43 protein-coding genes and 1 rRNA gene are annotated in these 43,719 nt (G+C 75.2%); 28 read left to right on the top strand and 16 right to left on the bottom strand.

Annotated features, from left to right (window positions below; translation table 11 throughout):
- Positions 1-54: 54 nt before the first annotated feature.
- Both chvE and ACI79U_RS17270 read right to left on the bottom strand, forming a co-directional pair.
- A complete protein-coding gene (chvE, locus tag ACI79U_RS17275; protein WP_457071553.1) occupies positions 55-1,206 on the bottom strand; it encodes a multiple monosaccharide ABC transporter substrate-binding protein in 1,152 nt (383 codons plus the stop codon).
- Between the two features lie 189 nt (positions 1,207-1,395).
- The gene (locus tag ACI79U_RS17270) at positions 1,396-2,784 is read right to left on the bottom strand and encodes a glycoside hydrolase family 5 protein (protein ID WP_457071551.1); all 1,389 of its coding nucleotides are present in this window, start codon (positions 2,782-2,784) and stop codon (positions 1,396-1,398) included.
- Between the two features lie 53 nt (positions 2,785-2,837).
- On the opposite strand from ACI79U_RS17270, the gene ACI79U_RS17265 reads away from it, so the two are divergent.
- Complete coding sequence (locus tag ACI79U_RS17265; protein ID WP_457071549.1) at positions 2,838-4,454, top strand: long-chain fatty acid--CoA ligase; 1,617 nt, start codon at positions 2,838-2,840, stop codon at positions 4,452-4,454.
- Between the two features lie 29 nt (positions 4,455-4,483).
- On the opposite strand, the gene ACI79U_RS17260 is transcribed toward ACI79U_RS17265, so the two are convergent.
- A complete protein-coding gene (locus ACI79U_RS17260; RefSeq protein ID WP_457072676.1) occupies positions 4,484-4,813 on the bottom strand; it encodes a rhodanese-like domain-containing protein in 330 nt (109 codons plus the stop codon).
- Positions 4,814-4,912: 99 nt separating this feature from the next.
- Between ACI79U_RS17260 and ACI79U_RS17255 the strand changes: the two genes are divergently transcribed.
- Both ACI79U_RS17255 and ACI79U_RS17250 read left to right on the top strand, forming a co-directional pair.
- The gene (locus ACI79U_RS17255; RefSeq protein ID WP_457071547.1) at positions 4,913-5,422 is read left to right on the top strand and encodes a PH domain-containing protein; all 510 of its coding nucleotides are present in this window, start codon (positions 4,913-4,915) and stop codon (positions 5,420-5,422) included.
- Positions 5,419-6,903, top strand: coding sequence for a PH domain-containing protein (locus ACI79U_RS17250; RefSeq protein ID WP_457071545.1), 1,485 nt, complete (start codon positions 5,419-5,421; stop codon positions 6,901-6,903). Before ACI79U_RS17255 ends, ACI79U_RS17250 begins: the two co-directional genes overlap by 4 nt.
- A gap of 7 nt (positions 6,904-6,910) precedes the next feature.
- Here ACI79U_RS17250 and ACI79U_RS17245 read toward each other — a convergent pair whose 3' ends face one another.
- The 3 genes from ACI79U_RS17245 to ACI79U_RS17235 form a co-directional block, all read right to left on the bottom strand.
- Positions 6,911-8,215, bottom strand: a complete 1,305-nt coding sequence (locus tag ACI79U_RS17245; RefSeq protein WP_457071543.1) for a glutamate mutase L — start codon at positions 8,213-8,215, stop codon at positions 6,911-6,913.
- Positions 8,212-9,318, bottom strand: a complete 1,107-nt coding sequence (locus ACI79U_RS17240) for a saccharopine dehydrogenase NADP-binding domain-containing protein (RefSeq protein WP_457071541.1) — start codon at positions 9,316-9,318, stop codon at positions 8,212-8,214. The genes ACI79U_RS17245 and ACI79U_RS17240 overlap by 4 nt, the downstream gene beginning before the upstream one ends.
- 133 nt (positions 9,319-9,451) lie before the next feature.
- Positions 9,452-10,099, bottom strand: a complete 648-nt coding sequence (locus ACI79U_RS17235) for a response regulator (RefSeq protein WP_457071539.1) — start codon at positions 10,097-10,099, stop codon at positions 9,452-9,454.
- Between the two features lie 101 nt (positions 10,100-10,200).
- On the opposite strand from ACI79U_RS17235, the gene ACI79U_RS17230 reads away from it, so the two are divergent.
- The 3 genes from ACI79U_RS17230 (at position 10,201) to ACI79U_RS17220 (ending at position 12,373) form a co-directional block, all read left to right on the top strand.
- Complete coding sequence (locus ACI79U_RS17230; RefSeq protein WP_457071537.1) at positions 10,201-10,917, top strand: sensor histidine kinase; 717 nt, start codon at positions 10,201-10,203, stop codon at positions 10,915-10,917.
- 173 nt (positions 10,918-11,090) lie between these two features.
- Positions 11,091-11,954, top strand: coding sequence for a manganese catalase family protein (locus tag ACI79U_RS17225; protein WP_457071535.1), 864 nt, complete (start codon positions 11,091-11,093; stop codon positions 11,952-11,954).
- Positions 11,955-12,052: 98 nt separating this feature from the next.
- Positions 12,053-12,373, top strand: a complete 321-nt coding sequence (locus ACI79U_RS17220; RefSeq protein WP_457071533.1) for a hypothetical protein — start codon at positions 12,053-12,055, stop codon at positions 12,371-12,373.
- Positions 12,374-12,597: 224 nt separating this feature from the next.
- Here the strand turns inward: ACI79U_RS17220 and ACI79U_RS17215 are convergent, their stop codons facing one another.
- Both ACI79U_RS17215 and ACI79U_RS17210 read right to left on the bottom strand, forming a co-directional pair.
- Entirely contained in the window at positions 12,598-14,211 is a 1,614-nt protein-coding gene (locus ACI79U_RS17215) for a solute symporter family protein (RefSeq protein WP_457071531.1), read from the bottom strand.
- The gene (locus ACI79U_RS17210) at positions 14,204-14,578 is read right to left on the bottom strand and encodes a DUF485 domain-containing protein (protein ID WP_457071529.1); all 375 of its coding nucleotides are present in this window, start codon (positions 14,576-14,578) and stop codon (positions 14,204-14,206) included. Before ACI79U_RS17210 ends, ACI79U_RS17215 begins: the two co-directional genes overlap by 8 nt.
- Before the next feature lie 178 nt (positions 14,579-14,756).
- Here ACI79U_RS17210 and ACI79U_RS17205 point away from each other — a divergent pair, with 178 nt between their 5' ends.
- The 10 genes from ACI79U_RS17205 to ACI79U_RS17160 all read left to right on the top strand — a co-directional run bounded on the left by ACI79U_RS17205 (position 14,757) and on the right by ACI79U_RS17160 (position 25,537).
- Positions 14,757-16,100: a Rieske 2Fe-2S domain-containing protein gene (locus tag ACI79U_RS17205; protein WP_457071527.1), complete on the top strand. Its 1,344-nt coding sequence runs from the start codon at positions 14,757-14,759 to the stop codon at positions 16,098-16,100.
- A gap of 28 nt (positions 16,101-16,128) precedes the next feature.
- Complete coding sequence (locus ACI79U_RS17200) at positions 16,129-16,584, top strand: universal stress protein (protein WP_457071525.1); 456 nt, start codon at positions 16,129-16,131, stop codon at positions 16,582-16,584.
- A gap of 130 nt (positions 16,585-16,714) precedes the next feature.
- Positions 16,715-17,668, top strand: coding sequence for a DUF222 domain-containing protein (locus ACI79U_RS17195; RefSeq protein ID WP_457071523.1), 954 nt, complete (start codon positions 16,715-16,717; stop codon positions 17,666-17,668).
- 22 nt (positions 17,669-17,690) lie between these two features.
- Positions 17,691-18,008: an HNH endonuclease gene (locus tag ACI79U_RS17190; RefSeq protein WP_457071555.1), complete on the top strand. Its 318-nt coding sequence runs from the start codon at positions 17,691-17,693 to the stop codon at positions 18,006-18,008.
- A gap of 105 nt (positions 18,009-18,113) precedes the next feature.
- Complete coding sequence (locus ACI79U_RS17185) at positions 18,114-18,806, top strand: HAD-IA family hydrolase (protein ID WP_457071521.1); 693 nt, start codon at positions 18,114-18,116, stop codon at positions 18,804-18,806.
- Positions 18,807-18,919: 113 nt separating this feature from the next.
- Positions 18,920-20,101 carry a sensor histidine kinase gene (locus ACI79U_RS17180; protein ID WP_457071520.1) on the top strand — a complete coding sequence of 394 codons (1,182 nt, stop codon included), beginning with the start codon at positions 18,920-18,922 and terminating at the stop codon, positions 20,099-20,101.
- Positions 20,098-20,820 (top strand): response regulator, encoded by a 723-nt coding sequence (locus tag ACI79U_RS17175; protein ID WP_457071518.1) that lies wholly within the window; start codon positions 20,098-20,100, stop codon positions 20,818-20,820. Before ACI79U_RS17180 ends, ACI79U_RS17175 begins: the two co-directional genes overlap by 4 nt.
- A 145-nt stretch (positions 20,821-20,965) precedes the next feature.
- The gene (locus ACI79U_RS17170; RefSeq protein ID WP_457071516.1) at positions 20,966-21,739 is read left to right on the top strand and encodes an ABC transporter ATP-binding protein; all 774 of its coding nucleotides are present in this window, start codon (positions 20,966-20,968) and stop codon (positions 21,737-21,739) included.
- Between the two features lie 19 nt (positions 21,740-21,758).
- Positions 21,759-24,221 carry an FtsX-like permease family protein gene (locus ACI79U_RS17165; RefSeq protein ID WP_457071514.1) on the top strand — a complete coding sequence of 821 codons (2,463 nt, stop codon included), beginning with the start codon at positions 21,759-21,761 and terminating at the stop codon, positions 24,219-24,221.
- 104 nt (positions 24,222-24,325) lie between these two features.
- A complete protein-coding gene (locus ACI79U_RS17160; RefSeq protein WP_457071512.1) occupies positions 24,326-25,537 on the top strand; it encodes an MBL fold metallo-hydrolase in 1,212 nt (403 codons plus the stop codon).
- Positions 25,538-25,546: 9 nt separating this feature from the next.
- Here ACI79U_RS17160 and ACI79U_RS17155 read toward each other — a convergent pair whose 3' ends face one another.
- From ACI79U_RS17155 to ACI79U_RS17130, 6 genes are all read right to left on the bottom strand, one after another.
- The gene (locus tag ACI79U_RS17155) at positions 25,547-26,314 is read right to left on the bottom strand and encodes a hypothetical protein (RefSeq protein ID WP_457071510.1); all 768 of its coding nucleotides are present in this window, start codon (positions 26,312-26,314) and stop codon (positions 25,547-25,549) included.
- A gap of 45 nt (positions 26,315-26,359) precedes the next feature.
- Positions 26,360-27,019 (bottom strand): haloacid dehalogenase, encoded by a 660-nt coding sequence (locus ACI79U_RS17150; RefSeq protein WP_457071508.1) that lies wholly within the window; start codon positions 27,017-27,019, stop codon positions 26,360-26,362.
- 71 nt (positions 27,020-27,090) lie between these two features.
- Positions 27,091-27,945: an Fpg/Nei family DNA glycosylase gene (locus ACI79U_RS17145; RefSeq protein ID WP_457071506.1), complete on the bottom strand. Its 855-nt coding sequence runs from the start codon at positions 27,943-27,945 to the stop codon at positions 27,091-27,093.
- A gap of 131 nt (positions 27,946-28,076) precedes the next feature.
- Positions 28,077-29,243 carry a MalY/PatB family protein gene (locus tag ACI79U_RS17140; RefSeq protein ID WP_457072083.1) on the bottom strand — a complete coding sequence of 389 codons (1,167 nt, stop codon included), beginning with the start codon at positions 29,241-29,243 and terminating at the stop codon, positions 28,077-28,079.
- 10 nt (positions 29,244-29,253) lie between these two features.
- Positions 29,254-29,733: a DUF309 domain-containing protein gene (locus ACI79U_RS17135; protein WP_457072080.1), complete on the bottom strand. Its 480-nt coding sequence runs from the start codon at positions 29,731-29,733 to the stop codon at positions 29,254-29,256.
- Positions 29,730-30,704, bottom strand: a complete 975-nt coding sequence (locus ACI79U_RS17130) for an anti-sigma factor RsbA family regulatory protein (protein WP_457072078.1) — start codon at positions 30,702-30,704, stop codon at positions 29,730-29,732. The genes ACI79U_RS17135 and ACI79U_RS17130 overlap by 4 nt, the downstream gene beginning before the upstream one ends.
- A 274-nt stretch (positions 30,705-30,978) precedes the next feature.
- Between ACI79U_RS17130 and egtA the strand changes: the two genes are divergently transcribed.
- The 9 genes from egtA to ACI79U_RS17085 all read left to right on the top strand — a co-directional run bounded on the left by egtA (position 30,979) and on the right by ACI79U_RS17085 (position 39,374).
- Complete coding sequence (gene egtA / locus ACI79U_RS17125; protein WP_457072700.1) at positions 30,979-32,247, top strand: ergothioneine biosynthesis glutamate--cysteine ligase EgtA; 1,269 nt, start codon at positions 30,979-30,981, stop codon at positions 32,245-32,247.
- Complete coding sequence (egtB, locus tag ACI79U_RS17120; protein WP_457072073.1) at positions 32,244-33,536, top strand: ergothioneine biosynthesis protein EgtB; 1,293 nt, start codon at positions 32,244-32,246, stop codon at positions 33,534-33,536. The genes egtA and egtB overlap by 4 nt, the downstream gene beginning before the upstream one ends.
- A gap of 13 nt (positions 33,537-33,549) precedes the next feature.
- The gene (gene egtC / locus ACI79U_RS17115) at positions 33,550-34,269 is read left to right on the top strand and encodes an ergothioneine biosynthesis protein EgtC (RefSeq protein ID WP_457072071.1); all 720 of its coding nucleotides are present in this window, start codon (positions 33,550-33,552) and stop codon (positions 34,267-34,269) included.
- Positions 34,254-35,222, top strand: a complete 969-nt coding sequence (egtD, locus tag ACI79U_RS17110) for an L-histidine N(alpha)-methyltransferase (protein ID WP_457072068.1) — start codon at positions 34,254-34,256, stop codon at positions 35,220-35,222. Before egtC ends, egtD begins: the two co-directional genes overlap by 16 nt.
- 15 nt (positions 35,223-35,237) lie before the next feature.
- Complete coding sequence (egtE, locus tag ACI79U_RS17105) at positions 35,238-36,386, top strand: ergothioneine biosynthesis PLP-dependent enzyme EgtE (RefSeq protein WP_457072065.1); 1,149 nt, start codon at positions 35,238-35,240, stop codon at positions 36,384-36,386.
- Between the two features lie 52 nt (positions 36,387-36,438).
- Entirely contained in the window at positions 36,439-37,290 is an 852-nt protein-coding gene (locus ACI79U_RS17100) for a DUF4397 domain-containing protein (protein ID WP_457072816.1), read from the top strand.
- 27 nt (positions 37,291-37,317) lie between these two features.
- A complete protein-coding gene (locus tag ACI79U_RS17095) occupies positions 37,318-38,013 on the top strand; it encodes a class F sortase (protein WP_457072060.1) in 696 nt (231 codons plus the stop codon).
- A gap of 32 nt (positions 38,014-38,045) precedes the next feature.
- On the top strand, positions 38,046-38,639 hold the full coding sequence (locus ACI79U_RS17090) for an RNA polymerase sigma factor (protein ID WP_457072058.1): 594 nt from the start codon (positions 38,046-38,048) through the stop codon (positions 38,637-38,639).
- 168 nt (positions 38,640-38,807) lie between these two features.
- Complete coding sequence (locus ACI79U_RS17085) at positions 38,808-39,374, top strand: anti-sigma factor (protein WP_457072815.1); 567 nt, start codon at positions 38,808-38,810, stop codon at positions 39,372-39,374.
- 60 nt (positions 39,375-39,434) lie between these two features.
- Here the strand turns inward: ACI79U_RS17085 and ACI79U_RS17080 are convergent, their stop codons facing one another.
- Positions 39,435-41,033 carry a methyl-accepting chemotaxis protein gene (locus tag ACI79U_RS17080; protein ID WP_457072052.1) on the bottom strand — a complete coding sequence of 533 codons (1,599 nt, stop codon included), beginning with the start codon at positions 41,031-41,033 and terminating at the stop codon, positions 39,435-39,437.
- A gap of 261 nt (positions 41,034-41,294) precedes the next feature.
- Between ACI79U_RS17080 and ACI79U_RS17075 the strand changes: the two genes are divergently transcribed.
- The 3 genes from ACI79U_RS17075 to ACI79U_RS17065 are packed head-to-tail and all read left to right on the top strand — an operon-like array spanning position 41,295 to position 43,269.
- Entirely contained in the window at positions 41,295-41,657 is a 363-nt protein-coding gene (locus ACI79U_RS17075; protein WP_457072049.1) for a GntR family transcriptional regulator, read from the top strand.
- Positions 41,654-42,571 (top strand): ABC transporter ATP-binding protein, encoded by a 918-nt coding sequence (locus ACI79U_RS17070; protein WP_457072046.1) that lies wholly within the window; start codon positions 41,654-41,656, stop codon positions 42,569-42,571. The genes ACI79U_RS17075 and ACI79U_RS17070 overlap by 4 nt, the downstream gene beginning before the upstream one ends.
- Positions 42,568-43,269, top strand: a complete 702-nt coding sequence (locus ACI79U_RS17065) for a hypothetical protein (RefSeq protein ID WP_457072043.1) — start codon at positions 42,568-42,570, stop codon at positions 43,267-43,269. The genes ACI79U_RS17070 and ACI79U_RS17065 overlap by 4 nt, the downstream gene beginning before the upstream one ends.
- Before the next feature lie 331 nt (positions 43,270-43,600).
- Here ACI79U_RS17065 and rrf read toward each other — a convergent pair.
- Positions 43,601-43,717 (bottom strand): 5S ribosomal RNA (gene rrf, locus ACI79U_RS17060).
- Positions 43,718-43,719: the final 2 nt, after the last annotated feature.

Here is a 43,719-nt window from a genome sequence, read left to right as displayed (position 1 = left end):
GCCGGGTCCGGCAGCGTGTGCTGCCGGACCCGGCCGGGACCGGGGGGACGAACGTCAGTTCGTCTGGCCGGCGGCGACCTCTTCGGCGGTGTAGTAGCCGGAGTCGATCAGGACCGACTGGATGTCGTCCTGATAGACCGTCTCGATCGGCAGCAGGTAGGCCGGGACGACCTTGACACCGTTGTTGTAGGTGCTGGTGTCGTTCGCCTCGGGCTCCTCCTCCTCCAGGTAGGCGGTCGCGGCGGCGACGGCCTGCTCGGCCAGCAGCCGGGTGTCCTTGAAGATGGTGGAGTCCTGGACGCCGTCGGCGATGAGCTTGACCGAGGCGATCTCGGCGTCCTGCCCGGTGATCACCGGCATCGGCCGGGGCTGCGCGTCCTGCGTCGGGCCGTAGCCGGCGTTCTGCAGCGCGGTGATGATGCCGCGGGAGATGCCGTCGTAGGGCGACAGCACGCCGTTGACGACCGAGCCGTCGTTGTAGCTGGAGGTCAGCAGGTCCTCCATGCGCCGCTGGGCGGTCTCCTGCGACCAGCGCAGCGTGGCGGCCTGCTCGATGCTCGTCTGGCCGGACTTGACGACGAGCGTGCCGTTGTCGATGTAGGGCTGGAGCACCGACATGGCGCCGTCGAAGAAGAAGCCCGCGTTGTTGTCGTCCAGCGAGCCGGCGAACAGCTCGATGTTGAACGGACCGGTCGCGTCGGCCGGGTTGCCCTCTTCGTCGGTGACGCCCAGGCCGGCCAGCAGGGCGGTGCCCTGTGCGACGCCGACCTTGAAGTTGTCGAAGCTGACGTAGAAGTCGACGTTCTCGGTCTCCCGGATCAGCCGGTCGTAGCTGATCACCGGGATGCCCTGGTCGGCGGCGGCCTGCAGCTGGGAGCTGAGGGCGGTGCCGTCGATCGCCGCGACGATCAGCGCGTCGGCGCCCTCGACGATCATCTGGTCGATCTGCTGCGCCTGGGTCGGGATGTCGTCACCGGCGAACTGCAGGTCGACGGTGTAGTCGGCCGCCTCGAGCTGCTCCTTGACGTTCGCGCCGTCGGCGATCCACCGCTCGGAGGTCTCGGTCGGCATCGAGACGCCGATGCTGAGCTCCGACGGGTCGGCGTCCGCGGTGTCCGCATTGCTGCCGGCACCCTCGCCACCGCAGGCGGCCAGGGTCAGCGCCAACGTGGCACCCAGGGCGGTCAGGCCCAACTTCTTGTTCACTGCCACATCTCTCCTTCGAGACATCTGCCGCCCGATGGCGCAGGCCCGCCTCGGTGCGAGCGGGAACAGTGTGAGCGCTAACAACGGTGGTTCGTCAAGTCCGGTGACCCGATCGTTGTCACGGTCGGGTCACGAGTCGTTCACCTGCCGGCGGCCGGTGGGCCGGCGCCGGCCGACCGCCGGGCCGGGTCAGGCCGAGACGCGCAGCAGCTCCGCCAGCGGCTCCCGGACGACGCACCGGTCGAGGGCGAACACGCCGGCCAGCTGCTCGGCCTCCGCCGGCGTCACCCCGGCGAACGCCGCCCCGAAGTCACCGACCAGCGCCTCGGCGAGCAGCACGTGCCGGACGATGCCGTGGATCCACCGGTGCTGGCCCCACGGGTAGGGCTGGAAGTCGGGGAACTCGCGGGCGACGAGCTGTTCGATCGGCTCGAGCACCTCCCGCACGCCGGCGTCCGTGGAGCCCCACGAGTCGACGCCCAGCCGGGCCTTCTTCGCCAGCACCGGTGCGATCCGCTGCAGGTAGGGCGAGGCGGGCGGGACGGTGACCAGGCCCTGCAGGCCGATGTCCTTGTAGGTCCACAGCGCCCAGCTCGCCCCGTGCTCGCGGTAGACCTCCAGCTGGTCGCTGAGCAGCTGGTACCGCTGGGCGTCGCGCCCGGGGTCGCCGGTGTAGACCGGCCCGAACTCCCCGACCCAGATCGGCGTCCCGGTCTCGCGCATGTACGCCGTCCGCTCCAGGAACGTCTGCTCGACCACCGCACGGTCGACGAACCTCCCGCGGCTCACCCCCGGGTAGGGCCCGCCGTCGACGAAGCCGGGCAGCGCGTAGTCGTGGGCGGTGTAGACGGTGTTCGGCAGCGGGTCACCGAGCTGGTCGAACTGCGTGGAGTAGCGGTTGCCGTCCAGGAAGAGCACGTGGTCGGGGTCGACAGCGCGGATCGCGGCCTCCAGCCGCCGGTAGAACGGGCCGATCGCCTCCCCGACGGCGTCGCCGGGCTCGTTGACCGGGTTGTAGCCGGCCACCCACGGGTTGCCCCGGTAGTGCTCGGCGAGCGCCTCCCAGAGGCCGACGACGCGGTCCTGGAAGTGCCGGTGGGTCCAGAAGTGCGCCCAGTGGGTGGGGTTGTCGCTGTGCCAGTGCTGGTTCTGCGCGCCGGGCAGGGCGTGCAGGTCCAGGATCGCGTGGATGCCGGCCCGGGCGCAGGCGTCCACCGCCTGGTCCAGCCGGCGGAAGCCCTCGGCCTTGAACTCGCCGGGGCGCATGTCGTCCTCGAAGTGCCGGTAGTTGAACGGGATCCGCACGCAGTTCAGCCCGAGCGAGGCCAGGTACTGCGCGTCGGCGTCGGTGAAGAAGTCGTCGAGGAAGCGGTCGAAGAACCGCCGGTACCCCTCCTCACCCAGCGCGGCCCGCAGCGCGCGCCGCTGCTGGGACTCCGTCCCGGGGTAGCCGGTGATGAAGTTCTCCATGTTCAGCCAGCCGCCCAGGCCGAGGCCGCGGAGCACCACGGTGCCGCCGTCGGGCCCGGCCAGCCGGTCGCCGTCGACGCGGATGAGCTGCTGGTGCGGTTCCGTCACGGCCCGATCCTGCCCCAGTGGATCGTGAGCGGCGTCACTGGCACCATGCCGCCATGCGTGGGCTGATGCAGGACGTCCCCCTCACGATCGACACGATCTTCCGGCACGCCGAGCAGCACCACGGCGACGTCCCGATCGTCACCAACTCACCCGCCGGCAAGGTCCGCACCACCTACGCCGAGTGGGCCCGGCGCACCCGCCGGCTCGGCGGTGTGCTGGACACCCTGGGGATCAGCGCCGACGGCCGGGTGGGCACCTTCGCCTGGAACTCCGCCCGCCACCTGGAGCTCTACTTCGCCGCCCCGTGCACCGGGCGGGTGCTGCACACGCTCAACGTGCGGCTGTTCCCCGAGCAGCTGACCTACATCGCCAATCACGCCGAGGACGAGGTCGTCTTCGTCGACCGCACCGTGCTGCCGCTGCTGTGGCCGCTCATCGACACCATGACGACCGTCCGGCACGTCGTGGTGATGGACGACGGCGGGGACGCCGAGGTGCCCGACGACCCGCGGGTGCACGACTACGAGGAGCTGCTCACCGCCGCCGAGCCGGTCGAGTTCGACGTCCGCGACGAACGGTCGGCCGCGGCGATGTGCTACACCAGCGGCACCACCGGCAACCCGAAGGGCGTCGTCTACTCGCACCGCTCCACGGTGCTGCACACGATGGCGGTGGTCGCGCCCAACGGCTTCGGGATCGGGATCGACGACGTCGCGATGCCGGTCGTGCCGATGTTCCACGCCAACGCCTGGGGGATCGCCCAGGCCGCGCCGGCCGCCGGGGCGGCGATGGTGTTCCCGGGGCCGATGATGCAGCCGCAGGCGCTGGCCGACCTGATCGTCGACGAGGGCGTCACCTTCACCGCCGGCGTCCCGACGATCTGGCAGGGGATGCTGCCGCACCTGGCCGGCCGCCCGCACCGGCTGCGCACGATCGGGTGCGGCGGCTCCGCGGTGCCCCCGGCGCTGTCGCAGGCCTACGCGGAGCAGGTGGGTCTGCCCATCTACCAGGCCTGGGGCATGACCGAGACCCACCCGGTCGCCTCCGGCGGCACCCTGGCCCGCCGCTACGCCGACGCCGACCCGGAGACCGTCACCGCCCAGCGCGCCCGGCAGGGCATCCCGCTGTTCGGCGTGCAGGCGCGCATCGTCGAGGCCGGCACCACCGACGAGCTGCCCTGGGACGACGTCGCCACCGGCGAGCTGCAGGTGCGCGGCCCGTGGTGCGCGCAGGAGTACCACGCCGCCGACGCCGGCACCGAGCTGACCACGCCCGACGGCTGGATGAGGACCGGCGACGTCGCGGCGATGGACGCCTTCGGCAGCATCCGGATCGCCGACCGCACCAAGGACCTGATCAAGTCCGGCGGCGAGTGGATCTCCTCGGTCGACCTGGAGAACGCGATCATGAGCCACCCGGCGGTCGCCGAGGCCGCGGTCGTCGCGGTCCCCAGCGCGAAGTGGGGCGAGCGGCCGCTGGCCTGCGTGGTGCTCAAGCCCGGGGCGACCGCCGGCGAGCAGGAGATCCTCGACCACGTGCGTCCGCAGGTGGCGAGCTGGTGGGTGCCGGACGCGGTCGAGTTCATCGACGAGGTGCCCAAGACCAGCGTCGGGAAGTTCTCCAAGAAGGACCTGCGCGCCCGCTTCGCGGAGTTCCCTCAGACCCGCTAGGGCAGAAATGGCCATTTCTGCCCTGGATGTCAGACGACGTAGGCCGGGCGGCCGGTCTCGCTGACCATCGGCCGGCCGGCGGCGTCCCACTCGCCCATGCCGCCGCCGACGTTCACCGCGTCGTAGCCGTTCTGGTTGAGCCACGCCGCCACCCGGGCCGAGCGACCGCCGCCACGGCAGGTGACGTACACCGGGTCACCCTCGGGCACCTCGTCCAGCCGCGCCGGCACGTCGCCCATCGGGATGTGGGTCGCCCCCTCGATGTGTCCGGCGGCCCACTCGTCGTCCTCGCGGACGTCGAGTACGACGGCGTCCTCGGGGACCTCGGCAGCCGGCACGGTCGGGACCTGCATGGGCATCATCACGCACTCCATCGTGGCACGGGGTGCCGGGAGCCCGCCCCTCGTCGGGGTGCCGGAACGGGTGCCGGGCACCCCGCCCTGCGAGGATGGGCGGCGATGTCCGCTCCCCCACCGGCCCGGGACCCCGCCTGGCCGCTGTCCCGTTCGGCCATCGGCCTGTGGACGGTGCAGGGCACGCTGGGCGTCCTGTTCTGGGCCGTGGCCGTCGCCGCCTTCTGGCTGTTCGTGCCGCCGGACGCCGGCGGGTGGGTGCAGGTGGTGCGCTGGCTCGCGGTCGCGCTGCTCGTCGTCGACGCCGTCCTCGCCATCGGCGTGCAGCCGCGGCTGCGCTGGCGGGTGCACCGGTGGGAGGTCACCGGCGAGGCGGTCTACACCCTCACCGGCTGGCTGAACCGCACCTGGACCCTGGTGCCGATCTCCCGCATCCAGACCGTCGACGTGAACCGCGGCCTGCTGCAGACGATGTTCGGGCTGGCCACGGTCGCGGTGCTCACCGCGTCGTCGCAGGGCACGGTGCGGATCTGGCACCTGGAGGTCGGGGTCGCCCGGCAGGTGGCCGAGGACCTCGCCCGCCGGGCCGAGCAGGTGCGGGACGTCGCGACGTGACCTCCCCGGCCCCGCCGGAGGCGCCGCCCGGCACCCGCACCTCCCCGCGGGTGCTGCTGGTCCACACGATCACCTTCAAGCAGGCCCGGTCGCTGGTACCGGTGGCGCTGGCGGTCGCCGCCGGGCGGGGGTTCGAGGGCGGCCCCTGGGCGGCCGTCGCGCTGGTCGCGGCGGTCACCGTGCTCTCGCTGGCGTGGGCCGCGCTGACCTGGTGGCGGTTCACCTACGCCGCGGGTGAGACCTCGGTGGTCGTCACCCGCGGGCTGGTGTCCCGCTCGACGCGCACGGTGCCGATCGACCGGATCCGGGGGGTGGAGGTCGAGACCCCACTGCTGCACCGGGTGTTCGGCCTGGTGCGGGTGCGGATCGACGCCGCCGCCGGCGCCGCCGGCAACGACGAGGAGCTCGTGGTGGACGGCGTGCGCCGCGCCGAGGGCGACCGGCTGCGGGAGCACCTGCTCTCCCACCGCCACGCCACCCCGGCGGCGGCGACCGGCCGGCACTCCGCGCCGGAGCCGGAGGAGGAGGAGCTGCTGCGGCTGCGCTCCCGGTGGCTGCTGTACGCGCCGCTGATCGGCACCTACCTGGTGGTGCCGCTGGCCGCCGTCGGCGCGCTGTTCCGGGCCGTCGACGAGCTGCCCGACGGCTACCTGCCCGAGCTGACCCCCGGGGTCGAGGAGCTGAACGGGGTCGACGGCTGGTTCATCGCCGCGGCGGTGGCCGGTGGGCTGGTGCTGCTGGCCGTCGCGGCGGTGCTCGGCGCCGCGGTGGTCAACTGGCGGTTCCGGCTGGTCCGCCGCGGCGGGTCGCTGGTGGCCGAGCGCGGTCTGCTCACCCGCCGGCACACCGACCTGGAGGTCGACCGGATCCGCGGCTGCGCGGTGAGCGACGGGCTGGGGATGCGGCTGGTCGGCGCCGCGCGGGCGACCGCCCTGGTCACCGGCCTGGGCGACGCCACCCGCCGCGGGCAGCTGCTCCCGCTGGGCCCGCGCGCCCAGGCCTGGCTGCTGAGCGACTCCCTGGCGCCCAGCCCGGGGCCGCTGCGCCCGCACCCGAAGGCCGCGCTGCGCCGCCAGGTGGTGCGCGCCCTGGTGCCCGGCGTCGTCCTCCTGCTGGCCGGGGCGGTGCTCACCGTGCGGTCGGGCTGGTGGCCGCTGCTGGCCGCCGGCGGCGTGCTGACCGTGCTGGCCGTCCCGGTCGCGCGAGCGCGGTACGCCTCGCTCGGGCACGCGGCCGGCGGCCCGACCCTGGCGGTGCGGTCGGGATGGCTGGTCCGCGAGCACGTGGTGCTGCAGCGGCGGGCCGTGGTCGGCTGGGAGGTGCGGCAGACCTTCTTCCAGCGGCGGGCCGGGCTGGCCACCGTGCAGGCCTGCGTCGGCGCGGGGAGCGGCGGCTACGCGGCGGTGGACATGGCCGCCGACGAGGCCGCGGGCTTCGCCGTCGTCGCCTCCGGCCCCTGGGCGGGCACCCTCTCCCGCTGAGCCGCGCTCACCCCGGCAGCAGCGTGCCGAGCAGCCCGGCGGCGGCCACCGGTTCGTCGCCGGCCAGCAGCCCGGCGGCGGCCAGCACGTACCGGCGGTCGACGACGACGTCGGCCGCCCCGGCCAGCACCCCGCCCGCGCCACCCCGGTCGGCGGCCACCCGGTCGACCACCGCGGCGACGGCGGCGGGTGCGGCGTGCCGGAACACCCCGCCGGAGAGGACGACCAGCCCCACCCCGCGGGCGCTGGCCCCGCCCGGCCCGTAGCCGGCCTCGGCCCGCAGGTGCCGGCGCAGCGCCACCACGGCCGCGGCCTCGCCCAGGGCCAGCGGCTCCTCCCCCGGGTCGGCCAGCCCCTCCGCCCGGGCGGCGGCCCGCAGCGCGCCGGCGCTGGCGTGCACCCCCAGGTCGCCCTCCACGGTGCGCCGCCGGGCCGGCACGCCGACCGCCGACCGCTGCAACCCCGACTGCTCGGCGTCGGCCGCCGGCACGCAGTGCACGTCGGTGGTGGCCCCGCCGACGTCGAGCACCAGCACCCCGGGGCGTGCGGAGCCGGCCCGCTGCGCGGCCAGCGCCGCGACCCCGTCCAGCACGGCGTCCGGGGTGACCGCGCGCACCCACCGGCGCAGCCGCTGGTCGGCGGAGAGCCGGTCCCCACCGATGACGTGGGTCAGGAACACCTCCCGGATCGCGCCGCGCGCCGACTCCGGGGCGAGCAGACCGATGTCGGGCAGCACGTTCCCGGCCGGGGTCACCGGGACGCCGGCGGCGATGAGCACCGCCACCACCTCGTCGCGCACCGCCGCGTTGCCGGCCAGCACCACCGGGACGGGAAGAAGGACCCCCCTGCCCCCCGGTACTCGCACGCTCGCACCGGGCCCCTGCAGCGGGGCCGACCCGGCGAGCGCGGCGGCGTTGTGCCGCAGCACCGTGGCCTCGCCGCCGTCGGTGCCCCCCACCAGCAGGACGACGTCGGGCTCCGCAGCGGCGAGCGCGGCCAGCCCGGCGTCGTCCAGCCGGCCGGCGGCCACGTGCACCACCCGGGCGCCGGCGGAGAGCGCGGCACGGTGCCCGGCCTCGGCGCTGATCAGCTCCTCGTAGCCGACGACCGCCAGCCGCAGCCCACCCCCGGCGCTGGAGCAGGCGCGCACCTCGGCGCCCCACCCCGCGGTGGCGGCGAGCACGCCGGCGACGACGTCGTCGGGCGTGGTCGGCGCCTGGCGGGTGGCCAGCAGCCGCCCGCCGGGCAGCTCGACCAGCGCCGCCTTGGTCCAGGTGGACCCGATGTCGACGCAGGCGAGCCGGGTGGTCACCGCCGAACGAGCCCGGCGGTGGCCGCGCCGGCGGTGAGCTCGTCCAGCCCGAAGGCCTGCACCGGGCCCAGGGCACCGACCCCGGTCACGCCACCGTCGGCGGCGCGCACGGCGCCCCAGGCCAGCAGGTCGGCCGTCATCGCGTACGGGTCGGGGCCGGCGAGCTCGACCCGGGCCACCCGGGTGCCGCGGCCGTCGCGGACCTCGGCGACGACGGCGGTGCGCACGTCCCCGGCGTCCGAGGGCGCCTCCGCGACGCGCCCGGCGACCAGGTCGGTGAGCCGGGCCAGGCCGGTCTGCGCGCCGGGCACCCGCCGCAGCCGGGGGACGAAGGGAGCGAGCCGGTGCGCGACCGGGGTCGCCGACCCGAACCAGTCCAGGCTGACGCCGACCTCCTGCAGCGTGGGGGCGAGCCCGGGCAGCGCAAGGTGCTCCGACCCGCCGACCGACAGCCCCTCGCGACGGCGCCCGGCCGCGTCGAAGACCCAGGTGCGCGTGCCGGCCGGCTCGTCGACCAGCCGGCCGCCGGTGAAGGCGTGCCCCTCCTCGAGCGCGACGCCCAGCAGCGAGGTCAGCGTGCCGCGGGAGAACGCCTGGCCGCGCACCCCGTCGAGGGCGTACCCGACGTCGACCCGGTGCGCCCGCGCCCCGGCGTCGGCCAGGGCCAGCGCGGCGGCGAGGTTGCCCGGCACGTAGTCGTGCCCGAACGCGGTGAGCAGCGTGGCCCCGGCCGCCGCGGCGCGGGGGCCGTGCCGTTCGAACACCCGGCGGAGGAAGGGCGGCTCGCCGGTGGAGTCGAGGTAGACCGCGCCGGCGTCGACCGCGGCGGTGACCGCCGGCTCGCCGAGGCGGAGGAACGGGCCGACCGTGCTGACCAGCACGTCCCCGGACTGCAGCAGGGCGCGGACCGAGGCGGCGTCGGTGACGTCGGCCGTCGCCGTCTCCAGCGGGCCGCCGTCGGCGCCGAGCCGGCCGGCCAGCTCCGCCAGGCGGTGCGGGTCGCGGCCGGCGAGCACCGGGCGGGCTCCGCGGGCGACGAGGGCGGCCGCCGTCCGGCCGCCGGTGTGGCCGGTGGCGCCGAGCAGGACGATGCGGGGAGCCATGACCTCAACGTAGGGAGCCGTCCGCTCGCGCACAACGGAACTGCGCGGTCCGGGCGTGCGACCGGCCGCGCCGGGTAGGGCGCGGGCGATGGAGACCAGCGCCGGGGGCCCCGGGGTGTCAGGCCGCAGCGTGTCAGGCCGCGCCGTCCTGCCCGAGCCCGATGCGCCCGGCCAGGGCGGCGGCCTCCACGCGGGTGGACACCTTGAGCTGGCGCAGCAGGTTGGCCACCAGCCGCTTCACGGTGCGCTCGGAGACGTGCAGCGTCGTGGCGATGTCGACGGTGCTCGTGCCGGCGGCGACCAGCCGCCACAGCCGGCGGTCATCGGCGGACAGCTGGGCGGCGATGCCCTGGTCGGCCGAGGGGGCGGCGTCGTCGAGCAGCTGGCGCAGCAGCGACTCCGGGATCACCGACCAGCCGTCGAGCACGGCGAGCAGCGGCCGCACCAGCGCTTCCGGGCTGGCCGTCTTGGGCAGGAAACCGCTCGCCCCGGCCCGCAGCGCCTCCAGGGCGGCATCGGCCTCGGCGAGCCCGGAGAGCGCCACGATGCGCACCAGCGGGTCGGTGCGGCGGATCGCCGCGATCGCCCGGGTGCCGCCGGGGGGCGGCATGTGCAGGTCGACGACGGCGACGTCCGCGTGGTGGCGGCGCACGAGCGCGGCGCCCGCGGAGGCGTCGTCCGTCGTCCCGACGACCCGGACCCGGCCACCGCTCTCCGGGGGGAGCAGCAGCTCGAGGCCCCGGCTGAACAACGGGTGGTCGTCGATGACGACCACGTCCACGGGGGGACGGCGCTCAGCTCCGGCCTCGGATCCCTCCACGTCACTCCCACCTGGTCGACCGCGCTCGGCGCGGCTGACCGGGCGCAACCCCGGAGGTGCCCGTGACCCTCGCTGCCGACACACGACCTGCGTCACTCCCCGCCCTGGTCACCGACCTGGTCCGAGCGGTGCGCAGCCACCTGCCGGTGGCCGGCCAGGAGGCGGTGAGCACCGGCGACGCAGTCGTGCGCGCGCTCTGCCACGACATGCGCAGCCCCCTGGCCGCGCTGGAGTCGGTGCTCGACCGGCTGGACGGCGATGCCGCCGGCCGCCCGGAGCTGCTCCAGCTGGCCCGCGACCAGGCCCGCCACCTGTCCTCTCTGCTCCGCACCGCCAACGCCACCGGCGGCGCCCCCGAGCGGCGGGGCGTGCGCCGGCTGGCCGAGGTGATCCGGGCGTCCGTCGGGGCCTCGGGTCTCCCCGAGCACCAGCTGCGACTGGAGCTCTCCCCGGAGGCCGGTGAGGTCTCGGTGGCCGACGCGCGGGTGCAGCGGATCCTCACCAACCTGCTCGAGAACGCCCACCGGCACGGCGGCGGCGAGGAGGTCCGGCTCGCGGTGCGCCGCCGCGGCGGGTGGGTGGAGCTGGCGCTGACCCAGCACGGGGTGCCCGCCGAGCGGGTGCTGGGCCACCTGAGCCGGCCCACGCCACCGGTCGACCTGACCGGGCTGGGGCTGTGGTCGGTGCAGCGGCAGACCCGCGAGCTGGGCGGCCGGCTGGCCTGGTGCCGCGCCGAGGACGGCGCCTTCACCCTGGTGGTCCGCCTTCCCGACCGCTGAGCGGGCACTCCGGGCCGCCGGCGCGTTCTGCGCGGGTGCCGGTCGGTCGGCGCTGACGAGGTCGGCCCCTGCGGGCCACCGGACGGCACGGGGGTGTCAAGCGCCGGGGGCATCTGGTCTGTGTCACCCCGAACGGGGCGGCACGGCGAACGGCTCGACCAGAGGAGAGGCCCGTGTTCACGCACACCCACGCCCTGCAGTACGAGGCCAAGCCCGACGGCCCGGACCCGGATTTCGCGCGCAAGCTGCAGGAGATCCTCGGTGGCCAGTGGGGCGAGATGACCGTTGCCATGCAGTACCTGCTGCAGGGCTGGAACTGCCGGCTGCCCGGCAAGTACAAGGACATGCTCCTGGCGATCGGCACCGAGGAGCTGGCCCACGTCGAGATGATCGTGACGATGATCGACCGGCTGCTGGACCACGTCCCGCTGAAGCCCGACGCCTCGGACCGCAGCAAGGAGGCGGCCGCCGGCTACGGGCAGCACAACCCGCAGCACGCGATCGTCAACGGCGCGGGCGCGTACTACCGGGACAGCATGGGCCTGCCCTGGAGCGGTGGGTACGTGACCGCCAGCGGCAACCTGATGGCGGACTTCCACTACAACGCCACCGCTGAGATGCAGGGTCGGCTGCAGGCGGCGCGCCTGTTCAACATGACCGACGACCACGGCGTCAAGGACATGCTGCGGTTCAACCTGGCCCGCGACCACATGCACCAGATGCAGTGGCTGGCCGCCATCGAGGAGCTCAAGTCCGACGGCATCGAGGGCATCCCGGTCCCCGAGGCCTTCCCGATGGACGAGGAGCTGCCCGAGTTCGCCTACACGTTCATCGACGCCTCCGACGGTGCCGAGGCCGCCAACGGCCGCTGGGCCAACGGGCCGGCGCTGGACGGCACGGACAACCAGCTGCGGGCGGCGCCCATCGCCGCCAACGCCGACGCGCCGATCCTCCCGCCGGGCGACCCGCGGCTGTACCCGACGCCGCAGACGAAGATGAACACCCTCATCCAGAAGGCGAAGGACGCCCTCAAGTAAGGCGTCCCCTCGCGCCGCCGCCGTGCCGGCGCCCCGACCCGCCCCCGGGCGGAGCGGGACGCCGGCGCGGCGGGCGCCCGACCTGCTGGAGGTCCCCCGTGCACCTGTCCGTCTCCACCCCGCACCTGACCGACCTGCACCTGCCGGCCGTCCGCCTCCCCGCGCTCCGCGTCCCCGCCCGGGTGACCGCCGCCTCGGCGCTGCTGACGGTCGTCTACCTCACCGCCCTGGCCGTCGCGGTCACCGCCCCGGCCGAGCAGGCCCTCGCCGGCGGCGTCGTGCTCGCCGGGCTGGTCAGCCGCTGGGCGGTCCGCCGGCGGCGGTCGGTGACCGCGGCGGTCCCCGTCGCCACGGACGCCGTCGACACCGTGCTGGCGTCGCCCGCGCTCGTCGAGGAACCGGCCCGCGCCACCGCCTGAGCCGGGACCGGACGCACCCCCGTCCCACCGGCGTCCGCGCCGCCGGCCCGGGACGACACGAGGCCCGCCCCCTGCCGGGGACGGGCCTCGTGGTAGCGCAACGTGCTGGAACGGCCCTCCTGCAGGGTCCCGCCGCGAGCCTGCGAGCGGTGGGTCAGGCCTCGCTGCAGGGCCCCATGGCGAGCCTGCGAGTCATGGGGGGCAGCGAGGTCCTTCCACCTTCTTCAGTGCGCGACCGCCTTCTCCGCGCCGATGCCGGTCAGGGACCGGACCTCGAGCTCGGCGTACTTGTCGACGTCCGGCTTCTCCTTGGAGAGCTTGGTGCCCAGCCAGCCGAGGAAGAACGACAGCGGGATGGAGACCAGCCCCGGGTTGCGCAGCGGGAACCACGCGATGTCGAAGTTCGAGAACATCGCCGTCTCCGACCCCGACACGACCGGCGAGAAGATGATCAGGCCGATGCAGACGATCAGCCCGCCGTAGATCGACCACAGCGCGCCCTGGGTGGTGAAGTTCTTCCAGAACAGCGTGTAGAGGATGGTCGGCAGGTTGGCCGAGGCCGCCACCGCGAAGGCCAGGGCCACCAGGAAGGCGATGTTGATCCCGGCCTGCAGCGCCAGGATGCCCAGCCCGATGGAGACCGCGCCGATGACGACGGCGGTGATCCGGGCGACCCGGACCTCGGCGTTCGCCTCCACCTGGCCCTTCTTGAGCACCGAGGCGTAGACGTCGTGGGCGAAGGACGCCGAGGCGGTGATCGTCAGGCCGGCGACGACCGCGAGGATCGTGGCGAAGGCGACGCCGGCGATGATGCCCAGCAGCACCGTGCCACCGAGCTCGAACGCCAGCAGCGGAGCCGCCGCGTTGACCCCACCCGGAGCGGCGAGGATCTCCTCGGATCCCACCAGGGCACCGGCGCCGTAGCCGATCACCAGGCTGAACAGGTAGAAGGCGCCGATCAGCCAGATGGCCCAGACGACGGACTTCCGGGCGTCCTTGGCGGTCGGCACGGTGTAGAAGCGCATCAGCACGTGCGGCAGCCCGGCGGTGCCGAGCACCAGGGCCAGCGCCAGGCTGATGAAGTCCAGCCGGGTGGCGTTCGACAGCCCGTACTGGGCGCCGGGCTCCAGGACCTGCTGGCCCTCCGACGCGACCGCCCCACCGAGCAGCGAGGAGAGGTTGAAGCCGTACTCGGCGAGCACCCAGATCGTCATGACCAGGGCGCCGGCGATGAGCAGCGTGGCCTTGATCATCTGCACGTAGGTGGTGCCGCGCATGCCACCGACCAGCACGTAGAAGATCATCAGCGCGCCGACGACGACCACGACCAGGGCCTCGGCAGCGGCGCCGCTCACCCCGAGCAGCAGGGCGACCAGGCCACCGGCACCGGCCATCTGGGCGAGCAGGTAGAACAGCGACACGAAGAGCGTGGAGATGGCGGCCGCGGTGCGCACCGGGCCCTGCCGCATCCGGAACGCCAGCACGTCGGCCATGGTGAAGCGCGCCGTGTTGCGCATCAGCTCGGCGACCAGCAGCAGCGCCACCAGCCAGGCGACCAGGAAGCCGATCGAGTACAGGAAGCCGTCGTAGCCGTAGATGGCGATCGCCCCGGCGATGCCGAGGAACGAGGCCGCCGACAGGTAGTCACCGGCGATGGCCAGACCGTTCTGGGTGCCGGTGATGTTGCGGCCGGCGGCGTAGTAGTCGGCGGCGCTCTTGTTGGTGCGGCTGGCCCGGAACGTGATGAACAGCGTCACCAGCACGAAGGCGCCGAAGATCGAGATGTTGATCGCCGGCTCGCCGATCGTCACGCCTTCGGCGGCGAACACGTCAGCCACGGGTGGACTCCTCACTGCGCGGGGCGGCGAACTCGTGCGCCTCGAGGCGGGTCCGCATCTCGTCGGAGATGGGGTCGGTGTTCTTGCTGGCGTGCCGGACGTAGAGCTGGGTGATGAGGAACGTGCTCACGAACTGGCCGAGGCCGAGCAGCAGGCCGAGGTTCACGTTCCCGAAGACCTCGGTCGCCATGAAGTCGCCGGCGTAGGTGGAGAGCAGGACGAAGAGCAGGTACCAGGCCAGGAAGGCCACCGTCATGGGGACGGCGAAACCGCGGAACCGGCGCCGGAGCTCGCTGAACTCCGGCGAGTCCTGGGCCTGGCGGTACTCCTCCGCGGTCAGCAACCTGCGGTCGTTCGGTGTGGTCACGGCACACCTCTCTGTGCGTCGCCTGAGTCGTGATCGCGGTCACCATAGGCGGCGCACCCGGCACATGGGGAAGATCACGGGCGACACGTTGCAGAAAAGTTGCGAGAACGTCCGGATCCGTCGCAGAACTCCACCCAGGGGCAACGCCGGGGTAACCCACCCCTGCTGACATGGGCACATGGCGTTCTCCTGGGCTGGCGGCACGCGGGGCACGGGCGCACGGACGGCGCCGGGAACGGCCGGAGGAGGCACCGGCTGGTACCCGGTGGCCCGCTCGGCCGACGTCGGGACGACGCCGGTGCCGGTGGGCGCGGGCGGCCAGCCGTTCGTCGTCGTCCGGCTGGCGCCCGACGCGGAGGTGACCGCCGTCGGCGCCCGCTGCCCGCACCGGCTGGTGCCGCTGACCACCGCGACCGTCGTCGACGGCCGACTGCAGTGCGGGTACCACGGCTGGCAGTTCAACGCCGAGGGCCGCTGCACCCGCATCCCCGCGCTGGGCCCGCACGGCGCGCCCCCGCCGCGCGCCGACCTGCCGGTGCCGTGGGCGGTGGAGGAGCGCGACGGCTGGGTGTGGCTGGCACCCGACCGCACGCCGGTCACCCGGCCGCCGCGGGCCGGCGGTTCCCACCCGGCACCCGACCCGGAGCAGGTGCCCGAGCTGCCCGAGCCGGCCGGTCCGGTGTTCGGCAACCTCGACCCGGCGCTGGAGCACGCCTGGCACCCGGTGGCGCTGGCCGGCGAACTGCGGGAGGGCGGGTACGTCCAGGTGCGGCTGCTCGGCCGGAACTGGACCGTGCGCCGGCAGGGCGGGGCACTGGACGCCGATCCGCCGGCATGGGGCGTGACCGAGCGGCTCGGGCTGATCTGGCTGGCCCCCGACGAGCCGCGGGACCGGCCGCTGCCGGTGCCCGAGGCCGACGACCCGCGGTACAGCGCCGCCTGGCTGACCCCGGCCCGGACCTCGGCGCCGGCCGGTCCGCTGATCGACGCCTTCGTCGACGTCGCCCACGTGCCGTTCGTGCACGCCACGGCCGCCGGCCTGGACGCAGAGGTGCCCGACCAGCCGGTCGCCCGGGAGCCGGGCGGGTTCTGCAGCAGGCAGGAACGGGCCGTCGAGGACGGCGTGCTGCAGGCCACCTACGTCCACCGGGCCCCGTTCCAGCTGCTGCTGCGGCTGACCCCGCCCGACGGCGCGGGGACCACCGTCCTCACGCTGCTGCAGCCGGAGGACGCCGACTCGACCCGGGTCTTCACCTGCCTGTTCCTCGCCGGCGCCGACGGGCAGCCGGTACCCGCGGAGGTGGTGGCGGCCGAGGTGGCCGCCGAGCAGGCCGCGCTGACCGAGGACCTCCGCCTGGTGGCGGGCACGACCGCCACCGGCCTGCCCCTGCTGCTGCGCGACGAGCTGCACGTGCGCTCCGACCGGCTGGGGGTGGCGCTGCGCCGGGCCCTGGCCGACTTCGCCGCCGAGTGCGCGGCCCTGGACCGGACCACCGAGCTGCAGCATCGCGCCAGCGCCTGACCCCCGGCCGGTGCGCTTGGATGGCGCCGTGACCGCAGCCGGGCCGTTCGAGCGCGGGACCGACGGTCCGCGGGTGATCCTGGTCGGCATCGACGGGTCGCCGACGTCGCTGCGGGCCGCGTCCTACGCCGCGGGGCTCGCCCGGCGACAGCGGTCGAAGCTGGTCGCGGTGTTCGTGACCGAGGCGGCACCGTCGATGGCCGGCTGGGTGCCGAGCGCGCAGGCACTCGTGCGGGAGGCGGCGGCGGAGGTGGACGCCGAGCTGCGGGCGGAGCTGGGGCTGGCGGCCGAGCAGCTCGGGGTCGAGGCGGAGTACCGCACCGCCAGCGGCGACCCGGTCGCCGAGCTGACCCGGATCGCCGACCAGGTGCTGGCCGACGCGGTCGTCGTCGGCGCCTCGGAACAGGCCGGCCACCGGGTGGTCGGCTCGGTCGCGGTGCGACTGGTCCGCCTGGGCCGCTGGCCGGTGACGGTCGTCCCGTGACGGAGCTGGGAGCGGCGTGTCAATCCCCCAGCCTCATCTGTGGACGAGCGCCTGACCTGCGGTTTCGACTGGATCTACGAGCCATATCCAGCTAGAATTCGAACACACATTCGAATGGCGGGAGGTGTCCGTGAGTCAGTTGTCGACGCTGGACGCCGATCCGGATGTGCTTGCGCCGAACGTGGTCGCCGAGCTGCCTTCCGATGACCTGGAGCGCCTGCTCGGGTCGGGGTTGGCCTCGGCGCTGGACTCGTTGGCCTGCGATGACCTGAAGTCGCTGTTCGGGCCGCAGGTGCTGGGCCGGTTGCGGGGGTTGCTGGTCGCGCAGAACCGGTTGGCCGCCGAGGTGGCGCGCACGGTGCGGGAGTGCGAGCTGACCCAGGCCGCGGAGGTCGACGGGCTGAAGTCGATGCGGTCGTGGCTGGTCGGGCATGGGTTGCTGGCCGCCCCGGAGGCCGAGCGGGTGGTGCGCACCGGTCGGTTGGGCGAGCGGTTGCCGGCGCTGAGCGCCGCCGCGGCGGCGGGGGCGGTGACGGCGGGGAAGCTGGCCGAGGCCGCCCGGCGGCTGACCCCCGCGCGGCTGACGTCGGCGCAGGAGCAGGGGCATGACCTGGCCGAGGTCGATGACGCGTTGGCGCTCGCGGCGGCCACCCAGACCCACGAGGGCTTCGTCGGGGTGGTCACGCGGTACGTGGCCGGGGTCGACCCGGACGGACCGGAGCCCGACCCGACCGAGGGGCGGCGGCTGTGGACGTCGAAGAACGCCGACGGGCTGGCCTTCGGTGGTCAGCTGGATGCGGTGGCGGGGGAGAAGTTCACCGCGGCGCTGGAGTCGATCGTGCAGGCCGACCGCCCGAAGGGCGACCTGCGGACCCGGTCCCAGCAGCAGGCCGACGCGCTGGCGCAGCTGTGCGACAACCAGCTCGCGGCGGGGAACCTGCCGACGCTGCGCACGCACAAGCCGCACGTGGTCGTCACCCTCGATGCCGAGGACCTGGTCGACCCCGCCACCGGAGCAGCCGCGGCGACCACCGGCTCCGGGCAGCTGCTCTCCGCGGCGGGGGGCCCGCTGGCTGGCCTGTGACGGGAGCATCTCCCGGATCGTGATGGGCCCCGACGGCGTGCCGCTCGATCTCGGTCGGGACCACCGGGTGGTCACCCCCGGCCTGCGGCGGGCCGTCGAGCGGCGGGACAAGAGCTGCGTGTTCGCCGGGTGTGGGGCGCCCACCTGGTGGTGCGACGTGCACCACCTCATCCACTGGATCCACGGCGGCGAGACCTCGTTGGAGAACTCAGCGCTGCTGTGCGAACGGCACCACACCAAGGTCCACCACGGCTTCCGCGTCGAGCGACAACCCGACGGCCGATGGCGCACCTGGCGACCCGACGGCACCGAGATCCTCATCGGACCCCTGCTCAGCTGACGCGGCCCCTCACCCGACGCCGGGTCTCACCTCGTGCCGCGCCCCACGGCTGCGTGCCCCTGCCCGCGGCTGCATGGCGCTGTGTGCGGCTGCGAGGATCGCCGCGTGCCCGAGCCGACGACCGTCCCCTCGCTCGGCCTCAGCGCCCTGACCGGGCGCACGTTCGACGCCGTCCTGTTCGACATGGACGGCACGTTGATCGACTCGATGAGCGGCGCGCTGGCTGCCTGGGCCACCTGGGCACGCGAGCACGACGTCGACCCGGCCGTGCTCACCGAGCTGGGCATGGGCGGCCGCCCGGCGGTGCAGGTGATCGGGCAGCTGCTGGCCGCCGAGCGGGTCGCCGACGCCCTGGCCCGCATCGAGCACCTGGAAACCGAAGCGGCCGCGGACGGCATCGCCGTGCTGCCCGGCACCGTCGACGCGCTGACCGCCCTGCCGCCGGAGCGCGTCGCGATCGTGACCTCGTGCACCCGCACCCTGCTGGCCGCCCGGCTGGCCGGCTCGGGGCTGCCCCGGCCGCGGGAGATCGTGACCTTCGACGACGTCGAGCAGGGCAAAGCCGCCCCTGACCCGTTCCTGCTCGGCGCCCGCCGGCTCGGGTTCGACCCGGCCCGCTGCCTGGCGGTCGAGGACGCGCCCGCCGGGCTGGCGTCGGCCCGCGCCGCCGGGTGCACGACCCTGGCCGTCGGCGACACCCACCGGCCCGACGAGCTCGTGGCGGACGCGCACGCACCCGACCTGTCACACGTGCGGTTCGCCGTGACCGCCGACGGCATCACCGTCCGGGCGGCCTGACGCCCACCACGCGGGACGGCCGCCGCACGGCGTCGGCCTCCACCCCCGGGTGGACGCGCCGCTCACCCCGCAGGACGACGACGGCACGCCGTCCCCTGCCTACTGTCGCCACCATGGACTCCACGGCCCTCGAGCGCCTCGCAGCCTGGCTGCGCCGGCACCCGTTCGCCGTCGACAGCGCGCTCGCGGCGCTCTTCTTCCTGTTCACCACCGTGCTCGGCGCGGGGTACGCCGGCGACGCGGGGCTCTTCCTCAGCTTCCTGCTGAGCATCCCGCTGGCCTGGCGCCGCCGGGCACCGGTGCCGGCTGCCACGGCCGTCGTCGTCCTGAGCCTGCTGCAGCTGATCACCTACACCGCCGACCTGCTGCCCGCGAACTTCGCCGCGCTGGTGATGGTCTACGCGCTGGCCGCCTACGGCCCCCGCTGGGCCTCCAAGGCCGGCCTGGCCACCGGCCTGGTCGGTGGGGTGCTCGCCGCCTTCACCTACTACACCGGCCCGTACGACCCGGCGTCCCTGATGGTCAGCTCCGGTGCGATCGGCGTCTCGGTGGTCGCCGCCTGGGCGCTGGGCGACCTGCGCCGCGCGCGCGTGCTGCGGATGGCCGGCCTGGAGGAGCGCGCCCGGCTGCTGGAACTGGAGCACGAGCAGGAGATGCGGCTGGCGGCCCAGGCCGAGCGGGCCCGGATCGCCCGGGAGATGCACGACGTCGTCGCCCACTCGCTGTCGGTGGTGATCGCCCAGGCCGACGGCGGCCGCTACGCCGGTCAGGCCGACCCGGCGGCCGCCACCGAGGCGCTGGAGCAGATCTCGGCGACCGGCCGCCAGGCGCTCACCGACATGCGCAAGCTCCTCGGCGTGCTGCGCGAGGGCGACGGTCAGGAGTTCGCCCCCCAGCCCGACGTCGCGGCGATCGACGACCTGGTCGCCGACGTCGCCGCCAGCGGGCTGGACGTCGACCTGCTGGTGGAGGGCTCGGCACAGCCGATGCCGGCCGGCGCGCAGCTGGCCGCCTACCGGATCGTGCAGGAGTCGCTGACCAACGTGCTCAAGCACGCCGGCCCGGCCGGCAAGGCGTGGGTGCGGCTGCACTGGCGACCGGACTCCCTGGAGCTGTCGGTGCTGGACGACGGCCGGGGCGCCGCCGCGGCGATCGCCGTCTCCGACGGCGAGGGGCAGGGCCTGCTGGGCATGCGCGAGCGCGCCGAGCTGCACGGTGGCCGGCTGACCGCCGGTCCCCGACACGGCGGGGGGTTCGGCGTGCACGCCGTCCTGCCCTACCGTTTCGCTCGATGAGCAGCGCATCTCCCGCCGACCCCGTCCGCGTCGTCCTCGTCGACGACCAGCAACTGGTCCGCGCCGGCTTCCGGATGGTGATCGACTCCCAGCCCGACCTCACGGTGGTGGGCGAGGCCGGCGACGGCGCAGCGGCCGTGGAGCTGCTGCGGTCGACGCCGGCCGACGTCGTGCTGATGGACATCCGCATGCCCGGCACGGACGGGATCACGGCGACCCAGCAGGTGACCGCCCTCCCCGACCCACCCCGGGTGGTCGTGCTGACCACCTTCGACCTCGACGAGTACGTGATGTCGGCGATCGGCGCCGGGGCCAGCGGCTTCCTGCTCAAGGACGCACCGCCGGAGGAGATGCTCGCCGCGGTCCGCACCGTGCACGCCGGCGACTCGGTGATCGCGGCCAGCTCGACCCGGCGGCTGCTGCAGCACGTCGCGCCGATGCTGCGCGGGACCGGCTCGGCGGGCACCGCCCAGCCGCACGACGACCGGGCGCTGGCGGAGCTGACCCCGCGGGAGAAGGAGGTGCTGGTGCTGATGGCCTACGGCGCCACCAACACCGAGGTCGCCGCGCAGCTGTTCGTCAGCGAGGCGACGGTGAAGACGCACGTCGGCCGGGTGCTGTCCAAGACCGGCAGCCGGGACCGGGTGCAGGCTGTCGTGCTGGCCTACCGCAGCGGCCTGGTCGCCCCCGCTGACCTGCTCCGCGACGCCCCCGCCTGAGCCCATCAGCCCGCGGGATGACACCGGGTCCTCCTGCGGGGGCAGCAGCGCACCCGCGGAGACCAGCCCCGGCGGCGACGCGGGAGGAGACCTCCGGACGAGAACGTGGTCATCGTCAACGACCGCGTCCGTCCGGAGGCCCGAAGTGTCCGTTCCCGTCCTGTCCGTCCCCGGCGAGCCGCCGGCGGCCGGCTACTCCGCCGCCGCCCGCGCCCGCGGGCTGCGCAAGACCTACGGCGCCGGCGAGACCGCGGTGCACGCACTCGCCGGTGTCGACGTCGACTTCGAGCGCGGCGCGTTCTCCGCGATCATGGGCCCCTCGGGCTCGGGCAAGTCGACGCTCATGCACTGCCTCGCCGGGCTCGACGCCGCCACCGACGGCCAGGTCTGGCTGGGCGACACCGAGCTGACCAGCCTGCGCGACGAGCAGCTCACCAAGCTGCGCCGCGAGCGGATCGGCTTCGTCTTCCAGGCCTTCAACCTGCTGCCGGTGCTCGACGCGCAGGAGAACATGCTGCTGCCGATGCAGTTGGCCGGGCAGCGGCCCGACCAGGCCTGGATGGACGACGTCGTGGGCCGGCTGGGCCTGCGCGACCGCCTGCACCACCGCCCGCACGAGCTCTCCGGCGGCCAGCAGCAGCGGGTCGCCGTCGCCCGGGCGCTGCTCCCCCGCCCCGACGTCGTGTTCGCCGACGAGCCGACCGGCAACCTGGACTCCCGGTCCGGCGCGGAGGTGCTCGACCTGCTGCGCTCCAGCGTGCGGGAGACCGGGCAGACCGTCGTCATGGTCACCCACGACCCGGTGGCCGCCTCGTACGCCGACCGGGTCGTGCTGCTCGCCGACGGCATGCTGGCCGGCGAGCTGCAGCAGCCCACCGTCGACTCGGTGATCAGCGCGCTCCGCGGACTGGGGGACTGACGCCGTGCGCACCGGGGCCATGTCCACAGTCACCAGGGCGAGCATCCGCGCCCACATGGGCCGGCTGGTCGCCTCCACGCTGGCGATCGTCATCGCCGTCGGCTTCGTCGTCGCCACGCTGATCCTGAACGAGACCACCCGCGCCACCGTGCTGGAGGCGGCCGGCGCCCAGTACGTGGACACCGCCGCCGTGGTGACCGCCGACGGCGGCGAGGGCCTCGCCGCCGTAGCCGACCAGCTCACCGCCGTCGACGGCGTGCGGGCGGTCGCCCCCACCTGGGAGGCCTACCTCCAGATCGTCCCGCCGGGGCGCACCGGGGCCCAGTACGCGGAGGTCGAGTCCGTCGCCGGCGAGCCGTCGCTGCGCTGGCAGCACCTGACCGCCGGCGCGCTCCCGGTCCGCCCGGGTGAGGTGGCGGTGAGCGAGCGGGTGGGCGCCGAGGTCGGCGACGTCCTCCCGGTCACCGTCTACGACGACGAGGGCGTCGCGGTGACCGCCGATGCGACCGTCACCGGCGTCGTCGACCTGCGCGGTGACCCCACGGCCGGCCTGTACGGGCGGCTCTGGGCCACCCCGGACCAGACGCGGGCCTGGGGCGCCACCGAGCCGACCGAGCTGCGGATCGCCGGCACCACCGGCACCGACCCGGCCGCCCTGGCCGACGCCGTGCGCAGCACGCTGACCGACGAGAGCGTGACCGTGCGCACCGGCACGGAGCAGGCCGAGCACCAGGCTGCCGCCATCACCGGCGACGCCGGCTTCCTCACCACGATCCTGCTGGTCTTCGGCACCATCGCCGTGCTGGTGGCCGGGTTGGTCATCGCCAACACCTTCGCGGTGCTGCTCGCCCAGCGGACCCGCGAGCTGGCGCTGCTGCGCTGCGTCGGCGCGACCGCCCGGCAGATCCGGCGCAGCGTGCTGGCCGAGGCGGCGGTCACCGGCCTGGCCGCCTCGGTGCTCGGCGTGGGCGCCGGCATCGGGCTGGCCGCCCTGGTCTCGGCGATCGTCGGCGCCACCGACTCGCCGATCCCGCTGTCCGGGGTGTCGGTGCCGCTCTACGCGGTGCTCGCCGGCCTCGCCGTCGGCACGCTGACCACCCTGCTGGCCGCCATCGCCCCCGCCCGGGCCGCCACCCGGGTGGCGCCGCTGGCCGCGCTGCGGCCCAGCGACCCGGCGCCGTTGCGCTCCCGGGGCGGCGTGGTGCGCCTGGTGGTCGGACTGCTGCTGGTCGTCCCGGGCGTGGCGCTGATGGTCTACGGCGTCAGCTCCGCGGAGATCCTGATCACGCTGCCCGGCGGGGTGCTCAGCGCGCTGGGCGGGCTGCTGCTGGCCCAGCGGGCGGTGCCGCCGGTGGTCGCGGCGGCCGGCCGGCTCCTCGGCCGCGCCGGCGGGCTGCCCGGCCGGCTCGCCGCCGGCAACGCGTCCCGCAACCCCCGCCGGACGGCGGCCACCGCCACCGCACTGATCATCGGGGTCACCCTGACCACCGCCATGGTGGTCGGCGCCTCCTCCACCCGGGCGACGGCGCAGGCGGGCCTGGCCGCCGCCTACCCGACCGACGTGATCGTCCAGGGCGGGGGCACCGAGCTGCCGGCGTCACTGCCGGGGCAGCTCGAGTCGGTGGACGGCGTGGTCGCCACCACCACGCTGCCCGGCGGCACGCTCACCGGCCCGGACGACTGGGAGACCTGGGCCCTCGGGGTCGACCCCGAGGAGGCGCTGCCCGTGCTGCGCTCCACCGCGGACACGACGCTGCCCGCCCTGGGGGAGGTCGCCCTGTCCCGCTGGACCCGGGAGAGCTGGGACACGGCCGTGGGCGACAGCGTGACCCTGACCGCCGGCGACCGGTCGCGGGAGCTGACCGTGGTGGCCGGCGACGAGGACGCCCCGCTGCTCAACATCGCGGACCTGCGCGCGCTGGTGCCGGACGCGGTCGAGGACACCGTCTGGCTGCGGCTGGCCGACGACGCCGACCAGACCGCGGTCATCGACGAGGTGACCGAGCTCGCCGGCGTCGCCGTCCCCACCGCGTGGGTCACCGGCCTGGCCAGCGAGCGGGCCGCGATCGACCAGGTGGTCGACGTGCTGCTGCTCGTCGTCACCGGGCTGCTCGGCGTGGCCGTGCTGATCGCGCTGATCGGCGTGGGCAACACCCTGGCCCTGTCGGTGGTCGAGCGGCGGCAGGAGAGCGGGCTGCTGCGGGCACTGGGCCTCACCCGGCGCCAGCTGCGCGCCCTGCTGGCCTGGGAGGCGGTGCTCGTCGCCGGGGTGGCCGCGGTGATCGGCGTGCTGGTCGGTGGCGCCTTCGGTGCGGCCGGCGCCGCCTCGGCGCTCGGTGAGGTGGGCGAGGTCGTGGTCAGCGTGCCGTGGCTGCAGGTGGCGGCGATCGTCGTGGTCGCCACGGTCGCCGGACTGCTCGCCTCGGTGCTGCCCGCCCGCCGCGCGGCGAGGACCCCACCGGTGGCCGCCATCGCCGGCTGAACCGACGAGCAATCCCGGGCCCTGTCCACCTGGTGGGCAGGGCCCGGGCGTCGTCTGCACCACTTCCCGGGCACCGACCAGCCGCGTCGGGGATGCTGGAGGGCGTGCCGAGAATCCGCCGCACCGCCGCCCTCACCGCCACCGCTGCCCTCGCCGGTGGGGTGAGCTGGCTGGCCCGGGCCGCCTGGGGGCTGCCGACGGCGCTGGGCGCCAGCCAGCGCCGGCTCCGCCCGACCGTCACCGGCTCCCCGCAGTTCGCCGACGGGAAGTTCCACAACAGCATGCCGACCCCCGCGCTGGAGCCGGCCAACGCCCGCAACGGCCTGCTGCGCCAGTGGCACGAGGACCGGCACAAGGGCCTGCCCGGCGGGCCCATCCCGTTGGCCACCCCGGCGGTGCCCGCGGAGGCCGGCGAGCTGGCGGTCACCTGGTACGGCCACTCCAGCGCGCTGCTGGAGATCGACGGCCACCGGGTGCTGCTCGACCCGGTGTGGGGTGAGCGGGTCTCGCCGTCCCCGGTGTTCGGCCCGACCCGGCTGCACCCCGCCCCGGTGACGATCGCCAGCCTGCCCGCGGTCGACGCGATCCTGATCAGCCACGACCACTACGACCACCTCGACCTGCCCTCGGTGCGGGCGCTGGTGCGCACCCAGTCCGCGCCCTTCGTCGTCCCGCTGGGCATCGGGGCCCACCTCCGGGGCTGGGGCGTGCCCGACGACCGGGTCGTGGAGCTGGACTGGGACCAGGCGACGACGATCGCCGGCCTGACCCTCACCTGCACCGAGGCCCGGCACTTCTCCGGCCGCTTCTTCGCCCGGGACACCACGCTGTGGTCCTCCTGGGTGGTCACCGGGCCGCGGCGGCGGGTGTTCTTCGGTGGCGACACCGGCTACACCCCGGCCTTCGCCGCCATCGGCGCCCGGCTCGGCCCCTTCGACCTCACCCTGCAGCCGATCGGCGCCTACAACGAGGCCTGGCACGCCATCCACATGGACCCCGAGGAGGCGGTCCGGGCGCACGGCGACCTCGGCGGCCGGGTGCTGCTGCCCATCCACTGGGCCACCTTCAACCTGGCCTTCCACCGCTGGGCGGAGCCGGTGCAGCGACTGCTGGCCGCCGCCGGGGAGCGCGACGTGCAGGTCGTCGTCCCGCGGCCCGGTGAGCGGATCGACGTCCTCGACCCGCCGCCGTTGGACGACTGGTGGACGGCGGTCGGCTCGGCGGACGACGCCGGGCTCGGGGCCACGCCGCGGGTCCGCTCCCGGCGGGGCGGCTCCCGGCGGGGCGGCTCCCGGCGGGTGATCTCCCGGACCTGACCGCCGCGGTCAGCCGACCAGCAGCTCCGCCCGGTCCGGCCGGGTCACCGTGCGCGCTGCCAGGGTGGCGACGACGATGCCGGCAGCGGCGAGCGCGGCGACGCTCACCGGCTGCGGGCCGGGTGCGGTGGCGATGCCCAGCAGGCCCCAGACCACGGCCGCGGCGAACGGCCCACCGGCAGCGTAGGAGCCGAGCAGCACCACGGAGGCGACCCCGGCGACGAGCACCAGCGCGGCCACCGCCCAGGCCTGGGCGGCGAGGGTGGACGGGGAGATCCCCAGTGCCACCCCCGTGCTCCCCACGTTGGCCACCGAGGCCACGGTGAGCCAGCCCAGCAGCAGGCCGGTCGTGGCGCGCGGCAGCAGGCGGTCCAGTCCGGCGGCGGGCACGCTCTGCAGGCGGACGTAGGCGACCGCGGTGGCCGCCGTGATGCCGAAGATCAGCACCTGGGCCACGTACTGCCCGACGCCGCCCTGCGGGTAGACGATCTCCCAGACCGTGTTGCCGGCGAACGCCACCGCGAGCGGCCAGCCGGTGCGCCGGTGGACCTCGCGTGCCCGCTGGGCCGGCAGCGCCTGGTACACCGCCCAGGCCAGCGCGCCGGCGAAGAGCACGCCCCAGATGCTGAAGGCCCAGCCGGCAGGCGTCACCAGCGAGCGGTCCTGGTCGCTCACGTCCCCCACGCTGCGTCCGGCGAGCGCGGTCCCCAGCGGGCTGCCCACCACCTGGGCGACGGCGGTGACGGCGACCGCCACGACCCGAGCGTCGTCCCTCATCGGTTCCTCCGTTCCGGACCGCGGGTCGGCCTCCTGCTGCTGCCCCTACCCGCTGAGCCGGGCGAGGACCGCGGGGAGCTCCGTGAGGTCGCCGACCTCGTGCTCGGGCTGCGGGCCCGCGGGGTCGACCCGGTGCCCGGGGCGGCGGACCCGCACCGCCGTCAGGCCCGCCTCCAGCGCACCGCGGGTGTCCCGGGCCGACGCCGGGACGTGCACCTGCACCCCGGCGGCGGCCGCCCGGCGGTAGATCTCCGGGTGCGGCTTGTAGGCGCTGAGCCGCTCGCTGGTGAGCACGGCGTCGTCGGCGACCAGCGCGGCGGCCCGGGTGCGCTGGAACAGCACGTCGTCCACGTTGGACAGCACCCCGACCGTGTGCTGCTCGGCCACCAGCGGCAGCGCCCGCCCGACGTCGGGCCACAGCGGCCAGTCCGGCAGCGAGTCCAGCAGCGCCAGCACGTCGGTCGTCGGGTCGGCGTCCAGGCCGCGGGCGGCGTAGGTGGCGGTCAGCGCCCGGCGGCAGTGCTCGGCGAAGGGCACCCACTCGGCGGTGTCGGCCTGCGAGGCCTTGTTCCGGGCGTCCCAGTCGTCGTAGAGGTCGGTGCCGGCGAGGTCCCAGCCGTGACCGTCGGCGAGCGCGCCGAACGCCGCCGACCCGCCGGTCCGGGAGTCGATCAGCGCACTGAACAGGTCGAACGTCACCAGCACACCGTCAGTATGGCCCCGTTGCAGGGTCCCGCCGCGAGCCTGCGAGTGGCGGGGGGCAACGGGGTCCTTCGTCAGCGGAGCAGCTTGGACATCCGCCGGTCCGCGAGCGGCTTCCCTGCGGTCTGGCAGGTGGGGCAGTACTGCAGCGAGGTGTCGGCGAAGGAGACCTCGCGCACCGTGTCGCCGCAGACCGGGCAGGGCAGGCCGGTGCGGGCGTGCACCTGCAGGCCGGCCCGCTTCTCGCCCTTCATCGTGGCCGCGCGCTGCCCGACCTGGCGGTCCAGGGCGCCGGTGAGCACCTCGCGCAGGGCCGCGTGCAGCCGGAGCAGCTCGTCGTCGGTGAGCTTGTCGGCCATCTTGAACGGGGAGAGCCGGGCGGCGTGCAGGATCTCGTCGGAGTAGGCGTTGCCGATGCCGGCGAGCACGGTCTGGTCGGTGAGCGTGCCCTTGAGCTGGGCGTGCCGGCCGGCGAGCAGCCCACCCAGCTGCGCGGTGTCCAGCTCCAGCGCGTCGGGGCCGAGCCGGGCGATGCCGGGCACCTCGCCCGGCGTGCGGACGACGTACACCGCCAGCCCCTTGCGGGTGCCCTGCTCGGTGAGGTCGAACCCGTTGCCGTCATCGAGGTGCAACCGCAGCGCGAGCGGGCCCCTGCCGGGCTTGGGCGGCGCCGTCGGCAGGCCCTCCCGCCAGTGCAGCCAGCCGGCGCGGGCCAGGTGCACCACCAGGTGCAGGCCGGAGACGTCGAGGTCGAGGAACTTGCCGTGCCGGGCGGCGCCGGTGACCTCCAGCCCGGCGAGGGAGGACAGCGGCGGGTCGAAGGTCTTGATCGCCTGGACCGCGGCGAGGTCGACGCGGGTCACGGTCCGGCCGACGGCGTTCTCCCGCAGGAACGCGGCCAGCGCCTCCACCTCGGGCAACTCGGGCACGCGCCCATGATCCACGGAGAACGCCGTCCCCGGGGGCGGAGTCGGCCCCCTCTCCCCTGCCCGAGGGGGCGCCTGCCCGCGGGGGGCGCCTGCCCGCGACCGCGCCGAAGTGGCCACTGCGGCGCGGTGGTTCAGCCGGCAGCAGCGGCGAGGCGCTCGACGATTGTGCGCAGCACCGGCCGCGGCGTGGCCAGGGTGAGCCGCACGTGCCCCGCCCCGGCGCTGCCGCACTCGGTGCCGTCGATCAGCGCCACCCCGGCCTCGCGCAGGAAGAACTCCCCCAGCGGCTCCGCGATGCCCAGCTCCCGGCAGTCCAGCCAGGCCAGGTAGGTGCCCTCCGGCGGGGTGTACCGCACCTGCGGCAGGTGCTCGGCCAGCAGCTCGGCCAGCAGCCGGCGGTTGCCGTCGAGGTAGCCGAGGACGCCGTCCAGCCACGGCCCGCCCTCGGCGTAGGCCACGGTGTTGGCGATCGCGCCCGGGGTGGCACAGCCGTGCTCGGCCCGCTCGCCCACCTCGGCCCAGCGCGCAGCGTCGGCGTCGTTGGACAGCAGCAGCTGCGCGCACTTGAGGCCGGGCAGGTTCCAGGCCTTGGACGCCGACGTCGCGGTGACCGTGTGCGCCGCGGTGACCGGGGACAGCGCGGCGTAGGGCCGGTGCACCTGCCCCGGGTACACCAGCGGCGCATGGATCTCGTCGGCGAACACCCGCGCCCCGCGCCGCGCCACCACCTCGGCCAGGTCCAGCTGCTCGGCCTCGGTGAACACCCGGCCCAGCGGGTTGTGCGGGTTGACGTGCACGAACAGCCCACCACCGGTGAGCGCCCGGTCGACGGCCTCGAGGTCGTAGGTCGGCCGGCCGTCCGCACCGGGCACCATCGGCACCTGCACGACCTCGCGGCCCCGCTCGCCGGGCACCCGCAGGAACGGCATGTACGCGGGGGTGGGCAGCACCACCGGCGCGCCGGGCGGGGTGAAGTGGTCGATCGCCGCGGTGAGCCCCGCGACGACGTCGGCCAGCGGCGCCACCCGCTCGGCGGGCACGGTCCAGCCGTACCGCTCGGCGTGCCACCGGGCGCAGGCCGCGGCCAGGTCGCGCTGGACGGCGGCCGGCAGGTACCCGAACGCCGCGGCGTCGACCGCGTCGTGCAGCGCCCGGGTCACCACCGGGGCCGTGCCGAAGTCCATCTCGGCGACGAACGCCCCGATCGCGGTGCCGAACCTCGTCCACTTCAGGCTGCCGGCGGCCCGCAGCGAGTCCTCGCTCAGCGCGTCGAGGGAGGCCGGGAGGTCGTCGGTCACCGGACCAGTCTCACCCGGCACCGGTGGTGAGCCGGGGTGGGGTGAGGCCCAGCGGCCGGCCGGCCCCGGCGTCGGCCGCGAGCCGGGTGGCCCAGGCGGCCAGCCCGGCGTCGTCCACCCCGTGCCGGCGCGCCGCCGTCCCCGCCGTGGACAGCGAGCGCACCCCGCGGTCGAGCAGCGTGGCCGCGCCGGTCGCGTTGCCCCGGGCGGCGTGGGTGAGCCCGACGGCCAGCTGGGCCAGCCCGCGCCACAGGTCGCGTTCGTCGTCCGGGCAGGACTTCCAGGCGTCCTCCAGGACCTCGTGGGCGTGGAAGGGCCGCTGGGCGTCGAGCAGCTGCTGGGCCTCGGCCAGCGACGCCGCCGGCTCCCGCACGATGCCCTCGGGCGCCCGCGGCTCCCCGACGGCGCCGTGCGGCAGCGGGCGGCCGAGCGCGTCCCGGGGGCGGGCGTTGCGTGCCCGGCCCTCGGGGTCGCGGTCCCGGTCGGTCACCGCAGCACGGTGGTCAGCCGCACCTGCACCCCGTCGCCGGTGGGGGTGATGTCGACGTGGTCGCACAGCTGGCGGGCCAACCACAGGCCCATCCCGCCGAGGGAGAGGTCGTCACCGTGCGCCGGCCCGTAGCCGGCGAACGGGTCCGCCAGCCCGGCGCCGCGGTCGGTGACGGTGCAGACCAGGCGATCGGGGGTGACCCACAGCCGCAGGTCGACCGGCGGCCGGCCGTGCCGCAGCGCGTTGGTGGTCATCTCGTCCACGGCGAGCAGGAAGTCCTCCAGCGCCGGCTCCGAACCCGGCGGCAGGCCGGCCGCGGCGGCCCGGGCGGCCAGGTCCCGGCGGAGGCCGCGCAGGTCGCGCACGCCGTCGGCGCGCACCAGCGGCTCGGTCTCCTCCAGCGGCTCGAGCGGGATCGGCAGGGAGGCGAGGTACTCGGCCGGGTCGACGTGGTCGGGGTTGCGCCGGAGCTCGCCGTCGACGACGACGAACGGGTGGGTGGCGACGGCGGTGGCCACGAGCGGCTCGGGCACCCGGCGGGTGTCGATCAGGCACAGCACCACCACCCCGTCCTCGCCGAGCTCGGCGGCCTCGGTCAGGGTGTGGTCGAGCACCGCGTCGTAGCGCTGCCACTCCCGCCAGGTGTCCGGGTCGGGGCCGGGCAGCGGCTCGAGCACCACCCGGACGACGCCGCCGTCCCCGCCGCGGTGCTGCTCGCCGAGCCGGCGGACGGCGGTGATGGCCGCGGCCGGCCCGTTGCCGTACACGTCGGCCCAGGCAGCCCAGGCGATCTCCGGCCGGTCGCCGAGCTCCTTCTGCAGGAGTGCGGCGGTGGGGTCGGTGCTGACGACCGCCACCGGCTGGCCGGCGTCCAGACCGGCGACGACGAACGAGACGGCGCCGTCGACGAGCTCCGCGTCGGAGGAGGCGATGAGCGCACGGTGCACCCCGGGCCCTGCTGCCCCGTCCATGCGCGCTGGTCTCCGTCCGCCGATCGTCTGCCACCCGGTGTCGCAGCATGCCCTGCGCTCCCTACCCGGCCGCGGCGCGGGCACTCCTCGGTCCGGGGAAGGCCCCCGTCGGGTGACCGGGACCGGACCGTTCCCCGGGGCGTCGCCCGAACCGGGTTGCGGTCCGGAGCCGTCCGTGGAGGATGGACCCGAGGACGGCGTCACTCCGGTGACCCGCCCCCGCAAAGACCCGCGGTCGTCACCGACCGGTCCGGACCTGGAGGGGGTGGTGGCCGTGGCGGCACCGGCGGCCACCGCGGTGCACCGCGGGCACCCGCTCGACGCCGACGGGGCTCGCGCCCGGGTCACCGGTGCTGCGCTGCGCCCCTCGCCGCCCGGCCGGGTGGGGCTGGAGCTGGAGGCCCACGCCGTCGACCTGGCCGAGCCGGCCCGCCGGGTGCCCTGGCACCGGGTGAGCCGCGCCGTCGCGGACCTGCCCGAGCTGCCCGGGAACAGCCTGGTGACCCTCGAGCCGGGTGGCCAGGTCGAGCTCTCCGGCCCACCCCAGCCGGACGTGGCCGCCGCGGTCGAGGCACTGCGCCGTGACCACGCCGTCGTCCGGGCGGGCCTGCGCCGGGTCGGGCTCGGGCTGGCCCCGCTGGGCGCCGATCCCTGCCGGCCGCCCGAGCGGGTGTCCCCGGGCCCGCGCTACCTCGCGATGGCCGAGCACTTCTCCGCCGTCGGCTGCGCCCGGGCGGGGCTGGCGATGATGACCGCGACCGCCTCGCTGCAGGTGAACCTGGAGGCCGGTCCGGAGCGGGGCTGGGCCGACCGGGTGCAGCTGGCGCACGCGCTCGGTCCGGTGCTGGTGGCGGTCTCGGCGTGCTCGCCGCTGCTGGGCGGACGGGAGACCGGGTGGCGCTCGGGCCGGCAGCAGGTCTGGGGTGACCTCGACCAGGCGCGGTGCGGCCCGCTGCTGGGCCGCACCGATCCGGCGGCCGAGTGGGCCGCGTACGCGCTGGCCGCGCCGGTGATGCTGGTCCGGGACGCCGACGGCGGGGCGGACCCGGTGCGCGCGCGGGTGCCGTTCGCCGAGTGGCTGGCCGGCGCCCCGCTCGCCGGCCGGGCGCCGACGGTCGACGACCTCGACTACCACCTGACCACGCTGTTCCCGCCGGTCCGGCTGCGCGGGTTCCTGGAGATCCGCTACCTGGACGCCGCGCCCGCCGCCTGGTGGCCGGCGCTGGCCGCGGTGACCGCCGTCCTGCTGGACGACCCCGTCGCCGCCCCGACCGCCGCCGCCGCGACCGAGCCGGTGGCCGGTGCCTGGACCCGGGCGGCCCGGCACGGGCTCGCCGATCCCGCGCTGCGGCGTGCCGCCCGGGCCTGCCTGGCCGCCGCGGCCGGCCGGGCCCCGGCCGGCCTGCGGCGCGAGGTCGAGGCGCTGGCCGACCTCGTCGACGGGGGCTGCTCCCCCGGCGACGCCCTGCTGACCACCGCTCGGGCCCGGGGTGCGGCAGCCGCGCTGCGGGCGGCCGCCGACACCCCCGAGGAGGAGACGTGACCGATCTGCGCGACCACCTGGCCCGGGAGCTGACCGCGGCCCGCGACCGCACCCTGCACCTGACCGACCTCGACGAGCCCGAGCTGCTGCGCCAGCACTCCCCGCTCATGAGCCCCCTGGTGTGGGACCTCGCCCACGTCGGCCAGCAGGAGGACCTGTGGCTGCTGCGCGGGGGCGACGCCGCGTGCCGTGGCCTGCTGCCACCCGACGTCGAGCAGCTCTACGACGCGTTCACCCACCCGCGGGCCACCCGGGACAAGCTGCCGCTGCTGCCCCCGGTGGAGGCCCGCAGCTTCTGCCGGGAGGTCCGCGGCCGGGTGCTGGACCGGCTGGACCGGTTCACCGCCGACGACGACCCGTTCGACGTGGCGATGGTGGTGAGCCACGAGCAGCAGCACGACGAGACGATGCTGCAGGCCCTGCAGCTGCGCACCGGTCCGGCGGTGCTCGGCGCGGGCACCCCGCTGCCGCCCGGCCGGCCGGGCGTGGCCGGGACGACGGTGCTGGTGCCCGGTGGGGAGTTCACCCTGGGCGTGGACGGCAGCACCGAGCCGTTCTCGCTGGACAACGAGCGGCCCGCGCACACCGTCGACGTCCCGGCGTTCCGGATCGGCCGGGTGCCGGTGACCAACGCCGAGTACGCGGCCTTCGTCGCCGACGGCGGGTACCACCAGCCGCGCTGGTGGTCCGCCCGCGGGTGGGCGCACCGGTGCGCTGCCGGGCTGACCGCGCCGCAGTTCTGGGGCCCCGGCGCCACCCGCACCCGGTTCGGGCTGGTCGAGGAGCTGCCCGGTGACGAACCGGTCCAGCACGTCACCTTCTTCGAGGCGGAGGCCTACGCCGCGTGGACCGCCCAGGTCCAGCCGGGAGCCCGGCTGCCGACCGAGGTCGAGTGGGAGAAGGCGGCGGTCTGGGACCCGGCGCGCGGCCGGCGGCGCCGATACCCCTGGGGGCACACCGACCCGACGCCGGAGCTGGCCAACCTCGGCGGGCAGGCGCTGCGCCCGGCACCGGTGGGCGCCTACCCCGCCGGCGCGTCGGCCTACGGCGCGGAGCAGCTGATGGGCGACGTGTGGGAGTGGACCTCCTCGGACTTCACCCCGTGGCCCGGCTTCACCCCGATGCTCTACGCCGACTACTCCGCCCCGTTCTTCGGCGGCGACTACAAGGTGCTGCGCGGCGGCTCCTGGGCCGTCGGCCCCTCGATCGTGCGGCCGAGCTTCCGCAACTGGGACCACCCGGTGCGTCGCCAGGTGTTCGCCGGGTTCCGGCTGGCCTTCGACGCGTGACCGGAGCCGTCTGATGTGCCGACACCTCGCGTGGCTGGGGCGCCCGCGGACGCTGGCCTCGCTGACGCTGACGCCGCCGTCGTCGCTGCTGGTGCAGTCCTACGCACCACGCCGGCAGCGGTACGGCACGGTCAACGCCGACGGCTGGGGGGTGGGGTTCTGGGCGCCCGGCCGGGCCGAGCCGGCCCGCTGGCGTTCGGCCCGCCCGCTGTGGGGCGACGCGTCGTTCGCCTCGGTCGCCCCGGCCGTCTCCGCCGGCTGCGTGCTGGCCGCCGTCCGGTCCGCGACGGTCGGCATGCCGATCGAGGAGAGCGCGGCCGCCCCGTTCACCGACGGCCGCTGGCTGCTGTCGCACAACGGCCGGGTCGACCGCGCCGTCCTGCCGGCCGCCGCCGACGCCGAGTCCACCGTGGACAGCGCGCTGCTGGCGGCCCTGGTGTTCCGCCGCGGCCTGGCCGCCCTCGCCGACACCGTGCGGGAGGTCGGCGCCGCCGACCCCGGGGCCCGGCTGAACCTGCTCGCCGCCGACGGCTCGCGGCTGCTGGCCACCACCTGGGGCGACACCCTCTCGGTACTGGCCACCGACGACGGGACGGCGCTGGCCAGCGAGCCCTGGGACGACGACCCCCGCTGGTCCGACGTCCCCGACCGGACCCTCGTCGAGGTCACCCCCGACGGCCTCACCCTCACCCCCCTGGACGGATCGGAGCCCGCCGCGTGCCCTTCTCGCTGACCGACCACCTCGGCCCCGTCGACACCGGCGCCGCGCTGCGCGCCGACGCGCTGGCCGGCCTGACCTCGACCCCGAGGACGCTGCCGCCGCGGTGGTTCTACGACGAGCGCGGCAGCGAGCTGTTCGACGAGATCACCCGGCTGCCCGAGTACTACCCGACCCGCACCGAGCGGGCGCTGCTCGAGGCCCATGCCGCGGAGATCGCCACCGCGACCGGCGCCGACACGTTGGTGGAGCTGGGCAGCGGGACGTCGGAGAAGACCCGGCTGCTGCTCGACGCGCTGGACCGGTCGGGCACGCTCCGCCGGTTCGTGCCGGTCGACGTCGACCCGTCGGTGCTGCGGGCGGCCGGGACGGCGCTGGCCGCCGAACGCCCGGGGCTCGACGTGGACGCCGTCGTCGCCGACTTCACCACCGGTCTGGCCGAGCTGCCCCGGGAGGGCCGCCGGCTGGTCGCGTTCCTCGGCTCCACCATCGGCAACCTGGAGCCGGCCGACCGTGCCGCCTTCCTGCGCTCCCTCGCCGCCACCCTGCAGCCCGGCGACGCCTTCCTGCTCGGGACCGACCTGGTCAAGGACCCCGACCGGCTGGTGCGCGCCTACGACGACGCCGCCGGTGTCACCGCTGCGTTCAACCGGAACGTGCTGGCGGTGCTCGACCGGGAGCTCAAGGCCGACTTCGATCCCGGCGCCTTCGCCCACGTCGCGATCTGGGACGCCGAGCGGGAGTGGATCGAGATGCGGCTGCGCTCGGTGCGCGACCAGGTGGTGCACGTGGCCGACCTCGACCTGGAGGTGCCCTTCGCCGCCGGGGAGGAGCTGCGCACCGAGATCTCGGCGAAGTTCCGCCGCGAGCGGGTGGAGGGCGAGCTCGGCGCGGCGGGGCTGCAGGTCACGCACTGGTGGACCGACCCGGCCGGCGACTTCGCCCTCTCCCTCGCCACCCCCGCCTGACCTAGCGTCGTGCCGGTGAGCGACCACCCCTCCCGCCTCCCCCACGACGACCTCGGCGACGCCTGGCGCGCGGCCCGCCCCCGCCCCGCGGGCGTGCACCTGGACAGCGCGGCGTGCAGCCGGCAGAGCACCGCGGTGCTGGACGCGGTCACCGCGCACACCCGGCGTCAGGCGGAGGCGGGAGCGCACGCCGAGCGGGACGTCGAGGGGCTGCTGCAGCAGGGCCGCTCGGTGCTCGGCGGGCTGGTCGGGCTGGCCGCCGCCGACGTCGCGTTCACCGAGAGCGCCTCCGCGTCGGTGCGCACGCTGTTCTCCCGCTGGCGGCTGCCCGCCGGGGCCCGGATCGGGGTGCTCCCCGGCGAGTACTGGCACAACGCCGCCGTGTTCGCCGACGCCGGGCTCACCCCGCAGCTGCTGCCCGCCGATCCCCTGGGCCGCGCCGATCTGGCCGGCGTCGAGCGGGTCCTGGCCACCCACCCGCCGGCCCTGCTCCACGTGACCCTCGTCGCCAGCCACCGCGGCGTCGTCCAGCCCGGCCGGGAGCTGGCCGCCCTGTGCCGGGCCGCCGGTGTCCCGCTGGTGCTGGACGCCGCGCAGGCGCTCGGGCACGTGGACTGCGACCTGGGCGCCGACGCCGTCTACGGCACCTCGCGCAAGTGGCTCGCCGGCCCGCGCGGGGTCGGCTTCCTGGCCGCCCGGCCGGCGGTCACCGCACGGATGACCCCGGTGGTGGGCCCCGAGCTGTTCGACGACCCCGGCGAGGTCGACCACGCCCGCTGGTACGAGTCGTCCGACGCCCACACGGCCGGCCGGGTCGGCCTGGTGCACGCGGTCGGGGAGCACCTGGCTGCCGGACCGGACCGGGTGCGCGCCCGGCTGGCCGGGCTGGGGCGGGCCACCCGGGAGCTGCTGGACGGACGGGGCGGGTGGCGGGTGGTCGAGCCGCTGGACGAGCCCACGGCGATCACCACGCTGCGCCCACCGGCCGGCGTCGACGTCCGACAGACCGTGCGGCGGTTGCAGGCGGCGCACGGCGTCGTCGTCACCCCCGTCGGCCGGGAGCGGGCCCGGCCGGAGCTGAGCGGCCCGGTGCTGCGGGTGTCACCGCACCTCGACGCGACGACGGCGGACCTCGGGGTGCTGGCCGGTGCACTGGCCAACTGAAACGGATCTGGGCGGTACTGCATCCACGGCCGAGGGCAGGGAGGAAGTAGGGGTGACAGTCCACTCCAACGGAAGGAACGTCACCGTGAACAAGTCCCGCCCGATCGCCCTGACCGCCGGCGCCACCGGCGCGTTCGCCCTGCTCTTCACGGCCACGCCCGCGCTGGCCGACTCGCACACGGCGACCGTCTCGATCCTGCACGGTGTCCCCGACACGCCCGTCGACGTCTACGCCAACGGCGAGGAGCTGCTGTCCGACTTCCAGCCGGGCACCCTCACCGACCCGCTGACGCTGCCCTCCGGCGAGTACGACCTGACGGTCTACCCGGCCGGCGCCGACCCCGAGTCTGCCGAGGTCGCGATCAGCCTCGACGACGTGGAGATCCCCGCGGGCGCCAACGCCACCGTGGTCGCCCACCTGACCGAGGCCGGCGCCCCGTCGCTCACCCCGTTCGTGAACGACACCTCATCTGTCCCCGCGGGCGAGGGCCGGCTCACCGTGCGCCACGTGGCCGCGGCCCCCGCGGTCGACGTCCGGGCCGGTGGCGAGGTCGTCATCGACGGGCTGACCAACCCGAACGAGGAGTCGCTGACCGTCCCGGCCGGGACCGTGAGCGCCGACGTGGTGCTCGCCGGCACCGACACCGTGGCGATCGGCCCGGCCGACCTGTCGGTGGCCGAGGGCGCGAACACGGTCGTCTACGCCTGGGGTTCCGGTGACGCCGGCTACGAGCTCGCCACCCAGACGGTGAGCGGTGCCGAGTCCGCCCCGAGTGGTGTCCCCGGTGGCTCGGCCGGCCTGGCCGCTGACGAGGGCATGCCGGCGCCGCTGGTCGGCCTGACCGTGGTCGGCCTCGCCGGTGCGGCGTTCGCTGCCCGCAAGTACGCCACCAGCCGGGTCTGACCCGACCCGCACCTGAGGATGACCACCGTGCGCGCTCCCGTGGCCGGGTTGGTCCTGGGGCTGGCCCTGGCGATCGGGACCCCGGTCGCCTGGGCGGTCACCCGGCCCGACCCGGCGACGGGCAGCACGGTGGAGCAGGCGCTCGACGCCGCGCCAGCGACGTCAGCATCGCCGTCGGCGGCACCGTCCCCCTCCGGGACGGTGCCGCCGACGGCGCCTGCTCTCGACCTCCCCCCGGTGACGACCCGGGACGCCGCGCCCACCGTGCCGGCGCCGGTGCCGGCGCCGGTCCGGCTCAGCGTGCCGGCCCGCGGCGTGGATGCCCCCCTCGACCCGGTGGGCGTCGCCCCGGACGGCCAGATGGAGCTGCCGGAGGACGTGGACCGGGTCGGCTGGTACCGCTTCGGCCCCGTCCCCGGGGACGCCGGCTCCGCCGTGCTCGCCGGGCACGTCGATGATCGGGAGCAGGGCCTGGGCGCGCTGGCCCCACTGCGCTCCACCGAGGTCGGCGAGGTCATCGTGGTGACCGGTGCGACCGGTGAGGAGACCCGCTGGCAGGTGGTCTCCCGGGAGCTGATCACCAAGCAGGCCCTGCCGCTGGACACGATCTTCAGCCGGGAGGGACCACCCCGGCTGGTGCTGGTCACCTGCGGCGGGCCGTTCCTGCCCGAGTTGCGCAGCTACCGCGACAACGTCGTCGTCGTGGCCACGCCACTGCCGTGACCGCCGCAACGGCGACCCTCTACGGTCGTTCCGTGCGGTCGGCCGCTCCCCAGGAGCCCCTCGACCCGGACGACGACGACGTCGCCCGGCGGTTCCGCGCTGGCGACGAGCAGGCGCTGGCGCTGGCCTACGGCCGCTGGGCGGGCACCGTGCACGGCATGGCGGTGCGGGCCTTCGGTCCCGGGCCGGACGCCGAGGACGTCACCCAGCAGGTCTTCATCAGCGCCTGGACCGGCCGGGCCGGCTACTCCCCGGACCAGGGACCCCTGCCGGCCTGGCTGGTCGGGGTCTGCCGGCACAAGATCGCGGACACCTGGGCGCGCCGCGAGCGGCAACGCCGTTCCGCGGAGGCCGCCATCACCGACGCGCAGCGCCGGCCGGCGGGTGGTCCCGACGACGGGCTCGACGCCGTGGTCGCCGACCGCGTGCTGCTGCTCGGCGAGTTGAACCGGATCGGGCAGCCGCAACGAACCATCATCGAGCTGGCGTTCTACGCCGACCTCACCCACGCCCAGATCGCCGACCGCACCGGTCTGCCCCTGGGCACCGTCAAGAGCCACATCCGGCGCACCCTGGAGCGCCTGCGGACCCGATTGGAGGTGGACGGTGCCACACTGCACCCCTGAGCAGCTGGCGCTCGCCGCCCTCCGCGAGCCGCTGCCCCCCAGGACACCGCGCACCTGGCCGGGTGCGCCGCGTGCCAGGCCGAGGTCGCCTCGCTGCAGCGCAGCGTCGAGATCCTCGCCGTCCCCGCGCTCGCCGCCCCCGGGGAGCCGGTCCAGCCGCCGCCCCGCGTGTGGGCGGCCATCGCCGCCGCCACCGGGGTCGAGGCGACCCCGGCCTCCGTCTCGCCGCCGAACCAGGTCCAGGCGCAGCCGCAGCCGCAGCCGACCGGGGACGGCGAGGTCGTGCCGCTGCGCCCGCGGCGGGCGCCGGCCCGACGCTGGCTCGCCGTCGCTGCCGCGCTGCTGGTCGGCGGGGTGGTCGGCGCCGGTGCCGTGACGGTCCTCCAGGAGGGCAGCGGGAGCATGGTCGCCGAGGCCGGGCTGGACCCGCTGGAGCCGCCGAACGGCGAGGAGGCATCCGGCCGGGCCGAGATCCGGGAGGTCGGGGGACGCCGGTCCCTCGAGGTCGACCTGTCCGCCCCGCAGCTGCAGGACGGGTACTACGAGGTGTGGCTGCTGCGGCCCGACGTCTCGGGCATGGTGCAGGTCGGGGTCGTCACCGCGGGCACCACGTCCCTGCCGCTGCCCGACGGGCTCGACCTGGCCGCCTTCCCGGTGGTCGACGTCTCGGTCGAGCCCCTGGACGGCGACCCGACCCACTCCGGCGTCTCGGTCGCCCGGGGTGAGCTGAGCTGAGCCGCTGACGGGTACGCCACGGGGGCCCGGCAGCGCCGGACCCCCGTGGCGGGCGCGACGTCAGACGACGAACTGCGCGACCCGGCTCTCCAGGTCCGCGGCCCGGCCGGCCAGCTGGTCGGCGATGCTGCGGGTGGACTCGATCCGCTCGGCGCTGCTCTCGGCCGAGCCGGTGACCGCCTCGGCGCCCGAGGCGATGTCGCGGCCGCCCGCGGCGGCGACGCCGATGTTCCGGTCGATCTCCGCCGCGGCCGCGGTCTGCTGCTCGACCGCCGCGGCGATGGTCGCCTGCAGCTCGTTGATCTGCCCGACGGTGTCGCCGATCCGGGCGATCGCCTGCACGGCCTGACCGGAGTCGGCCTGGATGGCCTGGATCCGCATCGAGACGTCCTCGGTGGCCTTGGCCGTCTCCTGGGCCAGCTCCTTGACCTCGGTGGCGACGACGGCGAAGCCCTTGCCCAGCTCACCGGCGCGGGCGGCCTCGATGGTGGCGTTGAGCGCCAGCAGGTTGGTCTGCTCCGCGATGCCGGTGATCACCTTGATGACGTTGCCGATCTCGGCCGAGGAGTTGCCGAGCTGGTTGAGGGTGTCGTTGGTGCTGGCGACGATCCGGACGGCGTCGTCGGCGACCGCCGCGGCCTGCTGCGCGGACCGGGAGATGTCCCGGATGGAGGCGGTCATCTCCTCGGCGCCGGTGGCCAGCTGGGCGACGTTGCCGGAGACCGACTGGGCGGTGCCGGAGACCGAGTGCGCGTGCCCCACCCCGGTGCGCGAGGCCTCGACGACGTCGGCGGTGGCGGTGGTCAGCTCGCGGACCAGTCCGGTCATCGAGCCCGCCGAGCCGATCACGTCGGACACCATCTCGCGGATCCGGGCCAGGCCCAGGGACAGCGCCCCGCTCAGCTGGCCGAGCTCGTCCTCGGAGGTGCGCTCGATGGTGTGCGTCAGGTCGCCGCGGGCCAGCGCATCGGCGGCCGCGCGGACCGGCTCGATGCGGCTGCGGATGTCGCGGGCGATGAACCAGCCCAGCCCGACCGCGAGCAGGACGCCGGCCACCAGCAGGGCCATGGTCAGCAGCTCGGCCTCGGCGAAGCTGTCGCCGATCACCTCCCGGCTGGCCTCCTCGTCGGCGACCAGCGCGTCGGCCAGGTCGCCGACCTGCTTCTGCAGGTCGAGGTAGGCGGCAGTGGCGATCTCACCCAGCTGCACCGCGTTCGGGGCGCCGGCGCGCAGCCCGGCCTGGTAGGCCGCGTCGGTGTCGACCATCTCGACCCACTGGTCGCGCAGCTCCTCGGCCTGCGGGCGGAACTCGTCGGGCACGTTCTCGACGACGGCCGCGACGGAGGCGTCGGTGGCGGCCTTCGACTCCAGCTGCAGCGCGGCCTGCATCTGCGCGGTGGCGAGGTCGCCCGTCGCGCCACTGAGGCCGGCGACCAGGCCGTGCACCGAGTAGGACTGGTAGTCGTCGGTGAGCTGCTGGAGGTCGGCGAGCGGCCGGACGTCCCGGGTGGAGAGGTCCTCCACCTGGCCGTGGATGGAGTCCATCTGGCCCACGTTGGTCAGGCCGAGCGCGACCATGAGGGCCGCGACGCCGAGGAAGGCGGCGATGAGCTTCGTGCGCACGCTGCGGCGCAGGAAGGAGGGGGTCAGCGACGACACCGGAGAGGCTCCCGAGATGAGATCAGTTGGTACGACACTCATCGGCCGATCCGATGCGGGAGTGGAGCGGAATCGGCGCCTCCGGTTCGTGATCTTCGACGCGGCCGTCCGGGGCACCACGGGGTGGGTCACCGCACCACCCAGGACGCCGGGGCGTTGAGCACAACGCTCTTGCACAGCGGGCACCACCGGCTCTACGGTTCCTTACATGAGTAATGAACCAACGAGCCGTCCGGCTCGTCTCGTTGGTGCCGGGACGACGTGAACGACGACGCCGGCCCGCTCTTCCGGCAGGTCGCGACCCAGCTCGAGGACGCGATCGTCGACGGCTCCCTCCCCGAGGAGAGCCAGGCCCCCTCGTCCAACGAGCTGGCCGCGTTCCACCGGATCAACCCCGCCACCGCCGCCAAGGGACTGAACCAGCTGGTCGCGGACGGGGTCCTCCACAAGAGAAGAGGAGTGGGGATGTTCGTCGCCACCGGCGCCCGCGAGCAGCTGCTGAAGCGGCGGCGCAGCGAGTTCGCCGACCAGTACCTGACACCGTTGCTGATCGAGGCCGAGAAGGTCGGGATCAGCGTGCCCGAGATCGCCGCCATGCTCCGGGAACGGACGGATCGGCCATGACCGCCGCCGCGACCCTGGACCGGGTCACCATGCGGTTCCGGGGCCACACCGCCCTCACCGAGGTCTCGGTCGACTTCCAGGCCGACACCATCACCGGGCTGCTCGGCCGCAACGGCGCGGGCAAGACGACGCTCATGCAGCTGCTCACCGGGCACCGCGTGCCGACGTCCGGCCGGGTGGAGGTGCTCGGCGGCCGCCCGTACGAGAACGACGCGGTGCTGAGCCGGGTGTGCTTCATCAAGGAGGGGCAGCGCTACCCCGACCACTTCCGCGTGCGGGACGCCGTGGACGTCGCGGCGACGCTCTACCCGAGCTGGGACCGCGACCTGGCCGAGCAGTTGCTCGCCGACTTCGATCTGCCCCGCAAGCGGCCGGTCAACAAGCTCTCCCGCGGCATGACCTCCGCGGTCGGGGTGGTCATCGGCCTGGCCTCGCGCGCACCGTTGACGCTCTTCGACGAGCCGTACCTGGGCCTGGACGCCGTCGCCCGGCAGCTGTTCTACGACCGCCTGCTGACCGACTACGCCGAGCACCCCCGGACGGTGGTGCTCTCCACGCACCTGATCGAGGAGATCAGCGACCTGCTCGAGCACGTCGTCCTCATCGACCGAGGGCGGGTGCTGCTCGACGCGGATGCCGACTCGCTGCACGGCACCGCACTGACGGTGTCGGGCCCCGCGACCGCGGTGGCGGCCTTCGGCACCGAGCAGCGGGTGCTCCGGACGGAGTCGCTCGGCGGCCATGCCCGGGCGGTGGTCCAGGTCGGCACCGCAGCCGACCGCCGGCATGCCACCACCCTGGGGCTCACCGTCGAGACGACGTCGCTCCAGCAGCTGGTGGTGGCGCTCAGCCGCGCGGCGGAGGGCTCCCCCCAGGCGCCGCACGACACCGCCCTCGAGGAGGTCTCCCGATGAACCGCGTGCTCGCCGCCGCTCGCATGCACCTCGCCCACCCACTCGTGATCTTCGGTGTGCCCTGGCTGGTGGTCGGCATCGCCTTCGCCATCAACCTCGCGATCTGGGGCGTCGGCGACGTCGCCGCGCAGACGCCGGGTGGTGGGACGACCGGCGGCCTCGCGTCGCTGTACATCACCGTGCTGGTCGTCTTCATCCAGGCGGTCACGCAGATGTTCCCGTTCGCGATGGGCGTGAGCCTCAGCCGGCGGACCTTCTACCTGGGCACCACTCTGGTGGCGGCGGGCCAGGCCCTGGGCTACGGAGTGGCGCTGACGGCACTCAACTCGGTGGAACGCGCGACGGACGGCTGGTGGATGGGGCTCCGCTTCTGGGGCCCCGGCGCGATTGATGTCGGCAACCCGGTGCCGCAGGTGGTGGTCTACGCCCTGCCGATGCTCGCCTGTGCGTTCCTGGGCATGGCGGTCGGTGTCGTGCACAAGCGCTGGGGCGCTAACGGGCTCTGGACACTGGCGATCGCGACGCTCGTGCTGCTGGGCGGGATCACCGTGCTGCTCACCGGCCTCGACGCCTGGGGGGACGTCGGCCGCTGGTTGGTCGCCCAGAGCGTCTACGCCTACACGCTGCTGCTGCCGGCGCTGGCTGCGGTGGCCCTGGCTGGGCTGTCGTGGACGGGACTCCGCCGCGCCGTTCCCTGACCGAGCACGACGGACGACTGGCCGGCCACGGAGGTGGCCGGCCAGTCGTGCGTTGGACCCGATGCCCAGCCACCGACGGCTTCTGTCACGTGATGGTTCACGGCACGACTTGGCTGGCCGTCGCGGGGGCGGGCGGCGGCTGGTGTCCGCCGGGCAGGAGGTGGCCGGGCAGCGCTGCCGCGGGCACCACAGCCTTGTGCGCCAGGCCCGGAACGGTCCCCAGTGACAGAACTGGGTCCTCAGCCGGGTGGCGCGTGGTTGCCTCACCTGACCCTGGACATGCCGAAACGGGGCCGCAGCCTGTGGCTGTGACCCCGTTTCGGGAAAGATTGTCCGGCGGCGTCCTACTCTCCCACCCGGTCCCCCGGGCAGTACCATCGGCGCTGAAAGGCTTAGCTTCCGGGTTCGGAATGAGACCGGGCGTTTCCCTTTCGCCATGACCGCCGTAAC

The sequence above is a fragment of the Modestobacter sp. SYSU DS0904 genome (assembly GCF_054051115.1).
This window is presented reverse-complemented; position numbering and strand designations above follow the sequence as displayed.

What these genes read in the sequence shown, in the direction of transcription:
- ACI79U_RS17260 (WP_457072676.1), bottom strand. Translation starts at nt 4,813, where the DNA reads ATGCCCATGCAGGTCCCGACCGTGCCGGCTGCCGAGGTCCCCGAGGAC.
- ACI79U_RS17205 (WP_457071527.1), top strand. Translation starts at nt 14,757, where the DNA reads ATGGCGTTCTCCTGGGCTGGCGGCACGCGGGGCACGGGCGCACGGACG.
- ACI79U_RS17255 (WP_457071547.1), top strand. Translation starts at nt 4,913, where the DNA reads ATGTCCGCTCCCCCACCGGCCCGGGACCCCGCCTGGCCGCTGTCCCGT.
- ACI79U_RS17175 (WP_457071518.1), top strand. Translation starts at nt 20,098, where the DNA reads ATGAGCAGCGCATCTCCCGCCGACCCCGTCCGCGTCGTCCTCGTCGAC.
- egtC (WP_457072071.1), top strand. Translation starts at nt 33,550, where the DNA reads ATGTGCCGACACCTCGCGTGGCTGGGGCGCCCGCGGACGCTGGCCTCG.
- ACI79U_RS17165 (WP_457071514.1), top strand. Translation starts at nt 21,759, where the DNA reads ATGTCCACAGTCACCAGGGCGAGCATCCGCGCCCACATGGGCCGGCTG.
- ACI79U_RS17190 (WP_457071555.1), top strand. Translation starts at nt 17,691, where the DNA reads ATGGGCCCCGACGGCGTGCCGCTCGATCTCGGTCGGGACCACCGGGTG.
- ACI79U_RS17130 (WP_457072078.1), bottom strand. Translation starts at nt 30,704, where the DNA reads ATGGACGGGGCAGCAGGGCCCGGGGTGCACCGTGCGCTCATCGCCTCC.
- ACI79U_RS17155 (WP_457071510.1), bottom strand. Translation starts at nt 26,314, where the DNA reads ATGAGGGACGACGCTCGGGTCGTGGCGGTCGCCGTCACCGCCGTCGCC.
- ACI79U_RS17265 (WP_457071549.1), top strand. Translation starts at nt 2,838, where the DNA reads ATGCGTGGGCTGATGCAGGACGTCCCCCTCACGATCGACACGATCTTC.
- ACI79U_RS17240 (WP_457071541.1), bottom strand. Translation starts at nt 9,318, where the DNA reads ATGGCTCCCCGCATCGTCCTGCTCGGCGCCACCGGCCACACCGGCGGC.
- ACI79U_RS17065 (WP_457072043.1), top strand. Translation starts at nt 42,568, where the DNA reads ATGAACCGCGTGCTCGCCGCCGCTCGCATGCACCTCGCCCACCCACTC.
- ACI79U_RS17070 (WP_457072046.1), top strand. Translation starts at nt 41,654, where the DNA reads ATGACCGCCGCCGCGACCCTGGACCGGGTCACCATGCGGTTCCGGGGC.
- ACI79U_RS17180 (WP_457071520.1), top strand. Translation starts at nt 18,920, where the DNA reads ATGGACTCCACGGCCCTCGAGCGCCTCGCAGCCTGGCTGCGCCGGCAC.